51 protein-coding genes and 1 riboswitch (1 of these 52 only partly in view) are annotated in these 57,671 nt (G+C 53.0%); of the genes, 45 read left to right on the top strand and 6 right to left on the bottom strand.

Annotated features, from left to right (window positions below; genetic code table 11):
* The 3 genes in view from RIN67_RS07175 to RIN67_RS07165 are tightly spaced (at most 22 nt apart) and all read left to right on the top strand, a layout consistent with a single transcriptional unit that may run on beyond the window.
* Positions 1–65, top strand: partial view of an ABC transporter permease gene (locus RIN67_RS07175; protein WP_024746214.1) — the 3' portion only. 745 nt of this gene lie to the left of the window's left edge; only the last 65 of its 810 coding nucleotides appear in the window; the start codon falls outside the window, past its left edge; its stop codon occupies positions 63–65.
* 22 nt (positions 66–87) lie between these two features.
* Positions 88–1,320, top strand: a complete 1,233-nt coding sequence (locus tag RIN67_RS07170) for a CDP-glycerol glycerophosphotransferase family protein (RefSeq protein WP_264998890.1) — start codon at positions 88–90, stop codon at positions 1,318–1,320.
* On the top strand, positions 1,313–2,254 hold the full coding sequence (locus RIN67_RS07165; protein WP_264998931.1) for a deoxyribonuclease IV: 942 nt from the start codon (positions 1,313–1,315) through the stop codon (positions 2,252–2,254). Before RIN67_RS07170 ends, RIN67_RS07165 begins: the two co-directional genes overlap by 8 nt.
* Before the next feature lie 84 nt (positions 2,255–2,338).
* On the opposite strand, the gene RIN67_RS07160 is transcribed toward RIN67_RS07165, so the two are convergent.
* A complete protein-coding gene (locus tag RIN67_RS07160) occupies positions 2,339–3,166 on the bottom strand; it encodes a pyruvate, water dikinase regulatory protein (RefSeq protein WP_024746217.1) in 828 nt (275 codons plus the stop codon).
* 181 nt (positions 3,167–3,347) lie between these two features.
* Here RIN67_RS07160 and rpsU point away from each other — a divergent pair, with 181 nt between their 5' ends.
* A complete protein-coding gene (gene rpsU, locus RIN67_RS07155; protein WP_024746218.1) occupies positions 3,348–3,536 on the top strand; it encodes a 30S ribosomal protein S21 in 189 nt (62 codons plus the stop codon).
* A 119-nt stretch (positions 3,537–3,655) separates the two neighbouring features.
* Here the strand turns inward: rpsU and RIN67_RS07150 are convergent, their stop codons facing one another.
* Together RIN67_RS07150 and RIN67_RS07145 are read right to left on the bottom strand one after the other, a co-directional pair.
* A complete protein-coding gene (locus RIN67_RS07150) occupies positions 3,656–4,927 on the bottom strand; it encodes an ISL3 family transposase (RefSeq protein ID WP_035181568.1) in 1,272 nt (423 codons plus the stop codon).
* A gap of 192 nt (positions 4,928–5,119) precedes the next feature.
* Positions 5,120–6,130, bottom strand: a complete 1,011-nt coding sequence (locus tag RIN67_RS07145; RefSeq protein ID WP_264998889.1) for a zinc-binding alcohol dehydrogenase family protein — start codon at positions 6,128–6,130, stop codon at positions 5,120–5,122.
* Positions 6,131–6,276: 146 nt separating this feature from the next.
* Here RIN67_RS07145 and RIN67_RS07140 point away from each other — a divergent pair, with 146 nt between their 5' ends.
* The 12 genes from RIN67_RS07140 (at position 6,277) to RIN67_RS07085 (ending at position 17,407) form a co-directional block, all read left to right on the top strand.
* On the top strand, positions 6,277–6,723 hold the full coding sequence (locus tag RIN67_RS07140) for a GatB/YqeY domain-containing protein (protein ID WP_056943832.1): 447 nt from the start codon (positions 6,277–6,279) through the stop codon (positions 6,721–6,723).
* Between the two features lie 227 nt (positions 6,724–6,950).
* Complete coding sequence (locus RIN67_RS07135; protein WP_024746222.1) at positions 6,951–7,937, top strand: PhoH family protein; 987 nt, start codon at positions 6,951–6,953, stop codon at positions 7,935–7,937.
* A complete protein-coding gene (gene ybeY, locus RIN67_RS07130) occupies positions 7,937–8,425 on the top strand; it encodes an rRNA maturation RNase YbeY (RefSeq protein ID WP_024746223.1) in 489 nt (162 codons plus the stop codon). Before RIN67_RS07135 ends, ybeY begins: the two co-directional genes overlap by 1 nt.
* Positions 8,409–8,804 carry a diacylglycerol kinase family protein gene (locus RIN67_RS07125; protein WP_107740679.1) on the top strand — a complete coding sequence of 132 codons (396 nt, stop codon included), beginning with the start codon at positions 8,409–8,411 and terminating at the stop codon, positions 8,802–8,804. The genes ybeY and RIN67_RS07125 overlap by 17 nt, the downstream gene beginning before the upstream one ends.
* 9 nt (positions 8,805–8,813) lie before the next feature.
* Positions 8,814–9,719, top strand: a complete 906-nt coding sequence (gene era / locus RIN67_RS07120; RefSeq protein WP_024746225.1) for a GTPase Era — start codon at positions 8,814–8,816, stop codon at positions 9,717–9,719.
* A 68-nt stretch (positions 9,720–9,787) separates the two neighbouring features.
* Entirely contained in the window at positions 9,788–10,582 is a 795-nt protein-coding gene (recO, locus tag RIN67_RS07115) for a DNA repair protein RecO (RefSeq protein ID WP_264998888.1), read from the top strand.
* Between the two features lie 286 nt (positions 10,583–10,868).
* Complete coding sequence (glyQ, locus tag RIN67_RS07110) at positions 10,869–11,795, top strand: glycine--tRNA ligase subunit alpha (protein ID WP_024746227.1); 927 nt, start codon at positions 10,869–10,871, stop codon at positions 11,793–11,795.
* Positions 11,795–13,870 carry a glycine--tRNA ligase subunit beta gene (gene glyS / locus RIN67_RS07105; RefSeq protein ID WP_264998887.1) on the top strand — a complete coding sequence of 692 codons (2,076 nt, stop codon included), beginning with the start codon at positions 11,795–11,797 and terminating at the stop codon, positions 13,868–13,870. Before glyQ ends, glyS begins: the two co-directional genes overlap by 1 nt.
* Positions 13,871–13,950: 80 nt before the next feature.
* Positions 13,951–14,226 carry a hypothetical protein gene (locus RIN67_RS07100; protein WP_264998886.1) on the top strand — a complete coding sequence of 92 codons (276 nt, stop codon included), beginning with the start codon at positions 13,951–13,953 and terminating at the stop codon, positions 14,224–14,226.
* A 154-nt stretch (positions 14,227–14,380) separates the two neighbouring features.
* A complete protein-coding gene (locus RIN67_RS07095; protein ID WP_264998885.1) occupies positions 14,381–14,995 on the top strand; it encodes a DJ-1/PfpI family protein in 615 nt (204 codons plus the stop codon).
* 352 nt (positions 14,996–15,347) lie between these two features.
* Positions 15,348–16,838, top strand: coding sequence for a hypothetical protein (locus RIN67_RS07090; protein ID WP_264998884.1), 1,491 nt, complete (start codon positions 15,348–15,350; stop codon positions 16,836–16,838).
* Positions 16,775–17,407 (top strand): hypothetical protein, encoded by a 633-nt coding sequence (locus tag RIN67_RS07085; protein WP_264998883.1) that lies wholly within the window; start codon positions 16,775–16,777, stop codon positions 17,405–17,407. The genes RIN67_RS07090 and RIN67_RS07085 overlap by 64 nt, the downstream gene beginning before the upstream one ends.
* A gap of 439 nt (positions 17,408–17,846) precedes the next feature.
* On the opposite strand, the gene RIN67_RS07080 is transcribed toward RIN67_RS07085, so the two are convergent.
* Together RIN67_RS07080 and RIN67_RS07075 are read right to left on the bottom strand one after the other, a co-directional pair.
* Positions 17,847–18,809 (bottom strand): ATP-binding cassette domain-containing protein, encoded by a 963-nt coding sequence (locus RIN67_RS07080; protein ID WP_264998882.1) that lies wholly within the window; start codon positions 18,807–18,809, stop codon positions 17,847–17,849.
* Complete coding sequence (locus RIN67_RS07075; protein WP_264998881.1) at positions 18,755–19,459, bottom strand: ABC transporter transmembrane domain-containing protein; 705 nt, start codon at positions 19,457–19,459, stop codon at positions 18,755–18,757. Before RIN67_RS07075 ends, RIN67_RS07080 begins: the two co-directional genes overlap by 55 nt.
* Positions 19,460–19,900: 441 nt before the next feature.
* Here RIN67_RS07075 and RIN67_RS07070 point away from each other — a divergent pair, with 441 nt between their 5' ends.
* The 12 genes from RIN67_RS07070 to RIN67_RS07015 all read left to right on the top strand — a co-directional run bounded on the left by RIN67_RS07070 (position 19,901) and on the right by RIN67_RS07015 (position 36,686).
* Entirely contained in the window at positions 19,901–20,275 is a 375-nt protein-coding gene (locus RIN67_RS07070) for a hypothetical protein (RefSeq protein WP_107740672.1), read from the top strand.
* A 77-nt stretch (positions 20,276–20,352) separates the two neighbouring features.
* Positions 20,353–21,231: a proline iminopeptidase gene (gene pepI, locus RIN67_RS07065; protein ID WP_264998880.1), complete on the top strand. Its 879-nt coding sequence runs from the start codon at positions 20,353–20,355 to the stop codon at positions 21,229–21,231.
* A gap of 262 nt (positions 21,232–21,493) precedes the next feature.
* Complete coding sequence (gene dnaG, locus RIN67_RS07060) at positions 21,494–23,344, top strand: DNA primase (RefSeq protein WP_264998930.1); 1,851 nt, start codon at positions 21,494–21,496, stop codon at positions 23,342–23,344.
* Between the two features lie 16 nt (positions 23,345–23,360).
* Complete coding sequence (gene rpoD, locus RIN67_RS07055; RefSeq protein ID WP_024746236.1) at positions 23,361–24,485, top strand: RNA polymerase sigma factor RpoD; 1,125 nt, start codon at positions 23,361–23,363, stop codon at positions 24,483–24,485.
* A 206-nt stretch (positions 24,486–24,691) separates the two neighbouring features.
* A complete protein-coding gene (locus tag RIN67_RS07050; protein ID WP_264998879.1) occupies positions 24,692–25,096 on the top strand; it encodes a YxeA family protein in 405 nt (134 codons plus the stop codon).
* Positions 25,097–25,299: 203 nt separating this feature from the next.
* A complete protein-coding gene (locus RIN67_RS07045; protein ID WP_313825958.1) occupies positions 25,300–25,806 on the top strand; it encodes an RrF2 family transcriptional regulator in 507 nt (168 codons plus the stop codon).
* Between the two features lie 47 nt (positions 25,807–25,853).
* On the top strand, positions 25,854–29,372 hold the full coding sequence (locus RIN67_RS07040) for an MMPL family transporter (protein WP_264998878.1): 3,519 nt from the start codon (positions 25,854–25,856) through the stop codon (positions 29,370–29,372).
* 216 nt (positions 29,373–29,588) lie between these two features.
* Entirely contained in the window at positions 29,589–30,296 is a 708-nt protein-coding gene (locus tag RIN67_RS07035; protein ID WP_024746240.1) for a tRNA (adenine(22)-N(1))-methyltransferase, read from the top strand.
* Positions 30,283–31,089, top strand: coding sequence for a Nif3-like dinuclear metal center hexameric protein (locus RIN67_RS07030; RefSeq protein ID WP_264998877.1), 807 nt, complete (start codon positions 30,283–30,285; stop codon positions 31,087–31,089). The genes RIN67_RS07035 and RIN67_RS07030 overlap by 14 nt, the downstream gene beginning before the upstream one ends.
* A gap of 57 nt (positions 31,090–31,146) precedes the next feature.
* The gene (gene pepT, locus RIN67_RS07025; RefSeq protein ID WP_264998876.1) at positions 31,147–32,388 is read left to right on the top strand and encodes a peptidase T; all 1,242 of its coding nucleotides are present in this window, start codon (positions 31,147–31,149) and stop codon (positions 32,386–32,388) included.
* Positions 32,389–32,526: 138 nt separating this feature from the next.
* Positions 32,527–35,136, top strand: coding sequence for an ATP-dependent chaperone ClpB (gene clpB, locus RIN67_RS07020; RefSeq protein ID WP_313825959.1), 2,610 nt, complete (start codon positions 32,527–32,529; stop codon positions 35,134–35,136).
* 200 nt (positions 35,137–35,336) lie between these two features.
* On the top strand, positions 35,337–36,686 hold the full coding sequence (locus tag RIN67_RS07015) for an amino acid permease (protein WP_264998874.1): 1,350 nt from the start codon (positions 35,337–35,339) through the stop codon (positions 36,684–36,686).
* 30 nt (positions 36,687–36,716) lie between these two features.
* Here the strand turns inward: RIN67_RS07015 and RIN67_RS07010 are convergent, their stop codons facing one another.
* On the bottom strand, positions 36,717–37,667 hold the full coding sequence (locus tag RIN67_RS07010) for a helix-turn-helix transcriptional regulator (RefSeq protein WP_264998873.1): 951 nt from the start codon (positions 37,665–37,667) through the stop codon (positions 36,717–36,719).
* 99 nt (positions 37,668–37,766) lie between these two features.
* Between RIN67_RS07010 and RIN67_RS07005 the strand changes: the two genes are divergently transcribed.
* From RIN67_RS07005 to der, 17 genes are all read left to right on the top strand, one after another.
* Positions 37,767–38,411 (top strand): FMN-dependent NADH-azoreductase, encoded by a 645-nt coding sequence (locus RIN67_RS07005; protein ID WP_313825960.1) that lies wholly within the window; start codon positions 37,767–37,769, stop codon positions 38,409–38,411.
* Between the two features lie 470 nt (positions 38,412–38,881).
* Positions 38,882–42,253, top strand: a complete 3,372-nt coding sequence (gene dnaE / locus RIN67_RS07000) for a DNA polymerase III subunit alpha (protein WP_313825961.1) — start codon at positions 38,882–38,884, stop codon at positions 42,251–42,253.
* 93 nt (positions 42,254–42,346) lie between these two features.
* On the top strand, positions 42,347–43,081 hold the full coding sequence (locus RIN67_RS06995) for a transaldolase (protein WP_264998870.1): 735 nt from the start codon (positions 42,347–42,349) through the stop codon (positions 43,079–43,081).
* 242 nt (positions 43,082–43,323) lie between these two features.
* Entirely contained in the window at positions 43,324–45,081 is a 1,758-nt protein-coding gene (gene pyk, locus RIN67_RS06990) for a pyruvate kinase (RefSeq protein ID WP_056943400.1), read from the top strand.
* Between the two features lie 331 nt (positions 45,082–45,412).
* Complete coding sequence (locus RIN67_RS06985) at positions 45,413–46,315, top strand: CvfB family protein (protein ID WP_264998869.1); 903 nt, start codon at positions 45,413–45,415, stop codon at positions 46,313–46,315.
* 28 nt (positions 46,316–46,343) lie between these two features.
* The gene (xerD, locus tag RIN67_RS06980) at positions 46,344–47,240 is read left to right on the top strand and encodes a site-specific tyrosine recombinase XerD (protein ID WP_264998868.1); all 897 of its coding nucleotides are present in this window, start codon (positions 46,344–46,346) and stop codon (positions 47,238–47,240) included.
* Between the two features lie 63 nt (positions 47,241–47,303).
* Positions 47,304–47,699 (top strand): N-acetyltransferase, encoded by a 396-nt coding sequence (locus RIN67_RS06975; RefSeq protein ID WP_107739883.1) that lies wholly within the window; start codon positions 47,304–47,306, stop codon positions 47,697–47,699.
* On the top strand, positions 47,620–48,432 hold the full coding sequence (locus RIN67_RS06970; protein WP_264998867.1) for a segregation and condensation protein A: 813 nt from the start codon (positions 47,620–47,622) through the stop codon (positions 48,430–48,432). Before RIN67_RS06975 ends, RIN67_RS06970 begins: the two co-directional genes overlap by 80 nt.
* A complete protein-coding gene (gene scpB / locus RIN67_RS06965) occupies positions 48,410–49,009 on the top strand; it encodes an SMC-Scp complex subunit ScpB (RefSeq protein WP_056943404.1) in 600 nt (199 codons plus the stop codon). The genes RIN67_RS06970 and scpB overlap by 23 nt, the downstream gene beginning before the upstream one ends.
* Positions 49,009–49,734: a pseudouridine synthase gene (locus tag RIN67_RS06960; protein WP_056943405.1), complete on the top strand. Its 726-nt coding sequence runs from the start codon at positions 49,009–49,011 to the stop codon at positions 49,732–49,734. Before scpB ends, RIN67_RS06960 begins: the two co-directional genes overlap by 1 nt.
* 56 nt (positions 49,735–49,790) lie before the next feature.
* Positions 49,791–49,909: riboswitch (FMN riboswitch) on the top strand.
* 104 nt (positions 49,910–50,013) lie between these two features.
* A complete protein-coding gene (locus RIN67_RS06955) occupies positions 50,014–50,595 on the top strand; it encodes an ECF transporter S component (RefSeq protein ID WP_264998866.1) in 582 nt (193 codons plus the stop codon).
* Positions 50,596–50,692: 97 nt separating this feature from the next.
* The gene (locus RIN67_RS06950) at positions 50,693–51,751 is read left to right on the top strand and encodes a helix-turn-helix domain-containing protein (protein WP_264998865.1); all 1,059 of its coding nucleotides are present in this window, start codon (positions 50,693–50,695) and stop codon (positions 51,749–51,751) included.
* Positions 51,732–53,180 carry a RecQ family ATP-dependent DNA helicase gene (locus RIN67_RS06945; RefSeq protein WP_264998864.1) on the top strand — a complete coding sequence of 483 codons (1,449 nt, stop codon included), beginning with the start codon at positions 51,732–51,734 and terminating at the stop codon, positions 53,178–53,180. Before RIN67_RS06950 ends, RIN67_RS06945 begins: the two co-directional genes overlap by 20 nt.
* A gap of 219 nt (positions 53,181–53,399) precedes the next feature.
* Positions 53,400–54,038, top strand: coding sequence for a LysM peptidoglycan-binding domain-containing protein (locus RIN67_RS06940; protein ID WP_264998863.1), 639 nt, complete (start codon positions 53,400–53,402; stop codon positions 54,036–54,038).
* Between the two features lie 38 nt (positions 54,039–54,076).
* Complete coding sequence (cmk, locus tag RIN67_RS06935; protein WP_024746260.1) at positions 54,077–54,763, top strand: (d)CMP kinase; 687 nt, start codon at positions 54,077–54,079, stop codon at positions 54,761–54,763.
* A 73-nt stretch (positions 54,764–54,836) separates the two neighbouring features.
* On the top strand, positions 54,837–56,150 hold the full coding sequence (gene rpsA, locus RIN67_RS06930) for a 30S ribosomal protein S1 (RefSeq protein WP_264998862.1): 1,314 nt from the start codon (positions 54,837–54,839) through the stop codon (positions 56,148–56,150).
* Positions 56,151–56,264: 114 nt separating this feature from the next.
* Positions 56,265–57,572 (top strand): ribosome biogenesis GTPase Der, encoded by a 1,308-nt coding sequence (gene der / locus RIN67_RS06925; protein WP_024746262.1) that lies wholly within the window; start codon positions 56,265–56,267, stop codon positions 57,570–57,572.
* Positions 57,573–57,671: the final 99 nt, after the last annotated feature.

The following is a 57,671-nucleotide window of genomic DNA, read 5'->3' as shown; positions in this document are numbered from 1 at the left end:
TCGTGCTCTTGTTAGGGTCTCACTTACACTACAAGTTCCGGTCACGATTCGTCGATTTGATTTAAGTTAGAAAGGAGCAACCTAACCATGGCTAACGGGCGAAAGAGCGTTATCCAGATGGCAAAGCTAGTTGCTCGCTATGGGCTCATCGTATTGAACGATGGGCTTATTTGTTTACCCATTAAGCGACGACTCGTGCTGTTTGAGAGTTTTAACGGCAAGGATGTCAATGATAATCCAGCCGCGATTTACCGGGAATTAGTGGCAGAAGATCCCCGTTATCGGACCACGGCGTACTTTAGTGTGAAACCCCGGGAGTACGCGGCGTTGCACGCGAAGTACCCGGAGATTCAGTTAATCAAGCGCTTCACCCCCAAGTGGGTCTACTTGATGGCCCGCGCGGAATTCTGGGTCTTGAATTCCCGCTTACCGAATTGGTGGCACGCTAACCGACGGACCACCACGATTCAGACCTGGCACGGGACCCCCTTGAAGAAGTTAGGGACCGACATCGACCACGTGGCGATCCCGGGACAGACCACGGCGCGTTACCACGCGAACTTTGTGACGGCGGCCAATCGCTGGGATTACCTGATTGCGCCCAACCAGTATTCTCAAGAGATCTTTAAACGGGCGTTCGGCTATCGCGGACGGTTCTTGCCAATCGGGTATCCCCGTAACGATGTGCTGTACACGGCGGACACCCCCGACCAAGTGGCGGCGGTAAAGCAACGCCTGTTGCCGGGGGTGACGGGTCCCGTGGTCACCTATGCGCCGACTTGGCGGGATGACGATGCAATTCGGCCGGGGGTCTACCGTTTCGACCTACCTTTTAATCTGGGCGAATTCTTTCGGCACGTGTCGGCCAATACGCATTTGGTGATTCGCCCCCATTATTTGGTCAAAGACCAAGTGGACATTCGGGGGTATGAGGACCGGGTAACGGTGTTGGCGGAGACCGACATTGCCGAGTTATATTTGATTTCGAATCTGTTGATCACGGATTACTCGTCCGTGATGTTTGACTACGCAAACTTGAAGCGGCCCCAGTTGTTCTTTGCCTATGACTTGGCTCATTACCGCGACCAACTACGGGGGTTTTACTTCGACTATACGGCGCAGACCTTACCAGGACCGCTGGTCACCAAGGTGTCCAGCTTCTACCAGCAACTGGACGTCTGGCGGGATCACGGGCAATTCCCTGATCACGCGGCGGCCCAAGCGGCCTTTTATCACCGCTTCTGTGATTGGGAAGACGGGACGGCCAGTCGACGGGTGGCACGGTTAATTCGAACGAGAAAGGATGAGGATGATGAGTGAAGCACCGACATTGCTGATTGGCTCACACGTGAGTATGAAGGGAAAGCCCATGTTATTGGGGGCGGCCCAGGAGGCGGCGGCCGCTGACGAAAACGTCTTTATGGTTTATACGGGGGCGCCTCAGAACACACGCCGTAAGCCGATTGCCGAGTTGAACGCAGCGGCAGGACAAGCCTACATGGCAGCGCATGCGCAGCGGGCCGTGGTGGTTCATGCCCCTTACGTGGTCAACTTAGGGAACACCAAGAAGCCAGAAAACTTTGTGTTTGCGGTGGAATTCTTAACGGCGGAAATTCAACGGGCCGCGGCGATTGGGGCCCATCAGATTGTCCTACACCCGGGGGCCCACGTGGGAGCGGGGGCGCCGGCGGCGATTGCCCAGATTGCGCAGGGCCTTGACCAGATTCTGGCTGCGACGCCGGATATTCCCGTCCAGATTGCCTTAGAAACCATGGCGGGAAAGGGCACCGAGGTCGGGCGGACGTTTGAGGAACTGGCAGCCATCATCGATCAAGTCAGTGCTAACGACCGCCTGTCGGTGTGCTTTGACACGTGTCACACCAGTGACGCGGGCTACGCCATTGCGTCTGATTTTGACGGTGTTCTGAATACCTTCGACCACGTTATCGGGTTGGACCGCCTGAAGGTCGTGCACTTGAATGATTCGAAGAACCCCCAGGGCAGCCATAAAGACCGACACACGAACATTGGGTTCGGTACCCTGGGCTTTGACGTGTTAAACCAGATTGCGCACCACCCGCAGCTGACGGCCGTGCCTAAAATCATGGAGACCCCGCCGGTGGGACCCGACCGTAAGACGGGGGCCAATCCTCACGGGTATGAAGTGGCCATGTTGAAGCATCAACGCTTCAATCCGGACCTTGAGGCCGACGCGTTAGCGGGGAAGCCGTTCGAGGCCTACCTGACCCGTTAATAATCAATTTATGAAGACGACAAAAGCCGGAAGCACCCAATTAACGGGTCCTTCCGGCTTTTCATCATCAGCTGTCAGTTACGGCTAATCACTAAGTGAATGGGGAATGAGGTCGTAATCGACACTTTCCATAATCAACGTAGCGGTCTCTTCAATGGACTTGTTGGAAACGTCGATCACTAAACAACCAATTTTTTTGTAAATCTTTTCGGCGTAGGCGAGTTCTTCGCTGATTTTCTCGGTGTTGGAATAGGCGCTGTCCGCGGGAAGACCGTAGGAGATCATGCGCTCTTGACGAATCTTCCGCAGGATACCGGGCTTATTGGTCAGCCCGAAGATGCGCTTAGGGTCGACCTGCCAGAGCTCGTCGGGCAGCTGGGTCTGTGGCGACAGGGGGAGGTTCGCGACTCGCAGGTTACGGTTGGCTAAGAAGAGGGACAGCGGGGTCTTAGAGGTCCGTGAGACCCCTAGAATCACGATGTCTGCTTTGAGGAGGCCGGCCGGGTCCTTTCCGTCGTCGTAGGTCACGGCGAATTCCATGGCGGCGATTCGGTCGAAGTACGTATCGGTTAAGTTATGGACTAAGCCGGGAACGCCTTCGGGCTGGAGACCGGTCGCAGCCTGCATGACCTTCATGGCGGGTTGGATGCAGTCGAAGTGTTGCAGGCCGTGTTGCTCAGCAAAATCGCGCACGTGGTTGCTGAGTTCCTGGTTGACCAAGGTGTGGAACAGCATGGCGTGTTGTTTTTCGGCGAGGTTTAGGATACTATCCAGAATCGAGTGGGTCTGGATGAACGGGAACCGTTGATAGCTGACTTTAACGTCGGGAAATTGCGAGGTGGCCGTTTGAGCGACGGTCAGGGCGGTTTCCCCGGATGAATCGGAGATAACAAAGATTGTAATTTGCGGCATACGGGCTAGCTCCTCTAGTGTTTTCTTCTAGTTTACTCCGTGGGCTAAAACGGTTCAAATTTAATTGAAAACCATCATTGACGCATTTTGTGTGATTATGTATAATAGTTAAGAACCGTCACGCTGGTAAGGTAATTTTAACCAGCGTTATTACTTGTGCTCGGAGGGAGGGAATTTCAAAATGGCAAAGACAGTCGTTCGTAAAAACGAGTCTTTTGACGACGCTCTTCGGCGCTTCAAACGTACGGTTTCCCGTAGCGGTACTTTACAAGAATACCGTAAACGCGAATTTTACGAAAAACCAAGTGTGAAGAAAAAGCTTAAATCTGAAGCAGCGCGGAAGCGTAAAGCTAAGAAGCGTCGCTTTTAATTAAAAGTCCTTTTGACAGGTTGAATGATCTGTTGAAGGACTTTTTTTGTATCTGCTGATGCGCGACTAAAACGGTTCTTCGTCAACTGTTGTTGGTGAACAAAATATTGGAGTTCTAATCACTTGGTGATTAGAGCTCTTTTTGTATGAACTCGAAAAGCGAACAGCACTCTTAGCCGGAATCTGAAGAAGTTTCGGTAACCAAATCCAGTGCGTTTAATGACTTTAATCTTGTTGTTTGAACCTTCTAAGGGCCCGTTGGTGTAATGGTGAGTAAAGGTATTGCCAATTTCATCATGATGAGTCGCTAGGGTCTGGAGGGTTGCCAACATCTCTTCCGAGCAGCCCTCTAAGTGATGGAATACTTGATTATAGTTGGGCCAATCACGGTTTTTGATGGTTTCACGTAACCGATTCATCACGTTGTAAGTTTGCTTGAGCTCGGGATCAATGTCCAATAAAGCATCAACCACATCAGTGGCAGTCGCTGGATAAGGGAAGTTTGTCCACTTACGGAAAGCTTCGTAGTTGAGGTGATTTTCCGGCGTTAATAATAGTTTCCAATAGCGTTTTAGGGCGTGATACTCGCGTGAGGAAGTCGCCAGGGTTTTCATGAGGCGCACCCGCGTCTTATTAAAAGCTCGATTTAAAGCGTTAACCAAGTGGAACGGATCGATGACAACGATGGCGTTCGGAAAGATCTGCCCCACCAATTTGGGATAGGTATAGTTCATATCGGTGACGATAATTTTCACATTTTCTCGCGCAGCCTGGTCGTAATGCTGGAAATACTTTTGAAGCTGATAAATGGTCCTAAAGGGTAACAGGTCGATCAATTCGTGGGTTTCCGCATCCATAAATTCAAAGCTCATCGCGTCGGTGGCGCTCTTAGTGCTTTTAACTTCGTCCATGAGGAGAACTTTTGGTAAATAGTGCCAGTTGGTTTGAAAGTCCCGTTCAGCGCGCAAGAGCTGCCGACCAACGAATGAATCCGAAGTGGATAACTCATCGGCAATGTGTTTGAGCGAAACCGGTTCGGTCAGTTTTTCTAAGCATTGTTTGCGGGTCGTATTTGAAATCGTGCAGTGTTTCGGCACCGCATTCGTCTGCGCCAGGAAATTGGTATGACAAGCCTTACAGTGAAAGTTTCGCCGATTGAGACACAGGATAACGGTGCTGCCCAATGTTTTTGCGAATCTAATGGTGGTCTTCCGCCAACCATAGCCAATAATTTGGTGATCATTGATAATCCCACAATTGCGGCATGCCTTGGGGGTGTAGTTTAGGGACCCCACCAATCGAATCACTCCATCATCACCCACTTGTCCTTCCTCAATTATTAAGTGTTCATCATCTATTCCTAACAACATTTTCGTAGTATCATTTGACATAGGGCATTTCCTTTCTTGACTTAATTCTGTGGTGGGAGCAAGTTAACGGACGGGAGATGTCCGCTTTTTTATTCTAATGATAAACAAAAAATCTGTCATCAGTAATAGATAAAAATCTATTACCAACAACAGATATTGTAGAACCACTAAAACGCCGCACGACGGGTTTGGTCGTGCGGCGTCCGTTAAAGCTTATCTTTGAATAACAGCCTTGCCCATCATCTTGTGGGTCGCGACCAGTTGTAGGGCGGCGCGGACCTGTTCGGCGGTGAAGGGTTGGAAGGTCTTGGTTAGGGTAGACTGGAGGACGCCCTGGTCCAGCAAGTGGCTGATGGTGGTCAGTGTGGCGTGCTGGGTTTGTAAATCGTCCGTATGGAACCAGGCCTTGGTGAACATCCATTCCCAGGCGAAGGTGGCGCGCTTTTGTTTCAGGGCCTGTAAGTCTAGCGGGACCTCGCTCCCGGTGATGGAAACAATCTTGCCGCTAGGTTTGATCAGGTCGACGATTTCTGACCAGTGCTGGTTTAGGTTGCTCAGCTCTAAGATGTAGTCGACGTATTGGTGTCCGAGGGCGCGAACTTGGGGGACTAGGTCCTGACGGTGGTTCACGGTGGTATCGGCGCCGTGTGCCCGGGTCCAGGCGATGGTCTCAGGGCGTGAGGCGGTCGCAATCACGGTTAAGCCAGCCCAGTGGGCCAGCTGGGTCGCCACGGACCCAACGCCCCCCGCGCCGTTGATGACCAGCAACGTTTTGCCCTGGTTGTTGGCGTGCGGGTCAATCCCCAGTTGCTCGAAGAGGGCTTCCCAAGCGGTCAACGAAGTGAGCGGCATTGCGGCCGCTTGTGCGACGGACAGTTTCTGTGGTGCGGGCCCGACGATGCGTTCGTCAACCAGTTGATAGTCGGCGTCACTGCCGGAGCGGCTGAAGTCGCCCGCGTAGAAGACTGCGTCACCAGGGGCAAACAAGGTGACTGCGGGGCCAACCGCATCCACTACGCCGACAGCGTCCCATCCTAAAATGGCGGGTTGATCCGGCGCCGGGGCGTCACGCTGAAAGCCGACCAGATCAACGGGATTCACGGAAACGGCGTTCACCCGTACGCGTAAATCGTGGCCTGTGGGTTGGGGCTTCGGCAGGTCGAAGCCCTGGAGACTGTCCGGGTCATTCAGCGGACGGTGTTGCGTATAGCCAATAGCGTACATCCTAAAATCAATTCCTTTCTTTTTGTAAGTTCATCCTCAGCTTACCGATTCTAGGGTGAAACTGCAAGCCGGATGACTCTCGACCTGACGGGATTAAAAATTAGGAGTAGAATAAATTGGTAACCTAATTCTAGGAGGAAACCGACATGAGTTTAGAAACCCAATTAACGGAAGATTTAAAGACGGCCATGAAGGCCCATGACAAGCTGACCTTGAGCGTCGTTCGGATGATGAAGGCGGCCTTAATGAACGAAAAGGTCAAGCAGGGACACGAGTTAACGCCGGACGAAGAATTAACGGTGGTTTCCCGCGAACTGAAGCAACGGAAGGAATCCATGGCGGAGTTTGCGAAGGGCAACCGTGACGACTTGGTGGCGAACGTCAAGGCAGAAATCGCGGTGGTTGAAAAGTACGCCCCTAAGCAATTAAGTGAAGACGAAATCGCTAAGATCGTGGCGGACAGTATCGCGAAGGTCAACGCCAGTGGTATGGGCGACTTTGGTAAGGTCATGGGTGCTGTGATGCCGCAAGTTAAAGGAAAAGCGGACGGCGCCATTGTTAACAAGACCGTTAAGGCCCAATTAAGTAAGTAACGGATGGTATGGCCTTGCAATCCCGAAAACATGTTAGGGGTTGCGGGGCTTTTCTTGTGGCCGATTTTGACCGACTGATTCGGTAACGGCCGTGTTCAGTGACGGATTTTAGCCATCATTGGGACGGGAAGGCTGAATTTGGCCCAGAATGCTTTTACAATGCCCGGTGGTATGCTAAAATTCAGGTATGTAGACCACTATTTTGGAACATAAAGGAGCCACTGTTTTTGACTGAAAACGCGATGATTGAAAAAGAATATATCCTAGAAAATCCCAACGATGAGGCGGCTCTTCTGGGCGCACAGGATCAGTTTGTGACGTTACTCGAAGAGGGCTTATCGGTGACGATTCGGCCTTTCGGTAATTCAATCAAAGTTTCAGGGGATGCGACGGCGGTCGACCATACGCTGAATATTCTGCGGAATATGAGTGCGTTGTTGGCCAAGGGCGTTCACCTGAACAGTTCTGACGTGGTCAGTGCGATGAAGATGGCGGAAAAGGGAACCTTGACCTATTTCCAAGACCTTTATTCAGAGAAGCTGTTGAACGATGCCAAGGGGCGGCCGGTTCGGGTCAAGAACTTCGGCCAACGGCAGTATATCGATGCCATTAAGCACAACGATATTACGTTCGGCATTGGACCGGCCGGAACCGGGAAGACCTATTTGGCCGTTGTCATGGCGGTCGCGGCGTTGAAGCACGGGGATGTCGAGAAGATCATCTTGACCCGGCCAGCCGTGGAAGCCGGCGAAAGCCTAGGGTTCTTGCCCGGGGACTTAAAGGAAAAGGTTGACCCTTATTTACGGCCCATCTACGATGCGTTATACGCCATTCTAGGTGCGGAGCACACGACACGGTTAATGGATCGCGGCGTGATTGAAATTGCACCGTTGGCCTATATGCGGGGCCGGACGCTGGAATCGGCATTCGTGATCTTGGACGAAGCGCAGAACACCACCAACATGCAGATGAAGATGTTTTTGACGCGGTTGGGCTTCGGTTCGAAGATGATCGTCAACGGGGATATCTCCCAGATCGACTTGCCGAATAATGCCCGCTCTGGGTTGATCCAAGCGCAACATATCCTGCAGAACGTTGCCCATATCAGTTTCGTGACGTTCAGCGCGGACGATGTGGTTCGGCACCCCGTCGTTGCCCGGATCATTAACGCTTACGAGGCGAACGATACTAAACCAAATGGAGCTAAAAAATAATGGATTTAGAGATTTATGATAAGACTAAGACGGGCGTACCCGCCGAAAAAGTACAACTGATTCAAGATGTCTTGCAGTATGCCGGGGACTACTTAAAGCTGGCCGACAATACGGAGATGTCCGTGACCCTGATGAACAACGAAGATATTCACCGAATCAATAAGCAGTACCGGGGTGTCGACCGGGCGACCGATGTAATCAGCTTTGCGATTGAAGACGATGAGGCCGAAGACGCAGAGTTCCCGTTGGTCATGGACGATGAAATGGCTGCTGAGATTCCCGAAAACATCGGCGATATCTTTGTTTCCATGGATAAGGTCAGCGAACAGGCCGAATATTTGGGCCACTCGTACGACCGGGAACTAGGCTTCTTGGTGGTTCACGGGTTCCTACACCTCAACGGCTACGATCACATGGAGCCGGAAGACGAGAAGGTCATGTTTAAGCTGCAGGCCGATATTCTGGACGCCTATGGGCTTAAACGATAATTCCCAACAAACGGGGAAAAACCGCGCGTTTCGTCAGTCACTAAGGCATGCGTTAGACGGCTTGCAGGCGCTGGTGCGGACCGAGCGGAACTTTCGCAAGCACCTGGTCGTGGGGACCTTAGCCGTGTTGGCCGGGATCATCCTGCAGCTGACGGTCAACGAATGGCTCTGGTTAACGCTGGCGATTTTTTTGGTGTTGATTGCGGAGACCCTCAATACGATTGTGGAAGCGGTCGTTGATTTGATCGTAGGGCAGACCTATCATGAGTTAGCCAAGCGCGCCAAGGACGTTGCGGCTGGCGGGGTGTTACTCGCCGCTGCCTTTGCAGTGGTCGTGGGCTGCCTGGTGATGTTACCAGCGATTTTACGCTGGTTCTAGGAGGAAGTTATGGATAATCCAAATTACAAATCCGGTTTTGTGGCCATCGTGGGACGGCCCAATGTCGGGAAATCAACCTTTTTAAACCGGGTGATTGGGCAAAAAATCGCCATTATGTCGAATACGGCCCAAACGACACGGAATAAGATTCAAGGAATCTACACCACGGATGATGCACAAATCGTGTTCATCGATACGCCGGGGGTGCACAAGCCTAAGACCCAGTTGGGGGACTACATGGTGAAGTCCGCACTATCCGCGTTGAACGAAGTGGACGCCGTGTTGTTTATGATCAACGCGGCCGAAAAGCGGGGAGCCGGGGATAACTTTATTATTGACCGGCTTAAGGGAATCAAAGCCCCGGTCTACCTGGTGATCAACAAGATTGATCAGATTCAACCGGATGACCTGTTGACGGTCATGGACCAGTACAAGCAGGCCCTGCCGTGGAAGGCTGTTTACCCAATTTCGGCACTGGAAGGCAACAACGTCAACGAATTTCTGGGTGACCTGGTCGACCAGATGCCTAACGGGCCGCAATACTACCCCGCTGACCAATTGACGGACCATCCAGAACGGTTTGTGGTCAGCGAATTGATTCGTGAAAAGATCTTCATGTTGACCCGTGAAGAGGTGCCCCATTCTGTGGCGGTCGAAATCGAGAGTATGAAGACCCAGGACAACGGCCGGGTACACATTAACGCCACGATCATCGTGGAACGGCCAACACAAAAGGGCATTATGATCGGTAAGGGTGGCAGCATGTTGAAGAAGATTGGGACCATGGCCCGGCAGGATATTGAGTCGCTGTTGGGAAGTCCGGTCTTCTTGAAGCTGTTCGTGAAAGTTCAGCCGGGTTGGCGTGACAAGTCGAACCTGTTGAAGTCTTACGGTTACCGTAAGAGCGATATTTAAAGAATGTTTGCGGAATGGCGCTAGTGACTTAGCGTCATTTCGTGATTTAAGCTAAGTTGTGAGGGGGGATGGCCTTGGCACGTCACGTGACGGATTTTCATGGTATCTTGTTGTTTCGGCGCGACTACGCCGAACGGGATTATCTGGTCAAGTTCTTCACCCAGGAATTCGGCAAAAAGATGTTTTTGGTGCGGGGTGCTAAGAAAAAGGGGTTTAAGATGACGGCGGATATCCTGCCGTTCACCGTCGGCAGCTACGTCGGCGATATTGCTGACGACGGCTTATCCTATATTCGGACCGCCCGGGAGACCCGCCAGTTCCAGGCTATCGGCACGGACATCTTTAAGAACGCCTACGCCACCTACGTGATGAGCTTGGTGGACATCGCCTTTCCGGACAGTCAGCAACTGCCGGACTGGTACCATAAGGTCCACCGGGCACTGGAGTTGATCGATGAGGGGCTGAATCCGGCAATCGTGACCAACATCATTGAGATTCAGCTGATGCCAGCCTTTGGGGTGGCGCCTCAGTTGCAGGGCTGTGCGGTGTGTGGCCGCAACGACCTGCCGTTTGATTACTCGGAAAGTTACGGAGGACTGTTGTGCCAACAGCATTGGGCCCAAGATCCCCGGCGCCTCCACTTGAACCAGCGGACAATCTATTATTTGCGGCAGTTCTCGGTTTTGGACTTGGACCGGTTGCACACGATTAAGGTTAAGCCCGCTACGGAGGCCGCCTTGCGTCAGCTGATGGACGAGATCTACGCGAGCCAGATTGGGGTTCACCCCCGCAGCAAGCGCTTCTTGGACCAGATGCAGTCGTGGGCACCCCGGTTGACCCAGAATCCGACAACGGATAATTGACAAGTTCGCCGGAGACGCTTATCATTAATTTCAGTTAAATAAGTCGGCGTAGATGAATGAGAAGTGCGCGACGTGGGTCTTCAGCGAGTTCGGGTGAGTGGGAGCCGGACGGTCACGCGCGGACATTGGCACATTCGGAGTCGTTTCCAAGTAAGCTGCTAGTCGGATGGCTAGAAGTAGGGTGGAACCGCGAAATTAATTCGTCCCTACGTGAATCTCTTTAGTGTAGATTCGCGTAGGGACTTTTTTGTGTGCTTATTGAGACGAATAAGGAGGAACAGCATCCATGAACGAAAAACTGTCCATGCAAGCAATCATTTTAAAGTTACAACAGTATTGGTCTGCTCAGGGCTGCATGCTGATGCAAGCTTACGATACTGAAAAGGGTGCCGGGACCATGAGTCCCTACACGTTCTTACGGGCCATTGGACCAGAACCTTGGAACGCGGCATACGTAGAACCTTCCCGGCGGCCAGCTGATGGTCGTTATGGGGAGAACCCGAACCGGTTATACCAACATCACCAATTCCAAGTGGTCATGAAGCCATCGCCCGATAACATTCAGGACCTGTACCTGAACAGCTTGCGGGAACTGGGCATTGACCCGTTGGAACATGATATTCGGTTCGTTGAAGATAACTGGGAGAACCCGTCGATGGGTTGTGCCGGTGTTGGTTGGGAAATCTGGTTGGACGGGATGGAAGTTACCCAGTTCACCTATTTCCAAGTTGTGGGCGGTCAAACGGTGGATCCCGTAACGTCCGAAATCACCTACGGATTGGAACGGTTAGCCTCCTACGTTCAGGATGTTAATTCCGTGTTCGACCTGGAATGGGGCGACGGCGTTAAGTACGGGGACATCTTCAAGGAACCCGAATACGAGCACTCCAAGTACAGCTTTGAAGAAAGTGACCAGGACATGCTGTCCCGGCACTTTGACGAATACGAAGCCGAAGCGAAGAAGCAGATTGCTAACGGCTTGGTTCACCCGGCTTACGACTACGTGTTGAAGTGCAGCCACACCTTTAACCTGTTAGATGCCCGGGGCGCCGTTTCCGTGACGGAACGGGCCGGCTACCTCTCCCGGATTCGGAAGATGGCTCGTTCGATTGCGAAGGCCTTTGTGGCAGAACGGAAGAAGCGTGGTTTCCCGTTGATCAAAGACGAGAAGTTACGCGCAAAATTATTAGCGGATTCTGAGGAGGCAAAATAATGGCACACACATTTTTACTTGAAATTGGACTGGAAGAAATGCCAGCTCACGTGGTGACGCCTGCTATTCGACAACTTCAGAAGCGTGTCGCCGATTACTTGAAGGAACAACGCGTCAGTTATGACGCCATTCAGCCGTTCTCCACGCCTCGGCGGTTGGCCATTGAAATCACGGGCTTGGCCGATAAGCAAGCGGACATCAGTGAATCCGTCAAGGGGCCGGCTAAGAAGATTGCTCAAGACGCGGATGGCAACTGGACCAAGCCGGCAATCGGCTTTACGCGGGGCCAAGGCCTGACGCCAGATGACATCGTCTTTAAGGAATTCAAGGGCACGGAGTACGTCTACGTGGACAAGTTCATCGCGGGAGAACCTGTGGAAACGGTCTTAGCTGGTCTGAAAGACGTCATCACGGCCATGACCTTCCCAACGATGATGAAGTGGGGCGCTCACCACTTTGAATACATCCGGCCAATTCGTTGGTTGGTGGCCTTGCTGGATGACACGGTCATTCCGTTCAGCATCCTGAACGTGACGACGGATCGGGTGACCCGGGGACACCGGTTCTTGGGCAAGGAGATTCCGTTGAAGACCGCGGCCGATTACGAAGCAGCTCTGACCAGCGAATACGTCATCGCCGATGCGGATAAGCGTAAGGCGTTGATCAAGAAGCAGATTGAAAAGATTGCCAGTGACCATGACTGGGTCGTAGATATCGACGCCGGCTTGTTGGAAGAAGTTAACAACCTGGTGGAATGGCCAACGGCATTCGAAGGAAACTTCGATCAGAAGTACCTGACGATTCCAGACGAAGTCCTGATTACGTCCATGCGGGACCACCAACGGTTCTTCTACGCACGGAGCCAGAGTGGTCAGCTGTTGCCGAACTTCATTTCCGTACGGAACGGGACGGACCACGACTTGCAAAACGTGGTCGCTGGTAACGAAAAGGTCTTAACGGCCCGTTTGGAAGACGCGATGTTCTTCTACAAGGAAGACCAAAAGAAGAGTATTGCGGACTTCGTTGACCGACTCAAGAGCGTCAGCTTCCACGATAAGATCAGTACTATGGCCGAAAAGATGGCCCGGGTCGAAGCAATCGTGAAGGTCTTGGCTCACCGCTTAGCGCTGAGTGATGCGCAGACTCAGGCGGCCGTTCGGGCTAGTCAGATCTACAAGTTTGACTTAGTGACGGGAATGGTCGGCGAATTTGCAGAATTGCAAGGGGTCATGGGTGAGAAGTACGCCCTGTTACAGGGTGAAGATCCCGCCGTTGCCCAAGCCATTCGCGAACACTACGAACCAATCTCCGCGGACGGCGCCTTACCCGCTTCCGTTCCTGGTGCCGTTTTGGCCTTAGCGGATAAGTTCGACAGCATCTTGACGTTCTTCGCTGCTGGCATGATTCCAAGCGGTTCTAATGATCCGTACGCTTTGCGGCGACAGGCCACGGGGATTGTGCGGATCGCCACTGACCAGCAATGGGCGTTACCCGTAGCTGACCTGGCGAACGCCTTTATCGCGGCGGAACAGGCAGCTAACGTGGCGCCGGACTTAGACCAAGCTAGTCAGATCGACGCTATCGTGGACTTCATCAAGGAACGGGTCCGGAAGATCTTCAAGGGTGTCAAGATTCGTTACGACATCGTGGACGCCGTTTTGGGTGGCAGCAGTACCGACATTTCGCAGTTGTTCACGGCGGCGGACATCTTAACGGCCCACGCAGCGGACGACAACTTCAAGGACGTCATCGAGTCGTTGACGCGGGTCATTCGGTTGTCACAAAAGGCACCGAAGGATATTGCCAACGTGACGATTGACGCGGGCAAGTTCGAAAACGACAGTGAAGGTCAGCTGCATGCTGGAGTCGATGAAGTGGCCGCGGCAGCACCTAAGGGCTTAAAGGCCCTCTACGCCGCCTTAGCAGCGATTCAACCAGCGATTGCGGACTACTTCGAAGCCACGATGGTCATGGCCGATGATGACGCTGTCCGGAATAACCGGTTAGCGGAATTAACGCGCTTGGCAAACCTGGCCTTACAATTGGGAGACTTGGATCAACTGATTGTGAAGTAAACCATATCTTATTTTAAGGACTAAACGCCCATTACTCGTGTGAGTAACGGGCGTTTAGCGTACATACAAGGGGCGATTTTATGAAACGAACTTTACGGACCGCAGTGCGGCACGCCAACCAGTGGTTAGTCTTTGGGGTTGTCTTAGACGTCCTCATGACGCCGTTAGGGTGGTTGCGCCACCGGCCGGCATTTGGCGGCATCATCACCCTGTGGTGGCAGAGTCACCATAAGGCGGCGATGACCCTGGTCTTAGTCCTCACGTTGATGGGGTGTTGGCTGGTCTTGGTCCTGTTCTTCTGGGGAGTTGAGGGCCTGCGTTGGGCCATGGGACGCAATGATTGGGACCGCAAGTAGATTACCAGTGGCGTTGCCGGGAAGTCGTGGCAGTTAGGATTCAGCTTGTATGCTAGCTGCAAGTGGTGATGCGGTATTGACAATGAAGCTAGGTTAAGCGGACAATAAATGCGAGAAATAGTCTGAGCCTTGTTAAGTTAATTGGAGGCGTTAGATGATGAAACAAGCGTTAGTGATGGTGTACCCAGGATTTTGTAACTTTGAAATTGCGGCGCTGACGGAAGCTTTAACGTTTTATGACGATTGGACACTCACCACGGTGGGTGCGGATCGAACGGTTTACCTTAGTGAGGATCAGTTGCCGATGGTCGCGCAAAAAGATTTTTCACAGGTAAATCCTTTGGATGCTGATTTGTTGATTTTACCGGGAATTGATAATTATCATCTGCCACTAGCAGATGACCGCAACATTGCGTTTTTACAGCGGTTAAACGTCACGCCTGATCAGCGTCCGGTGATTGCGGGGATGTCCAGTTCCCCCGTCTTGCTGGCCAAAGCGGGATTGTTAGACCATACGAAGTTTACCGCGGGGATTTTTGAGGAGACGTATGCGCTGAATCCGTTTATTCCGAAGCAAAACCTGGTTCGCCAACCAGTGGTGACGGATTGCGGAATCGTCACGTCTAGCTTCCAATTTTTTCGGGAATTTGCCATTGCGGCGATTCGTGCATGTGGGCTGAAGATAGGTGATCAGGCGTATGCAGCTGCGCGAACGGACCGGCCCTACACGGCTGAGGAGTTGACGTATCATCTGCCGAAAGAGTCGTAGGTTCCCAATCGTACTTGCGATGAGTTGACGCACTGGGCGTTAGTTGGCTTGGTGCGGCCTTAACGAAATAGATTTGAAATTTAGGGAAGCCAATTTGCAGGTCAATTGGTTTCCCTTTTGTTGTGTCCATAGTGCGAAACGTAGTTGGGGGGCATGATGGTATCGGTAAACCACTGGACTGGTCATTAGGCAAGTATGGTCCCTAATTAGCGGGTGGTGCTTGTGCTTTAGCGGGGGTGCGTTGAAAATGGGACGTAGTTAGGCAATTGATTTGAGTCGCTGGTACTGATGATCATTGGGGGAACCAGCAATCAGTGGACTGGGCAATTAGGAGATAGGGATGTTAGGTGCTATGAGAAGACTAGTCGGAACGCTAAATTGGGTGGTTGCAGGCTTACTGGCTTGTGCGGCGGTGTTTGCCGTGACAGAACCCGTCACGACGTTGGGGGATGCCGATTGGGCGCAGCCATTGGTCATGGTGACGTTGCTAGGTGGCGTGCTGCTTATCTTGAACCGTTTTCGGGGACGAGTGGGGCAGTGGTCTTCGACCAAGTACCGCTTGATTTGGGCCGTCCTCCTGGTTTTGATCGTGGGCGCGCAGGCTTGGATGGCCATGAACTTTGTTGATGTCAGCCGGGCGGATGGTTACTTTGTCCGTAATCAGGCCATCGCCTTGGCCCAGGGACGGACCACTTGGAACCACTACTTTATGGTTTATCAGAATAACGTGAATTACACCCTGATCGATGCGTGGTGGCTGAAACTGTTATTGCCCATGACGAAGACACCCTGGGTGGCGATGAATTTCTTGCGGTATCTGTGGCTGGATACTGGGTTGGCTGCGGGACTGTATCTGTTACATCACTGGCGGTTATGGCAACCCGGCGCCTTTTGGTTCACGTTGCTGTGGCTCCTCAGTATCCCCGTGTATGCCCTGGGGCTTTTCGACTATACGGATCCGGTGGTGTTCCCGCTCTTCTTGGACAGCTTGGCGCTGGTCAGTTGGTCCGTGGCTAATCGGGGCTGGCGCCGTTGGCTGGGGGGCGGCTTAGCCCTCCTGCTGGTAAGTGCCGGGGTAGCCGTCAAGAGCAACCTCATCGTCTTGTGGCTGGCTTTGGGCCTCTTGATTCTCCTGTTATGGTGGCAACGCCGCTTGACCTGGCGCCAGGTGGTGGTTTGGATCGCCGGTGCGTGTCTGGTCTTAGGCGGCGTCTTTGCGGGGATGTCCGCGTGGAGTCGACAAGCGGGGTATCGCCCAGACCCCAATGCGCAGATGCCCGTGACGGCTTGGATTGCGATGAGCATGAATCCCCAAAATCCGGGGACGTATAGTCTGACGGATGCGATGGTGATCGACCACCAGCCCACGGCGCGAGCCAAACAGGCTACGGCGACTAAGCTTTTGAATCAGCGGCTAAACACCTTAGGCGTCAGTGGTGTGCTGGTTCAGTTGGCTCGGAAGTTTGAGATTTTTTGGTCAACGGGGGACATGGATAGTTTCAAATTAACCACGCAATGGCTCAAAGCGCCACGGTGGTATCTAATGAATCAACGGTCAATTCAGTTTTGGTTAGTTTTAGGGACCCAGATCCTTTATTTGACTTTGCTGTGTCAGAGTATCTGGTTTCTTTTGAAGGCACGCCCCAGCTTCGTTGCCGGTCACTTTCTAGCCATAGCGATGCTGGGCTTGATGATCTTTCATGTCTTCTTCTGGGAAGTTGAGCCCCGATACGCAGCGCCGGTGTTGCCGGCCTTGATGTTGCTGGGAACGTTGGGGTGGTGCGCTGGGAACGAACGCCGACCCAAGTGCGGTATGGTCGGTGGTTTGGGACGTTTGCCGTGATCATGTGTGCGCTCAGTCTGGGCCAGACCGATGAGACCACGTTGGTCCGAGAAGAGATGCCGGGGCGACAAGGGAACGGCGATTACTTTACCTTGCCCGTGGCTCGGGTAGCGCCTCAGCGGCAGTTGACATGGACTATGCCGGTCGTTGGGCCGTCTAATGCCTTGCAATTACAGATTCAACCGACGAATGAGGCGCGAGAACAGGTCAAGTCCAACGTACAACCCCAATATCCGAATGGTCGCCTGCGAGTTCAGGTCCACGCTAACGGTCGCTTACTCAAGACCTGGCACGCGACGCCGAACGCCGCGATGGCTAAGCCACTCCGGTATCCGCAGACCACGGCCCAGTCACTTACGATTACGTTACGGAATACGGGGAAGACGCCGTTCAAGTATGCCCAGGGCTTAGCCCGCTATGATCAACACACAGGGGAAGTTTTGCCTCGGGAACGGGCCTTTCCGCAAGCTTACCTGCTGAACCTACATGGTGCCCGAGCCCTGACCGCACAACCCATGATTTGGCTTAGTATGGGGCTCTTTTTAGGGTTGCTCCTATGGGCCCTTTAAAGTGGAACGGTTCGGAAAGTGAATAAAAATTCAAAAACCACTCGTCAAAAGGGGGAGGCTTAGTCCGCACTTGACGAGTGGTTTTGATGGTGCCAAAATGAAAAGGACAATTCTCAAGCAGCACCATCAGACCGACCAAAGTATGAGTGTGCGAGAACATGTCCTTAGAATTAGTGTATCGGAAATTGGGCGCCAGGGGAACGGTTAGCAACCATTTGTAATATTACATTTTCGTGGGGTCGCTAATTTTCGGTAGACGATCACCCTAAGCTTCCGGGATGGTCCCGACGAATTCGGTAGGGACGACGAATAATTATCCAAAGTGGGGCCTTAGAGATGATCGAAACACCCGTCGATGACAGCGATTAGTTGTCCGTCGATGGGTGTTTTTTGTAAAGACATTGTTAGGGTGGTGTTATTGACGCAGGCGATGAGCCGTTTATTGGGCGGGATTGCTGGTTCCCTGGTACTGGACTAAGTGACCGGCTTGCAAGTCGTAAATTGACGAGTACCACGGTAAGATTTCGGCGGGAATGTGGTGATCAACTTCGATGACGGTTAAGTGGGGATTCTTGAGGATCTGGCGGTGAATACTGAGGGCCGTGTCGGAATCGAGTGAGGCCGTTCCTTCGTCAATCAGTAACACACGCCGGTTGAAGAACAAAGCACGGGCAATTTCAAGTCGTTTGAGCTGACCGCCGGAAAAGTTGGCACCGTTTTCGCGAACGGGCGTGTTGAGGTGGGCGGCGAGTTCAGGTAATCCCGCCATGGTCAGAGCAGTGCTGATGCTGGTCGGTTTTGCGGATTGGCCTAGTGTCACGTTAGCTTGAACGGTATCTTGAAAGATAATGGGCGTTTGCCCGACCACCCCAAACCACTGGTAAGCATCGCTTGGCGTGTAGTCTCGTTGATTAACCAGTACTTGGCCGGAAATAGGGCGGACTTCTTTAAGCAGTAAGCGAATCAGAGTGGATTTACCGATGCCGGATTGTCCTCGGATCAAGACTTTGTCGCCAGCTTTCAAGTGGAGATTGAGCTGGTGAAAAATAGCGTGTGGGGCTTGAGGATAAGCGAACGTCACGTGGTTCAAGGCTAGGGTGGTTACAGTGGGGGCAGCACGGTCGGGCGCTTTAGCGGGGACGGCGACGTTGTTGAGAACGGTTTGCCGAATTTCTTGGGTGCTGTTCAGAGTGTTCCGGCCGCTAACAATCTGGTTAAACCCGTTGAGAATCCAGCTTGAGGAGAACTGAATGGCCACAAACTGGGAGAGGTGCAAGCGACCGGTAATGGTGAAATAGAGGCCGATGCCGATGGGAATGTCGGAGAAAAGCATAAATAAGAAATTAATCACGCTGTTTGAAAGGGCGATGCGATTCTTGAGATCGGCGTTAGCGTGTTCCATGGCGGATAACGACCGGTGTGTAAGCGACCATTGAATCCGGTGACGGCGCTGTAACGCTTAAGGAGACGGGCGCCGTGAAAGAGATCGTGAACCGTCCCGGATAAGGTCTGATTTTTCTGAGACCAAGCAGTGGTTTTGGCTTGGATGGTTTTGCTAAATAATTTTGGAGTTAGGGTTGGGATAATCATAAAGCCTAAAAAGATTAGGGTGACCAAGACGTTACTGTAAAGTGCGTAACTTAAAGTGCCCAACACCATCACGACTGATCCGATGAGGCTGAAGACCTGACGCCAATAATTATCTTCTAGGAGTTTTAGATCGTTCATAAAGAAGGAGACGTGGTCGGACTCGGTGGGCCCACTTAGCGTGGTTGCTGCGATGCTATGAAGAACGTAACGCGTTTTGAGTTGCGTATTAATGGCGTAGATGTCACGGTTGATGGTCCAATTCTTCCAGTAGTTAAGTAGGGCAAAGAGACCAAAGACTAGGATCATCCCGATAATGGTCGGGATGATCCAGGAAAGGTGTTTCTTTTCAATTAAGTAGAAGAAGAATGAGTAGCTAAATGTATTGAAGGGCGTTTCTAGACCGGCCAAAATGCTCGTGAAGATGGCAAGACTGAACAGTGGATAATTGATGAACTTTCTCAAGGCAATCACTTCCTAGGATTAGGGCTGTTTAATTTTTCTTTAATTTGTTTTTAATGCTACTACTAGACGAATCTCGTAGCAAGAGCTTACGCCCAGTCTAATTATTTAAATTAAATGCTTCTATTATGGTTTATGTATCATACAATAGTGTAGTAAGTACTATCAAACCACCTATTGACCAAAAATGGTTTCAGAAAATAAAATGCTTAAAAATATGGATATGTTGTTGATTTAAAAGTTATTGTAACGTACAAACAATATTTAGTCTGCGACACCCCTTGTCAGCCCGAAATAATGAGATTATTCTCATATTATACGGTTCGTTTCACAAATTTAATCAGAAAGGGTCCTGAGATTTGGTTGAAAATCAGACGGTGAATGACCGGATTTTAGCGTATACTTAGAAGCAATTAATCATGATCACAAAGGAGCCCTGATTGCATGAGTAAACACCATAATGATGATCCTAGTACCGTCTACACCACCCGAACCGAAGCCCAGAAGGTGACCGTTAGCTGTGACGGTGTTCCGTTTGAAGTCAGTAATGGCGGGAGCAATGGGTTGAACCTGATTACTCTGATGCGCTTAGACCAGCGCCCCCATTGCTCGGATGTCAATCTGGATGAAGAGGTCACATTTGAAGGAACGGAAATCTTCTTGACTAACGATGGGGGGTCAGTAGCTGCCCAACTACCAGCCGGACGGTATCTGATGAATCCTCGGCAGGTTCAACCACTAACAGATGCAGAACTAGATGCCTTGGATCTTGACCATTTACCCACGGCGACGTACGGGGCGTATATTTTTCAAGAATAAGTTAGGCCTTGTCGTTTGGAAACGAATCGGTGACGTATTAGCAAATAGCGAAACTGGCGCGGAAGAAGGAACATAATATGAAGATTACTGAAGGTTACATGCCGTTTCACGGCTATCAGACGTACTATCGCATCGTGGGAGAACCCAACCCAAACTTGGCCCCCTTATTATTGATTCACGGGGGCCCAGGGTCGTCGCATAATTATTTTGAGTTATTGGACGATTACGCGGCAACGGGGCGTCAGTTGATCATGTACGACCAAGTTGGCTGTGGGAAGTCGTCGTTGCCGGAAGATGAGGGCGTCTATGTCAAGGAGACCTGGGCGGAAGAGCTCGTGGCCTTGCGCCAGTACCTGCACTTGGATCAGGTCCATATGTTGGGCCAATCCTGGGGTGGGATGCTCGAGATGTTCTACTTGACGCAGTACAGCCAAGACGGCATTAAAAGTGTGATGATCGACGGGTCGCCAGCGTCTATTAAGTTGTGGACCCAAGAACAGCACCGGTTGATTTCCTATCTAAGTTACGAAGACCGCGCGGCTATCGCGGAGGCAGAACGGACGGGGAACTTCACGGGGCCGAAATACCTAGCCGCGAATGACCGGTACATGGAGCGCTATTGCTGGGATGATCCGGATGAGCATTCACCGGAGCCATTACGGCGCCCGACGAACGGAAAACGGGCGAGTCTGATTGCGGAAGGACCGAACGAGTTCACCGAGAATGGGACCATTAGTGACTTTGACGTGACTGACGACCTGCACAAGATTCAGGTCCCCGTTCTGGTTACCAATGGGACGGATGACCTGTGTACACCGCTGATTGCCAAATCCGTTTACGACCATATTCCGGGTGCCAAGTGGCATTTATTTGCCAACAGTCGCCACTTAGCCCTGCTAGATCAGCACGATGAGTTTATCGCCGTGTTGGATCATTGGCTGAAGGCTAACGACTAGGTTAATGAAAAAGTAGTTTAATTGGAGACAAGCACCCGACCAGTGCCCCTTGGGGGAACCAGTGGGGTGCTTGTTTTTGAACGGCGGTGCGGCTACTCGGAAAGTTAGGCCATTTTACTTGGTCAAAATAGCGCTTCGTGGTATTATATATTATGTATTTCTACGCACGAATTCCAGTCAACAAGTCGCACTTTTCGGGTTTCCGGGGTGCGGCTTTTCAAGGCTAGGACTGTGCGGGAACTGAATGGGAAGGGGGCTAATGATGGCGAAGATTCCTGAAGAAGTAATTGAAACGGTCCGGACGGCGACGAACATTGCGGATGTGGTCGGCCAGTACGTTCAATTAAAGAAATCTGGTAAGAACTTATTTGGCCTTTGTCCCTTCCATGAGGAACGGACCCCGTCATTTTCCGTTTCGGAAGATAAACAGATTTTTCACTGTTTTAGTTGTGGTCGGGGCGGCAACGTTTTTAAGTTCTTGATGGAACTGGAGCACGTTAGCTTTCCTGAAGCAGTGGTCAAGGTCGCTGACTTTAGTCACGTAGACCTAGACAGTGAGTATCGCCAAGACGCCAACGCGCCAGCTACGAATTCAAAGACGGGGCAATTGATCGCGTTGCATGAGCAAGCTGCTAAGTTGTATCACCATATCCTGGTGAACACGGAGATGGGCCAACCAGCGCTGGATTACCTGCATAACCGGGGATTAACGGATGCGACGATTGAGACCTATCAATTGGGGTTTGCGCCGAGTCAACGGTTATTGAAGCCGTTCTTTGATCAGCGGCAAGCCGACTATCAACTCTTACGGCAGAGTGGCCTCTTCATCGAAAACCAGCAGGGCGAACTCCGGGATCGCTTTACGGCGCGCGTCATGTTTCCGTTACGGAACGCGAGTGGGCACGTAGCGGCCTTTTCGGGGCGAGTGCTCCAAAAGCAAGAAGACCAACCGAAATACTTGAATAGTCCAGAAACGGCGCTCTTTACCAAGAGTCGGTTGCTCTTTAACTTCGACCTAGCGCGCCCGGCAATCCGGGAAGCAGGCGAAGTGACGTTGTTCGAAGGCTATATGGATGTGATTTCGGCCGCCCAAGCGGGGGTTTTAAACGGGATTGCGTCCATGGGGACCAGTCTGACCACGGAGCAGATTTACGCGATCGAGCGGACCACGGATCACCTGAATATTTGTTATGATGGTGATACGCCTGGTCAGCGCGCAACGCAACGGGCCATTGGTCTCTTGCGCGAGCATAGTCATCTGGCGTTAAGCGTGATTCAGCTACCGGAGGGGCAGGACCCCGATGAGTATCGGCGCGCACACGGGGACGAAGGTTTCCGGCAGGTGATGCAGAGCGCTAAAGAAACGCCGATTCGGTTTCAATTGCGGTATTTACGGCGGGACCGGGCGCTGGAGACGGATAGTGAGCGCTTGGCGTACCTGAACGACGCAATGCCGCTATTGGCACAGGTCAAGGAGCCCGTTGCGTTGGACCTGTACTTGAATCAGTTGGCGACCGAGTTTCACCTGGATAAGGAGGCCTTGGTGGCCCAACTCAAGCAAGTCCGGCAACAAACAGCGGCCCAAGTCGAACGGCACCGGTACCAGGAAACGGCGGCCTCGCGAACGCCGCCGACGGCTCCGACCGTCACGGTTCGCCAGCAACGCCGGCCGATGACCCGGTTAGAGCGGGCGGAACGTTACCTGCTTTATTGGTTATTGCACGACCGCAACGTGTGGGCGAAGGTGAGTTCGGTGCCCAACTTCTGTTTCGTGCATGACGATTATCAAGTGATTTATACCCTGGCCCAGGGTTATTTTCAAACGCATCAAGTTTACCAGAGCGCCCAGTTTACAGACTTTATCCAAGAGGAGCGGTTACAACAACTCGTGATCGAGTTGGAGACTACCATTTCCTTAGCGGCGGTCACCCCGCAGGAAATCGATGACTATCTAACGGTCATCATGGATGAAGCCCCGTTGGATGCCAAGCTACGTGATAAAAAGCGGGCTTTGAGCGAAGCCACACGACTGGGTGACGCGGACCAGCAACGGCAACTCGTGATTGAGATTGTGCAGCTGGAACAACAACGACAGGCGAACAAGCAAGTTTAGTCTAGGGGGTATTTGAATGGCAAAAAAGACCACGGATCAACCAATGTTTGACCAAAAAGCTTACAACAAGACGGTGCGAGCCCTAATCAAGGACAAGAAAAAGGCCGGCAACATCTCGTACGATGAATTAACGGATAAAGTTGCTTCCCCGTACTCGCTGGATGCGAAGCAGATGGATAAGTTGTTAGAGACGATCTCGGATGCCGGGATCAGCGTGGTCGATGCTAAGGGTGAACCAGACCCACGGGCCGTGAAAGCCCAAAAGGCGGTTTCGAAGAAAGAATTAAAGGAAGCTTCCACGACTACCGGGGTTAAGATCAACGACCCAGTCCGGATGTATCTGAAGGAAATCGGGCGGGTTAACCTGTTAACGGCGGACGAAGAAGTGGCCTTAGCCTTACGGATCGAAAAGGGCGACGAAGAAGCCAAGCAGGAATTGGCGGAAGCCAACTTACGGTTAGTGGTTTCCATCGCTAAGCGTTACGTCGGTCGGGGGATGCAATTCCTGGACCTGATTCAAGAAGGGAACATGGGCCTGATGAAGGCGGTCGAGAAATTCGATTACCGGAAAGGGTTCAAGTTCTCCACGTACGCCACTTGGTGGATTCGGCAAGCCATTACGCGGGCCATCGCGGACCAAGCCCGGACGATTCGGATCCCGGTCCACATGGTCGAAACCATTAACAAGTTGATTCGGATTCAACGGCAATTACTCCAAGACTTAGGGCGGGAACCAACGCCTGAAGAAATTGGGGCGGAAATGGATATGCCAACCGAAAAGGTTCGTGAGATCCTGAAGATTGCTCAAGAACCCGTTTCCTTGGAAACCCCAATTGGGGAAGAGGATGACTCACACCTGGGTGACTTCATTGAAGACCAGGATGCAACGAGTCCGGCTGACCATGCGGCTTATGAACTCTTAAAGGAACAGTTGGAAAGCGTGCTGGACACGTTGACTGACCGGGAAGAAAATGTTTTGCGGTTGCGGTTCGGCCTAGACGATGGTCGGACTCGGACGCTGGAAGAAGTCGGCAAGGTCTTCGGGGTTACCCGGGAACGGATTCGGCAAATCGAAGCCAAGGCCTTACGGAAGTTACGGCACCCTTCACGGAGCAAGCAACTGAAAGACTTCTTGGAATAGGATAAATAAACCCTGACACGCATTGGCTATGGCTGATGCGTGTTTTTTTGTCGTGACACTGATTAATCCGTAAAAAGCAGGCCATTTTTAGGAAGACGCGAAAAACGTCAAAATTCATTCTAGGGGTTGACCAAAGGGGTAAGCTTAGGTATACTTTTGTTACTCACTTAGTTAGTCGAGTAATTAACCGAACAGGGAGAGAAAACATGAAAATTTTGGGGAAGTTAATTTTAGGTATTGTGGTGTTGGGGAGCTTGATCGTAGGCGGGGCGGTAATCGTTCCTAGCCTGACTAAGAACCGCCATTCCGAACTGGCCATGGCCGTCGACAACGTCAATCCGTTGGTGAAGACCGAAACGGTCTATGCTTCAACCACGGCAAAACCAGTCTCTTCGTTTATTGGTGGGGCGGGTGAGAAGGAATACCGCTACCAGCTGGTGACGTATACGGCTAAGGGGGATGCGCGCACACTGGCGTTCGAGTCCCAGTGGCGCCTCAAACCACATTGCTACTTAGCGATTACCACGAAGGGACAGAACGTGGAATCGTGGGAACGTGTGGCGACACAAAAGGTCCCGGCCAGTGTCCGTGAGAATTTAGTGATGAGTTAGCCTGGTTTAACTAGAGAGGCCCCATTGGCAAACGATGCCGATGGGGCCTTTATTAATGGAGAATGGTTTGGTAGAAACCGTTTACATAAAAAATCAATCCGATTCGAGTTAGTTTATTAGGGGTAAAGTATTGAAAAATTCATTAAAGGGGATATAATGTATCTCGTTTAAGATTTTCATAACGGGAAAGGGGAAGGCAGATCGTGAAAGCGAAGCCCAGTTTAGAACAAGCGTTATGTATCGTGGCCTTACTTGGTATCCAGGACCGTAATCGCCCTTTGCAGAGTCGCTTGGTGGCAGAGCGGCTGGATATTTCGACCAGTTACTTGAAAAAAATCGTGCAGCATTTGGCCGTCGCCAAGATCGTCCGAACGGTTCCTGGCCGGGACGGGGGCATCGTCTTAACGCGTGATTCTCATGAGATTACTTTGTTAGACGTTTTTGACGCGATTGAGGGTCACCAACCCTTCGTCAAGAACACCGGATTAGTCAATAAGGTCTTTGGCTTAAAACGTAAGCAGGCGTTCGTAGCAACTTACGGATTGAAAGATTTCAAGGACCAGCAACCGGTGGCCAACGTCATGGCCGTCTTCCACCAGGCCGAGGCGCAGTACCGGCGGCAATTGGCGACATTGACGATTGGAGCGGTCTTACCGACGGATGGCACGCAAGCCTTGCAGTTAGACTGGACCAAGTGGCTGACCCGTTAGGTTCTTTAAGGAGAGAGAAGAGAATTTTAAGGAGGTAGTAAACAACCATGCGATGGATGAATAAGCATTACATCTGGAACGTGATCGGCTGGCTGGTGATTGTTATGCTAGCCGTGATCACGATTCCGAACATGAGTAAGTTGGTGGCAGATAAGGGCCAGATTACGGTTCCCAGCAATTATCAAAGTACCCGGGCCACCAACATGCAGAAACAATGGGGCCGTTCGCAGCGGGGCACCACGGCGGTGGTCGTGGTCTTCAACAACGGCGATTCGGCACTGACCCAGACGCAAAATGAGCACATCGACCAAACGGTCCAACGGATCAAGAACCACGCGGACCAGTACCAGATTCGGTCGATCACGGCAGCGAGCGATAGTTCGACCGCCGCTTCCCAGCTGATCTCAAAGGATAAGAGTACCCAGCTACTCCAGCTGAACGTTCATCAGACGTCGCGTCATTCGATTACGAAGATTCGTTCGCAGATCACCCAATTGGCTAAGACTTCTGGGGTAACGACCTACGTCACTGGGGCGGACGTCTTGAATCAAGACTTTTCCGATGCTACCCAGGCGGGGGTTCAAAAGACGGAGATCATTGCGGCCATCTTTATTTTCTTGGTCCTGTGGTTCGTCTTCCGGTCACCAGTTACACCGCTGTTCTCGCTTTTGACGGTGGCGGTATCGGTCATCACGTCCGTTTCGGTGGTCGCTAATCTAGTTGACCGCTTCAACTTCCCGTTCTCCAACTTCACCGAAGTGTTTATTGTGATTGTGTTGTTTGGGATTGGGACGGACTACAACATCCTCCTATATAACGAGTTTCGTGAGCGACTGGCGAACGGTAAGGACCGGTATACGGCCACCCGGGAAGCTATTCGCATCGGGGGTCGGACGGTTCTGTACTCCGGCTTATCCGTCTTAATTGGGATGAGTGTCTTAGGCTTTGCCAACTTCTCCCTGTACCGTTCGGCGGTAGGTATCGCCGTGGGGGTCGTGGTTCTGTTAGCCGTTCTATTAACCTTGAACCCCTTCTTTATGGCCATCTGCGGACCGCACATGTTCTGGCCAGTCAAGAAGTTCCAGGGTGAAGGCGACAGTCGTCTCTGGCACGGGATGGCCAAGCATGCGATGATTCGCCCCGTGATCACGTTGATTATCACGGGAATCATCTTCATTCCACTGGCCTTAACGTCGCACGGGACGTTGGATTACGATAACTTGGTTGAAATCGGGGATAACGTTCCCGCCAAGCAAGGGTTCAAGGTTGTTCAAAAGCACTTCTCCAAGGGGACGGCGGAACCAACGACCATTTACATTCAAAGCAATCATAAGTTAGACAATGAAAAATCCTTGATGCTGATTGACCGGTTGACGAAACAACTGCAGCAATCCGACGGGGTCAAAACGGTTGCTTCCGTAACCCAACCAGGCGGCAAGGCCATTAAGGCATTGTACGTACGTAACCAGATGAGTACGGTCACGGGTGGCCTGGTCAAGGCCCAGCAAGGGGTCAATAAGATCAATAAGGGTCTTAAGTCGGCCCATAGCCAATTAGCCAGTCAAAACGTTTCCGGCGCAGTTTCCGGCGCTAATAAATTGGCGAGTGGGGCTTCTCAAGTCAGTTCTGGGGCCAACAAACTGAATAATGGGACCCAAAAGGTAGCCAGTGGGGCCTCTCAAGTCAGCTCAGGGGCCGGCAAGCTGAATAGTGGTAGTCAATCCCTATCTAGTGGTGCTGAAAGCCTGAGTGACGGGACCCAGACCCTGCAAAGCGGGATCAGTCAGGTCACGGCCGGCTTGAACCAGTTGAACACCAAGGTGTCCTCGGCTTCGGGTGGCAAGCAAGCCGCTGAACTGGCGCAACTAGAAGCTGCCTTACCACAGTTAAACGCTGCTATCCAGCAGTTGAACACCCAGGTTGCCGGGAGCTCAACGGGTAGTACCAGTGGCGTCACGAGTTCACTGACCACCATTGGGAACCAGACCAAGGACATCGCAACACAACTGCAAAACATTAAAAACTCTGTAGGGACAGTCAACTCGGTTTCTATGTCCGAAGTTGAAGCAGCCTTCACCTCTGCGGGCGCACCGCTATCTGCGGCACAAAAGCAGGTCATGTCCGGTGTCTTGGCTAAGCAAACGGCGGCGCAAAAGCAATTGACGTCGACACTGAATAGCTCACTGGCCAAGATTGGTAGCGACGCTTCCGCCATCGGTAACGCCGATAAGACGGTCGCTAGCCAGCTGCAGAGTCTCCAAAGCTCGACCAGTACCTTACAAACGGCAGTGGCGACGCTGGCGCAAAAGGCCAACGTGGTCTTACCAGGGGCAGCGACCGCTTTGCAAGCGGCCAGCTCCCAATCCAGCCAGTTATCGAGTGCGACGGGACAATTATCGTCCGCGATGAACACGATCAATGGTCGGATTCCACAGCTGGTTACCGGCGCGAGCGTCTTGGCGGCTGGAACCAACAAGTTAGCATCTAGCACCGGGCAATTAGCTTCGGGGGCTAGTCAGGTGGCCAGCGGCTCAAACCAATTAGCCGCAAGTACCGGCCAACTGGCCTCAGGAGCGCGCCAAGTAGCCAGTGGTAACCAGACTATGGCGACCCAGCTTGCCGCTACTAGTAAACAATTGGCGGCCTTGAAGTCCGGCCTGGGAACGGCCACGAACGGTCTCTCCAGTGTTTCGACCGGAGTGGGGTCCGCCAACGGGTACCTCAAGGGCTTACAGAAGTCTGCGGCGGCCAAGACCTTCTACATCCCGTCTAAGCAGTTGCACAGTGCTAGTTTCGCACCAGCACTGAAGACTTATCTGTCGCCGAATAAGAAGCTGACCAAGTTAACGGTGGTCTTGGACGATGATTCAAGTTCCGCTGCGGCGATGGCTCGGTTACCGAAGCTTGAGAAGGTCGTTAGTGGCTCCCTTAAGGGGACTAGCTTGGGGAACGCCCAAGTTGCCTTTGGGGGTAACACGTCACAGACCAACGATATCAACGAGATGGCTTCCGGGGACTTCACCCGGACCGTGATCATCATGCTAGCCGGCATCTTTATTGCGCTGATGGTGGTCACCCGTTCGCTGGTTCAGCCAATCGTGATCGAGGGTATCCTAGTCGTAGCTTACTCTGGGGCCCTGACGTTGGTTCACTGGTTAGTGAAGCCCGTATTGGGAACCGATATGTTGACTTGGAACACGCCGTTCTTTACCTTCGTGATGTTGATCTCCTTAGGGGTCGATTACTCGATCTTCCTGATGCGGAAGTACCGGGAGTACCTCCACGAACCGGGAGCAACTAGCGACAAGATGTTACAGGCCGCTACGGTGATCGGAACGGTGGTCATCTCGGCTGGAATCATCTTAAGCGGGACGTTTGCGGCGTTGATGCCGTCGGGTGTCATGACGTTGATCCAGATTGCGTTAGCCGTCATCTTGGGGATTGTCTTATTGATCATCCTGTTACCAATCGTGATGCCGGCCGTGATGAAGATCACGTACCCGTACTCTGGGATTGCCCGGAACGCGGATGAACAACGAACACCTAAGCATTCTCGCGAAGAATAAGTTAGATATGCGGCATCGGTGATGAAAAATGGGGCGTCTAGGAAGCAATTTTCTAGGCGTCCCATTTTTGCTGTCCTAAGTGGTTAGTTGTGGTCCGGTGTTAGAGTTTTAGGGCTGCCAATAATCTGAGGATTGCTGACGGGTTGGCGCTATCTAAATCGCGACGACTAGCTTATACTAAGAGTAATCAGTTTTTACCAGAAAGGATGTTCAGACATGGACGCAGATCACTTATCACAACGGCTGGCTACGGTCGCCGACTATATTCCTCAAGGAAGCCGGTTGGCGGACATTGGCACGGATCACGCCTACCTGCCCGTCAACTTACTCAAACGCGGTATTATTACTGGTGGGGTAGCCGGCGAGGTCGTCCGGGGCCCCTTTGAAAATGCCCAACGCGAGATTGCCCGTGAAGGGTTTAGTGATCAACTGACGGCGCGGTTGGCCAACGGGTTACGGGCCATTGAACCGACCGATCAGATCGACACGGTTGCCATCGCTGGGATGGGCGGGGCACTGATTACCCAGATCTTAACGCAGGACTTTGACCGGTTGGCGGGTGTCCGGCGGTTGGTCCTTCAACCCAACGTGGGGGCGATGCAGGTCCGGCAGTTCCTAATGACCCACGGCTTCCAGTTGCAGGCCGAGCAGATTCTTAGCGAAGACGGCCACATCTACGAAGTCTTGGTCGCGGACCGGGCCGACCACCCGCAAACGTACACGGAAGAACAGTTGCGCTTCGGCCCTTACTTATTGGCGGCGCCGAACGCGGCTTTCGTGGCGAAATGGCGGCACGAAGCGCAACGGACCCGGGAGGTCTTACGTCAAGTCCAAGCGGCTAAGACGGTACCGACGGCGAAGGTTGCGGCGTTGCAGGCGGAATTGGCACAGATTGAGGAGGTCTTAGAACGTGTTAGCGCGTGAGTTTGTTGAACGATTCGAGCGGTTTGCCCCTAAGGGATGGGCCGAGCCCTGGGATGTCCCGGGCCTGCAGTTAGGCGATTTAGAAGCGCCGATCCACAAAATCTTGGTGGTTTTAGACGTTCGGCCGGAAACGGTCCAAGAGGCCATCGACGTGGGGGCCGACTTTATCTTCGCCCATCATCCGGCTATGTTCCATCCGGCCAAGACGCTGGATCTGAGTAACCCCCAAAACCGGATGTATGCGACCATCCTAGCCCACCACCTGACGGTTTATGCGGCCCACACGAATCTGGACAGTGCGCCAGGGGGGATGAACGATTGGCTGGCGACGGCCCTAGGTTTGCAAGATTGTCAGGGACTAGTGCCCAGCAACGGCCCAGCGGCGACTGCGGACGTGACCATGGGACGAATCGGCAACTTAGCAACACCCACGACGGTTCAGGCGTTCGCCCAGCACTGTAAGCAGGTCTTTCACGTGCGGGGACTGCGGCTGATCAGTCAGACGCCCCAGGCACCGGTCCAGCGCGTCGCCGTATTGGGCGGCAGTGGCAGCGAGTTTTACACCGCGGCCGTGTCGCAGGGGGCCGACGTCTACGTCACCGGGGATGTCTCCTACCATCCGGCCCAAGACATGTTAGCGGCGGGACTTAGCGTCGTGGATCCGGGACACCACATTGAAAGTATCTGTCAGGTTGAACTGACCCGCTTGTTTACCACGTGGGCGACCGAAAACGATTGGCCGGTGTCGGTTCAGGCATCAACGTTGAACACTGACCCGTTTACTTTTCTTTAGTTTGGAAAACGCGTAAACTAACTTTGGAACTTAAACTTAATTGAGGAGTGATTTGTTTTGGCAAAGTACGAAAACTTGATTCCCCGCTTTTTGAAATACGTGAAGATCAACACCCGTTCGGATCCTAGCTCGACCACGGTGCCGTCAACGCCCCGGTTGACAGAATTCGCTGAAGGCTTGGTCACGGACTTGACGGCCATTGGGCTGAAGAACGTGCACATCAATCAGCAGTCGGCTTACGTTTACGCTACCTTACCAGCTAACACGGATAAAGCCGTCAAGAAGATTGGCTACATCTCCCACTTCGATACGGCCGACTTCAACAGCGAAAACATTCAACCCCAGATCGTGGAAAACTATGATGGGCAGTCGGTCATCAAGTTGGATGCCGCTGGCAAGTACACCTTGGACCCAGCCGTCTTCCCGAACCTGAAGAACTACGCGGGCCAGACGTTGATCACCACTAATGGTCAGACGCTGTTAGGCGCTGACGACAAGTCCGGGGTCGCCGAGATCATGGCGGCCATGGAATACTTGATTGCCCATCCTGAAATCAAGCACGGTGAAATTGAAATCGGCTTGGGTCCGGATGAAGAAATCGGGACGGGGGCGGACCACTTTGACGTCGCCGACTTCGGGGCCGATATCGCCTACACGGTCGACGGGGGTCCCCTGGGGCAACTGGAGTACGAAACGTTCAACGCTGCAGATGCGCAGGTCACCGTTACCGGGACCAACGTGCACCCCGCTGAAGCCAAGGGTGTGATGGTCAACGCGTCACAGGTCGCCATGGACTTCCACGCGGCTTTGCCGGAACATGACCGTCCGGAAAAGACGGAAGGCCGGGAAGGTTTCTTCCACTTATACAAGATGACGGGCGACGTTGATACGGCCCACCTGAGTTACATTATTCGGGACCACGACCATGACGTCTTCGAAGACCGCAAGAAGCTCTTCCAAGGTGTGGCCGACCAGATGAACCAAGCGTTTGGGTCGGACCGAGTTCAGGTCACGATTAAGGACCAGTACTACAACATGCGGGAAGTAATCGAAAAGGACATGACGGTGGTGAACCTGGCCAAGGAAGCTTACGAAGACTTGAACATCAAGCCGCTGATCTTCCCGGTTCGCGGCGGTACTGACGGGTCGAAGATCTCGTTCATGGGGTTACCGACGCCGAACTTATTTGCCGGGGGCGAAAACATGCACGGTCGGTTCGAATACGTGTCCGAACAAACCATGGAACGGGCGACGGACGTCCTGATTAAGATTGCGGAACTGGCGGAACAACAGGCTTAATTTAATTAGTCAAAATTGGTCAAATTATTTTGAATTTGGCTTAGAATCGGTTAGAATATGAGTGAAAGTTGAGGTAAACCTTGGTTTGCCTCTTTTTTAACCATAAAAATAACAGTCATTTGAATGGGGGACGACGGTTTGAATCCAGAAAAGTTTACACAGGCCTTAAGCGATGCACTGGCGGAGGCCCAGCAGATTGCGATGACGCGTAAGCACCAAGCGGTCACGGTAGCGCACCTTTTTAAATTCTTAGTGCAACCTGGAGAGTTGGCCCGCCAACTCTTTACAGATGCGGGGGCGGATGCGGCTCAGCTCGATGCCGAACTGGATCGTGAGTTGGACGGTATCAGCACCGTCACGGGCAGTGGCGTTCAATATGGTCAAGAGTTTTCGCGGAACCTCACGGAGCTGTTACAAAAGGCCGATACGATTCGGGCCAGCTATCGCGATGAGTATCTGGCGATTGATACGGTCGTAATCGCGGTGATGCAACTGACCGGGGAGACGTTCACCGATTATCTGAAGCAACAGGGCGTCACGGAACAGCGGCTCCGCCAAGCCGTGGAGAAGTTGCGTGGCGGTGAGCGGGTGACCTCGAAGAACCAAGAAGACCAATATAAGGCCTTAGAGAAGTACGGGACAGACCTGGTCAAGGCCATGCGCAGTGGCAAGATCGACCCAATCATCGGGCGGGATGATGAAATTTTGTCGGTGATTCGGATTCTATCCCGCAAGACCAAGAATAATCCGGTCTTGATTGGGGAACCAGGGGTCGGTAAAACGGCGATCGTTGAGGGACTCGCACAACGAATCGTCCGGGGAGATGTCCCGGACAATTTAAAGGATAAGACGATTTTCTCACTCGATATAGGTTCCCTGATTGCGGGGGCCAAGTACCGGGGAGAATTCGAAGAACGATTGAAAGCCGTTTTAAAGGAAGTCACCAAGAGTAACGGCCAGATCATCATGTTCATTGATGAAATCCACAATATTGTGGGGGCCGGCAAGTCCGAAGGCAGTATGGACGCCGGTAACCTCTTAAAGCCAATGCTGGCCCGAGGAGAGCTTCACTTGATTGGGGCCACGACGCTCGATGAATACCGGCAGTATCTGGAGCAGGATAAGGCCCTGGCACGTCGGTTCCAACGGGTCTTAGTGGGAGAACCCAGCATCGAAGACACGGTGACGATTCTGCGTGGATTGCGCGAACGTTTCGAGATTCATCACGGCGTTCGGATCCACGATAACGCTTTGGTGGCGGCGGCTAAGCTGTCGGACCGTTATCTGACCGACCGGTTCTTGCCGGATAAGGCGATTGATTTGGTCGATGAGGCCTCCGCTTCGATTCGGGTGGAAATGAACTCAGCCCCTACGGCCTTGGACCAATCCCGGCGGCAACTAATGCGGATGCAGGTCGAACAGACGGCGCTGAAGCAGGAGACCGATGCGGCGTCGCAGAAACGCCTGAAGACGCTCCAGAAGGAATTGGCTGATACCAAGGAAAAGGTCGACCAGTTGAGCGCACGCTGGAACGACGAAAAGGCCGCCATCAAGCGACTGGGCGACAAGAAGACGGCCATTGATCAGGCGAAGCGCGAACTAGCCAATGCCGAAAGCCAATACGATCTGAACAAGGCCGCCGAATTGCAACACGGGACGATTCCACAGTTGCAAAAGGAGTTGGCGGCCTTAGAACAGCAGGATCAGCAGCAACACTGGCTGGTCTCTGAATCCGTTACGGAAAATGAAATCGCGGCGGTCGTCAGTCGAATGACGGGGATTCCGGTGACCAAGCTGGTTCAGGGCGAACGGGAGAAATTGTTGAAGCTAGGCGACCGGTTGCATGACCGGGTCGTGGGTCAAGACCAGGCCGTGAACGCGGTCGCCGACGCCGTCTTGCGTTCCCGGGCGGGGTTACAAGACCCGACCAAGCCACTGGGATCGTTCCTATTCTTGGGGCCGACCGGTGTCGGGAAGACCGAATTAGCCAAGGCTCTGGCCGAAAACTTGTTTGACAGTGAAGACCACATGGTTCGGATCGACATGAGTGAATACATGGAGAAGGAGTCCGTTTCGCGATTAGTGGGCGCAGCACCAGGCTATGTGGGGTACGAAGAAGGGGGCCAACTGACGGAGGCCGTTCGGCGGAACCCGTACACCATCGTACTCTTTGACGAAGTCGAGAAGGCCCACCCGGATGTCTTCAACCTCCTCTTACAGGTCCTAGACGACGGTCGGCTGACGGACAGCCAAGGGCGGACGGTCGACTTCAAGAACACGATTTTGATCATGACCTCTAACCTGGGATCGGACATCCTGTTGCAGGGGACCAATGACCAGGGACAAATTACCCCGACGGCCCAGCAACAGGTGGCCCAGCTCCTGCAAAGTCATTTCCGGCCAGAATTCTTGAACCGAATTGACGAGACCATTATGTTTACGCCGCTGAGCTTAGCGGATGTTCAACAGATCGTGGTCAAGTTAGTCGGTCACCTGGCAACCCGACTGCATGAGCAGCAGTTGGACTTGACCATTACGCCGGCGGCTCAAGCCTGGATTGCGAAGGCGGGGTACCTCCCTGCCTATGGGGCGCGGCCGTTGCAACGGTTTATCACGACTCACGTGGAGACGCCGTTAGCTAAACAACTGATTGCGGGGCAGATTCCGGTCCACAGTCTGATCACGATTGACGTGGCGGACGATCACTTGACCTTCACCCACGCCTTACAAGCGGCGGCCCAGTCGTAAACTCAGGCGATTCTGCTTACGAATAGTGCTTTAAAAATGCCTGCCTTCTAACGGTTTTTCAGTTGAAGGGAGGCATTTTTGGTGGCGCATCGGGGGCAATGCGGTTCACCCCGCGGACGGTTTAGAGAGACTATCGTTGCTCTTAGGCTGATTTTAAGCTACACTGTTTTGATAATTGAAAATAGGAAAGTTGAGGCTATATGGAAAATCAGCAATTGGCAAGAAAGTTAAAGCGGCGGCACGTTCAGATGATTGCGCTGGGAGGCGCCATCGGGACCGGACTCTTCTTAGGTTCCGGGACGGCCATTCAAAAGGCGGGTCCTTCGATCCTGCTAGCCTACGCCATTGGGGGCTTCTTCTGTTACCTGATGATGCGCGCGTTGGGGGAACTGTTACTCTCGGATACGCGGAAACACTCTTTTTTGGAATTTGTGAATCAATATTTAGGCAAGAAGTATGAATTTGCGATTGGCTGGACTTACTGGCTATGTTGGGTCAGCCTTGCGATGGCCGATCTGACGGCCAGTGGGATCTATATTCGCTATTGGTTCCCGGGAATCCCGCAGTGGCTGACGCCGTTGATCATCATCGCGATCCTGTTGGCGTTCAACCTGCTCTCCGTGAGTGCCTTCGGGGAACTAGAGTACTGGTTCTCGATGATCAAGGTCGTGGCAATCGTGGCCTTGATTGTCACCGGGGTGGCCTTGATTGGGTCGAGCGCTACGGTGGGCGGCCATACCGTCACCATGGCGAACCTGGTTAGTCACGGGGGCTTCTTCCCTAAGGGGCTGAGTGGCTTTGTGATGTCGTTTTCACTCGTGATTTTTGCCTTCACGGGGATTGAAATGGTGGGAATCACGGCCGGGGAAGCTGAGAATCCCGAAAAGGAACTGCCCCGAGCCATCAACAGTTTGCCCCTGCGAATCTCGTTCTTCTACGTTGGGGCGTTGTTGGTGATCATGAGCATCTACCCTTGGACGGCGATTACGCCAGCTCAATCACCGTTCGTGCAAGTCTTTAGTGACGTGGGCATCAAAGCCGCGGCCAGCATCATCAACTTCGTGGTCTTGACCGCTGCGCTGTCGGCCTGCAACAGTGCCATCTTTAGTACCAGTCGGACCCTGTTCACGTTGTCCCATGGCGATAATGCGCCTAAGTGGATGGGCAAGGTCAACCGGTATAACGTGCCGGCACGGTCGTTAGCCTTTTCATCCGGGATTCTGTTGGTGATCGTGGTCTTGAACTACGTGATGCCTAGCACGGTCTTTACGTTGATCTCGAACGTGGCGACGACTAACTTTATCATCGTGTGGTGTTCGTTGTTGGCCTGCCATTTGGTGTACAAACGGACCATGGATTCCAGCCACAACCCCTTCAAGTTGCCGCTGTTTCCTTGGACCAACTGGGCGACCATGGCCTTCTTTATTGCAGTGACCGTGGTGCTATGCTTCGATCCCGTCAACCGCTGGGCGGTCATCGGGTCGGTGGTTTGGTTTGCGGCGTTATTAGGGAGCGAAACACTTCTGCGACGGCGCCAAGCTCAATCGTAACTTGCTGAAATTGGGTCGTGAAGGCCGTCTTTAGGGACGGTCGACACGGCCCGTTTTGTATTGGTCTAGTATTTGGTGTAGGGCGGTGAGGTAGGCTTGGCGTAAGCTGGCGGGGGCGATGACTTTGACCTGGGCACCCAGACCCAAGAGGTATTGGACCATGTAGGCCTGTTCGCTGGGCGCGTACTTGCCCGTTAGCCAATCTTGGTCGGCGTGGTGGTCAAGGTGCATATTGGGGTAGCGGTTCTTTTGTACTTCTTCTCGGCCGAGAGGGGTCAGCTGACAGCGGAAGGGAATCGTGTAATGGGCGTCTTGGTACCGCTGAAAGGCCTGGGGTAAGTCGCTGCTGGTAAATGGGGCGACACGGTCCGTGGGAGTCAGGGCTTGGATGGCATCGCAGCGGTAGATTCCCCAGGACTGTTCAGCCAAGTGGTAGCCGCTAAAGAACCAGATGCCGTGGCGAAAGAGGAGGTCGTAGAGTTGAAAGTCGCCGGTGTAGGGGGCAATGTTCAAGGTCAGATGGACCACTTGCGGCTTTAAGATGGCAGGGAGTAAGTCCGGGAGAAAGTTGGGGCGGTCCAGGTTGGTGACGGTGTAGTAGTGGACCACTTGCTGGAGGCGGTCGACGGTCTGTTGTTCCTGGTGGGGCAACGTTGCCATGAGCTTGTCGTAGATGGTCCGGTAAGACTGGTCAAAGGGGGTCACGGCGAGGAGCCGGAGCGCTTTGATGGCGAAAAACAAGGCGTTGACCTCTTGGAGGTTAAAGGTCACGGGAATCCAGAGTCGCCGGTGGATCAGTTGGTAACCGCCGTAGCGACCGGGATCGACGTAAAAGGCCAGTCCGAGTTGTTCTAGGGCGGCAATGTCCCGTAAGGCGGTGCGTTTTGAAATCTGAAACTTCGTCATGAGGTCGGCCAGATGAAACTGGGTTTGGTTACTGAGAAAGATTAGCTCTTGGTTGAGCCGTTCAGAACGGGTCATGGGAACCACTCCTTAAAAAGATTTTCAATGGTGTCATTGATTGTCACCATTCAACGCTATGCTTAGTATATCAAATCAAGACCACTAAGGAGTTTTTAGATGACCACACTTTTGATTAACGCCCATCCAGATTTTCAAAATGATCAACACTATTCGGCCAAGTTAGCCCAGCGCTTCCTAGAACACTATCAGACGGCCTTCCCGGAACAGACCGTCGATGTTTTGAATCTATACGGGACCGAGATTCCGCAACTGACCACGACAGCACTCTTGGGTGTCTGGCGCAAGCAGGCCCAACACGTGACGTTGACGCCGGACGAGCAGCACACGGCCGCCGTGAATCGCCAGCTATTAGCACAATTCAAGGCCCACCACCGAATCGTCATCGTGTCGCCGTTGCACAACTTTAACGTCACGGCGCGGTTAAAGGACTACCTGGACAATATCCTGGTTGCTCGAGAGACGTTCCGGTACACGGAAGCGGGGTCGGTGGGGTTGATGACCGACGATTACCGGGTGCTCTTATTACAGGCCAGTGGGAGTGTCTATACCCGCCAAGACCGCTACACCCCCATGGAATTCTCCCGACTCTATTTGGATAAGATGTTTACGGAGATCATGGGCTTTGACACCTTTGACATTGTCCGGATTCAGGGCACCCAGACCCACGGCGTCCGGATCGACGATGCCGTTCAGGCGGGCTATCGCGACTTGGATGCGGCGTTTACTCGGTTTTACCGGTAGGCAGTCAACCCTGGTCTAGTCACGGGGCAGGCGGTGATAATCACCTGTCTTACCAGTTGGTCCTGACGAGGCTGGAAATTGAGCGTCCCAAAACAATGGTTTTTAACGTTTGAAATTGGAAGGATCAACGTGGGGGATGTTAAAGCCAAACGATAAGGCGTAACCCTTATTAGACCTCGAGCCCGTGGTATGCCTCATCATACATTTGATGGGTTGACACCATGGCTACAAACAACTAACGCTCGTCGTTACGCAAGTAATCACTGTGACCTTATCCTGCTGGGGATGAGGTCTTTTTTAAGTGATAAGAGTCATCAATAATAGAATTAGGTGCTGCGGCCTGATAGCACATTAGGTTCCGGTAAGGCGGATGACGATCACCACGGTTTTATTTTAAGGCCGGCTACACCGGTGGGGGGATGCTGGAACGTCCGTTCGTTTCTCCGGATTTTCTAGGGGTTTCTGGTATAATGGACAGGATAAGAAAGGGGAGAAGCGGTGTGTTCGTACCACTACAAGTTCTGAGTACCTACAGCTTATTACAGAGTCCTAACCGCATTGAGGCTTTGGTGCAGACGGCCAAGCAACGGGGGTATACCGCTCTGGCCCTGACGGATAAAAATGTCATGTACGGCGCGGTTGCCTTCTACAACGCTTGCCAGCAGTCCGGGATTAAACCGTTGCTGGGATTGACGCTGACGGCGCAAGGAATCGTGGCGCAACAGGCGACCAATCTTGACTGGCTGGTCATTGCCCGCGACTTTACGGGGTATCAACAGTTGATGCAACTCTCGACGGCCGCCCAGGTGGGGCAAGGCCCCGTGGATCTAGGACAGCAGGCTGCTAAGTTGACGCACGTGATGGTGGTCGCGCCGCTGAATAGCGAGGTGCATCAGTTATTGGCAACCGGTGATACGACCGGGGCCGCCCAGGTTCTACAACGACTGCAGCAACTGGTGGGGACGGATCAAGTCTGGCTGGGAATTTCGCCGACGTTATCCCCCGAGCGCCAAGACCAGTTGGCCCAACTTAGTCGGCAGGCCCAGGTTGCATTGGTGGCCGTGGAGCCCGTGGCATACCTGAACCGGGAAGACCACTTTGCAACGGCCGTGTTGCGGGCCATTGCGGCGGGAACCACCATTGATGATCCGGCAACGGCCAAGCAGCAAGCGGGTCAGCATTGGCTACGTCCGGCCGCGGATCAAGAGCAGCGGTTTGCGAGCCCGTTGCTGCAACAAGCCGCCGCTAATACGGGCCGGTTAGCTGATGCAACTCAGGTCACGCTGAAGTTTCAGCAGCCGCAGCTTCCCCACTACCCGACACCAGCTGGTCAGACCTCACAGTCGTATTTGCAACAGCTCTGTGCCCAAGGATTGGCGCGCCGGTTACGTGAGTTGCCAGATGCGCCGACGCAAGACTATCAACAGCGGTTAGACCGGGAGCTGGGGGTCATTCACCGGATGGGGTTCGATGATTACTTTTTGATTGTCTGGGACGTGATGAATTACGCGCACCGGGCCCATATTCAGACGGGGCCGGGCCGGGGGTCGGCGGCTGGTTCCCTGGTGGCCTATGTTTTGGCCATCACGGAGGTCGACCCTTTGCGCTACCACCTCTTATTTGAACGGTTCTTGAACGAGGAGCGGGCGCAGATGCCCGACATCGACTTGGATATCCCGGATGATCGGCGCGGGGATGTGCTCAACTACGTGCATGATAAGTACGGGCATACCCGGGTCGCTCAGATCATTACGTTTGGAACGCTGGCTGCTAAGGCCGCTCTACGGGATGTGGGGCGGGTCTTAGGCGTCAGCCCGTATGAGATGAGTGACTGGAGCGCAGCGATTCCCAACCAATTACACGTGACCTTGGCGGAAGCCTATCGACAGTCCCAACGCTTACGGAACCTGGTGGCGGATAGTGAACGTAACCGGTTGCTCTTCACCACCGCCCAAGAATTAGAGGGGCTTCCCCGTAATTACTCGACCCATGCGGCCGGCATCGTCTTAAGTCAGGGGGACCTGACGCAGTTGGTACCCCTACAACCGGGAAGCGATGAGCTGCTGATGACGCAGTACCCCAAGAACACCGTTGAAGCGGTCGGCCTCTTGAAGATGGACTTCTTGGGGCTGCGGAATCTGAGTATCCTAGCGAACGCGTTGCGGCTGGTTAAGCGGCAGACGGGCCATTCCCTGGACGTGAACGCTATCGACTTAAATGACCCGGCGACCCTGAAGCTTTTTGCCCAAGGGGAAACTAACGGGGTCTTCCAGTTTGAATCAGCCGGCATCAAGCGAGTCTTGCGGCAACTGCAACCCGATAGCTTTGAATTGGTCGCGGCCGTCAACGCGTTGTACCGGCCCGGCCCAATGGAAAACATTGACACGTTTGTGAAGCGCAAGCGGGGGCAAGAACCGATAACCTATCCAGCTGCGGCGCTGAAGCCCATTTTGGGGCCTACGTACGGCATCCTGGTCTATCAAGAGCAGGTCATGCAGGTGGCCTCCGTCATGGGGGGCTTTACGCTGGGCCAAGCCGATTTGTTGCGGCGGGCAATGAGTAAGAAGAAAAAGGCCACGATGGACGCCATGCAACGGCAATTTGTGAGTGGCGCGCAACGGCTGGGCTATCCCCGCGACGTGGCCGAGCAGGTCTTTGCGTACATGGACCGGTTTGCCAATTACGGGTTCAACCGGTCACACGCGGTCGCGTATAGCAAGCTGGCCTTTCAACTGGCCTATTTAAAAGCCCATTATCCGGGGCCGTTTTACGCGGCGTTGCTGAATTCGGTGATCAACGTGCCCACCAAGACCAAGTTGTACCTCACCGAGGCCAAGCGCCACGGCGTGACCATTTTGCCACCAGATATCAACCAGTCGACGGCCTACTTCAACCTGACGCAGCACCACGCCATCATCTTTGGCCTGAGCGCCATCAAGGGCGTTCGACGCGACTTCTTGCGGGACGTCTTGGCGGACCGGCATGCTCAGGGACCGTACCATGACCTACACCAGTTTTTGGAACGGATTGAGCCGAAATACCGAAAGGAAGACTTGCTGGATGCTTTGGTCTACGCGGGGGCCTTTGACCACTTCGGGTATAACCGGGCGGAGCTGATTGCGGCGATTCCGGAGTTCTTGAGCAGTGTTGAGCTGTCCGGAGATAACGTGGAATTGTTCGCGGCGCTAGCCCCTAAAGTGAAGGCGCGACCAGACCTGGACTTGATGACTAAGCTGACTAAAGAAGAGGCCGTCTTGGGCGCCTACTTATCGGGTCATCCGGTAGAACAGTACCGTGAGTTGGCGACCAAGCGTCACGCCCAACCCATCAGTGAATTGGCTACGGTCAACCGGGTAACGCTGGTCGCCTACATCACGGCGATTCGGACAATTCGGACCAAGCGGGGCGAGCCTATGGCCTTCTTGACGGTCAGTGATGAGTCGGGAGAAGTCCGGGTCACGGTCTTTCCGAACACCTATCGGCGGGCGGCCGAGTGGTTAGCGACGGATCAAGTGGTCGTCATTCGCGGTAAGGTCGAGCGCGAGCGGGGGCTTCAGGTCGTGGCGGATCAGGTGGAGATGGCGCCTGCGCCCACGCAATTGCCGGCCGGAGCGCGATGGTTCATTCGCGTCGATGCCCAGCACGATGACCGCCAGACGGCGCAAGCCCTGGCGACCTTCTTGACCCACCATACGGGAGCCGTACCGGTCATCGTTTACCAACCCCAGACCGACCAGAAGCGGGTGCTGCCGCAACGGCAGTGGTTGGCGGACGATTCATCGTTGCAGGCTTTGTTGGAACAGCTTATGGGCCGGGGCAACGTTGTTTTACAAAATGGATAGACCAATTTAATTAAAAAAACCTCTAGACTTATAATACCGGCTTTAGTATGATATATACCAATGACACGATATTGAACTTTGGAGGTTTTTTTAATGCAGTTGAACGTTAAAGTTTATTCAGATGGCGCAGAACTTACAGCGATGAAGCAGGTTGCGGCTCAAGGGATCGTCCAGGGCTTTACCACGAATCCCAGCTTAATGAAGGCCGCGGGGATTACTGATTATCTAGCCTTTGCCCGTGAGGCCGTGGCGGCCTTTCCGGACCAATCCATTAGTTTTGAAGTGTTTGCGAACCAACCGGACCAGATGTTAAAGGAAGCCTTGGTCTTGGCGAACCTGGGGTCGCACGTGGCGGTCAAGGTCCCCATCATTCGGGCAACGGGGGCCGATAATACGGCGGTGATTTCTCAACTCTCCCAAGCGGGGGTTCAGGTCAACGTGACGGCCATTACCACCTTGGAACAGGTTCAATTGGCAGTGGACGCCTTGAATCCCGCAGTCGGGGGCATTGTTTCCGTCTTTGCTGGCCGTATCGCGGATACGGGTGTCGATCCGTTGCCGCTGATGCGGCAAGCAGCCACGCTATGCCACGCCAAGGCGGGGGTGGAACTCCTCTGGGCTAGCACTCGTGAAGTCTTTAACATCGTTCAGGCTGATCGAATGGGCTGTGACATTATTACGGTGCCACCCAAGATTCTGGCCAAGATGACCAAGTTTGGTAAAGATGCGCTACAGGTTTCGGTGGACACGGTCAAGACGTTCGATGCGGATATCGCTGAACTCGGTTTCACGATTCCCACGGCGGATCAAGTGGCCCCGAAAATTTAAAAAAACGACGCTTAATTATAAGTAAATGATTAAAAAAGGAACCCGGAAAAGACGGAAACGTCGCCGGAAAACGCTTACTTTGAGAATTTAGAAACAAACTCAGTGAAATTCGACGAACATAGCAGACATAAATTTTTAAAAGTGCTAAAATACTTTTGGAATCAAATTTGTGCCGAAACTTTGGTTTGCCGAATTTTTTGGTAAGCTGTGTTCGTGCCAATTCTAAAGGAGAGATTTTTCTAATGAAGAAAACCAAGATCGTAAGTACCCTTGGTCCTGCAAGTACTGACGTCGATACGATTGTTAAGTTGATTGAAGCCGGCGCTAACATTTTCCGGTTTAACTTCTCACATGGTGATCACGAAGAACACCTTGGCCGTTTGGAAAACGTCCACAAGGCGGAAAAGATTACTGGTAAGACGGTTGGTATCATGTTGGATACGAAGGGTGCCGAAATCCGGACGACCGTTCAACAAGGTGGTAAGTTGAATTTCACGACCGGTGATCAATTCCGGATCTCCATGGATGCTTCCATCGAAGGAACCAAGGAAAAAATCGCGGTTACTTACCCTGGCCTGTACGATGATGTTCACGAAGGCGGCCACGTCTTATTCGATGATGGTCTGCTGGACACGGTCGTTGACAAGAAGGATGACGCAACTAAGGAATTAGTTGTGACTGCCCAAAACGATGGTGTTTTAGGTTCCCGTAAGGGTGTTAACGCTCCTGGCGTTTCCATCAACTTACCTGGGATCACTGAAAAGGACTCCGATGACATTCGCTTCGGTCTGGACCACGAAATCAACTTCATCGCCGCTTCCTTCGTTCGGAAGCCACAAGATGTTTTGGATATTCGTGAACTCCTCGAAGAAAAGCACATGGAACACGTGCAAATCTTCCCTAAGATCGAATCCCAAGAAGGTATCGACAACTTTGATGACATCATCAAGGTTTCCGATGGTCTGATGGTTGCTCGTGGTGACATGGGTGTCGAAATTCCAACGGAAAACGTGCCTTTGGTTCAAAAGGCTTTGATCAAGAAGTGCAACGCCTTAGGTAAGCCAGTGATCACGGCGACCCAAATGTTGGACTCCATGCAAGAAAACCCACGTCCTACGCGTGCCGAAGCTTCTGACGTTGCCAACGCCGTCTTTGATGGTACGGACGCAACCATGCTTTCTGGTGAAAGTGCTAACGGTGAATACCCTGTTGAAGCCGTTACGACGATGAACCGGATCGACATCAAGGCTGAAAATGCTTTGAAGGACTTTGGTCGGGACAACTTAGACTTCGATAACGGTGACGTTACGGAATCTATCGGTGCTTCCGTTGCCCGGGTCGCTAACCAATTAGGGGTTAAGACCATCGTGGCTGCTACGGAATCCGGCTACACGGCGCGGATGATCTCCAAGTACCGTCCAAATGCCAACATCTTAGCCGTTACGTTTGATGACCGGACCCGTCGTGGGTTGATGGTCAACTGGGGTGTTTACCCAATCGTTACGGAAAAGCCTTCTAACACTGATGCAATGTTCGATTTAGCAGCTGCTAAGGCTGTTGAAACCGGCTTGGCTAAGGAAGGCGACTTAATCCTGATCACTGCCGGTGTTCCTGTCGGCGAACGTGGGACTACGAACTTGATGAAGATCCAATTAATTGGTTCTAAGTTAGTTCAAGGTCAAGGTGTCGGTGATGACACGGTTATCGGTAAAGCCGTTATCGCGAACACCGCTGCTGATGCCAACGCTAAGGTGACTGAAGGTAGTATCCTGATTGCCAAGAACACTGACAAGGACTACTTGCCAGCCATTGAAAAGTCCAGTGCCGTTATCGTTGAAAACGGTGGGTTGACTTCTCATGCCGCTGTTGTCGGTATCTCCATGGGGATTCCTGTCATCGTTGGTGCCGCTGGTGCCAGTGACAAGATCTCTGATGGTGAATTGATCACCGTTGACTCTCGTCGTGGGATCGTTTACCACGGTGCTTCTAACGCACTTTAAGCTTAACTGAAATCTAATGGAAGGGTTCGAGACGTCTGTCTCGAACCCTTTTTGCTTTTCGGAGACGACATGCTCAGACTCTACTTTTGACAATTTGGCACTGAAACGTGGGCTCTCAAGTAATCAGCCAGCATGAACCACCTTGGGGCCCACGTTCTTTAACGGGTCAAATCATGAAGCGGTGGGGCAGCCGGCGATTGGTGGCGGTTACGCGAATGATTCGTCGGGATTTTATCGGGGAATCTCTCGCTAGTTCTGCCATTTCCGTGTAAAATACAAGGTAAGGCTTTTGAACGGATCACCGAGAACGCTCGGTAGAAACGAGGAAATTATGGAAAATTTATTAGGACGAATCGTTGCGGGTAACGTGACGGACCAGAACGAAACGGATTACTTTGTGCAGGTTGCGGGGACCACTTTTCGGTTAGCGAAGAGTGAAATCAAGAAACCCTTGCGTGCTGGCGCCACTTTTCGCGGCTTTGCTTACGAGAATGAAGATCACCAGATGGCGATGACCCGGAACGCGCCGGATGCCCAGGTTGACCACTACGGTTGGGGGACGGTCGTCCGGACCCAGCGGCAGTTAGGGGTCTTCGTGAACATCGGCTTACCCGATAAGGACATCGTGGTCTCATTAGACGACTTGCCAGACATGATGGAACTGTGGCCGCAACAGGGGGACCGGCTCTTGATCGCCTTGCGAGAAGACGCTAAGCACCGGTTATGGGGTGTCTTAGCGGATACGGACATTTACCAAGCGATTGCCCAGCCGGCTAAGGCAAGCATGCAAAACGCTAACGTGACGGCGACCGCTTACCAGTTGAAGTTAGTCGGTACTCGGGTCATGACGGATCACTTTGAATTGGGGTTCATTCACCCTAGCGAACGCGAACGTGAACCGCGTTTAGGGGAAGAACTGCACGCTCGGGTCATCGGGGTACATGACGACGGGACCCTTAATTTATCACTGAAACCACGGGCTTACGAAGCCATCGATGATGATTCAGCGATGCTATTAGCGGCGCTCGAGCACTCCCAAGCGGGGCATCTCGAGTTTAGTGATAAGAGTTCACCAGCAGCCATTAAAGCGTACTTTGGAATCAGCAAGGGACAATTTAAGCGCGCGGTGGGCCACCTGTTAAAGGCACGGTGGATTAGCCAACACGATGGGGAACTCTGGCTGGTTCAACCCGAAGAATCAACGACCGATACCACGCCGGATACGACCGACTAAGGGTTAGAACTGCTGAGGAGGGACGTTGATGACCACGTTAGCGATGATGACGGCCGATTTTGGCCACTATTTGACCGTTGAACAGGGGCTGGCCGCCAATTCTGTCAGCAGCTACACCCAGGAAGTCCGGGAGTTCGGTGACTACCTGCAGACGCAGGGAGTGGGCGACTTCTTACAGGTCGACCGGGTCACCGTGATGAATTATTTGGCGGCGTTGACCAGTCAAGGCAAGGCGCGTAATTCGGTGATTCATGCGGTCTCCGCGCTCCGTAAGTTTTACCGGTATCTGGTGCAGACCCACCAAACGACCACTAATCCCATGGCGAACGTGGCGGCGCCCAAGCACGCCGAACATTTACCAGCCGTATTGACGGTCGCGGAAGTCGATCGCCTGTTAGCGGCGCCCGACACGACCGATAAATACGGTATCCGGGACCGGGCCATGTTGGAGGTCTTGTATGCGACAGGCTTACGGGTCAGTGAGCTGGTCCACTTGAAGCTGGTCGACTTGCACCTGGAGATGGGATTGATTCAGACCCTGGGTAAGGGCGACAAGGAGCGCATCGTGCCGATTGGTGATGTGGCGAGCGATTGGATTCAGCAGTACTTGCAGCATAGTCGGCCCGTCCTATTGAAGCAGCGGACCAGTCCCTACTTATTCTTGAACGCCCATGGTGGCGGCTTGACCCGCCAGGCCATTTGGCAAAAGATCAAGCGCTACGTGGCCTTGGCGGACATCCAAAAAGACGTGACTCCCCATACATTGCGCCACTCCTTTGCGACGCATATCTTGGAGAATGGGGCGGATCTGCGGGTGGTCCAGGAGCTACTGGGACACGCGGATATTACCACGACCCAGATCTACACCCACATCTCTAAGAAACGCTTGACGGCGGTGTATGACCGGTATCACCCCCGGGCCTGATCGCCAGTTGTTTCGGATTTTAAAGTGTGGTAAAGTGAGTGGACGTTTAGACGGAGGACAAGTATGTTATTGAAGTATCGTAGCGATTATCAAAAAATTGCAATGGGGATCTTAAGCCTCGATCCCGTCTTTAAGGATTGGGACCGACTCCAGCATGCGCTGACCTGGTACCAGACCAGCGACGATCGGACCCTTTACTTGTGGAAGGATCGCCGCGATGATTTTGCCGGCATCTTAGGCACCGAGCAACAGGGCCGCTACGTGGTGGTGCGTTTACTGACGTTGATGCCGGATAAGCAGACCACCCGTAATGCCCAGAACATGCTGGATGACTTGGCCGCGACGGTTCCCCAACAACGGGTGATGGGGACGTTGGCGAATGCCAAGATTATTGCAGAGTGGGAGTATCAACATGGACAAGACCACGATGGACGGTCAACCGCTGATTCAAGTCAGTGATTTTGAGGGACCGCTCGATCTATTGCTTCACTTGATTAAAACCAATGAAATGGATATTTATGATATTCGCATTGCCACCATTACCACGCAGTATCTGGATTATTTGCATCAGATGCAGACGTTACGGTTAGACGTGGCAGGCGAATATTTTGTGATGGCTGCTAATCTGATGGCTATCAAAGCTAAACTATTATTGCCGAAACCACAGACGGTGGTCCCGGCGGCGGACGAAGAAGCGTATAGCGACCCCCGAGAAGAGCTGGTCAACCAGTTACTAGAGTATCAGCGGTACCAGCAAGCGGCCCAGGATCTGAAACGCCGGGCCCAAGAACGGCAGCAGCACTTTACCCGCTCCGCGATGGCGGTGCCCAGTGATACGCCGTTGACCGTGGCCCCGGGAACGACCGTCGCAGACTTGCAGTCGGCGTTGCTTAAGTTGGTCCACCGGGTATCGGTGGCGCGTCCCGTGACCCAGCGGGTGGCCTCGGAGCGCTTTACCGTGAAAGATCAGATGCGTACGGTCTTACACCGTTTGAATCGGCACCCTGTGACCTTTGATCACTTGTTCGGGCCGACGCCGGTCTTAGAGGAAGTGGTCACGACTTTTTTGGCCGTTTTAGAATTAGCCAAGCGACATCAAATCGCGTTACACCAAGCGAGTCGGTTAGTCCCCTTGCAGTTGAACGCAGTTGTTAAAGGAGACGATGATCATGACACCACTCGCACAGATTGAGGGGCTACTATTCGTTAGTGGCGATGAAGGAATGACCGTGGCGGACCTAGCGACGGTCACGGGCTTATTGAAGCCGGCAGTCTTAGCCACCTTAGAACGGTTGGCCCAAAAGTATGCCGCGGATACAGATTCCGCGCTGGAGTTGATGGTCAATGAGACCACTTATCGGCTCGTGACCAAGGAAGCCGCCAGTGACCTGATCAAGCGTTACTTTGAAAGTCCGTTAAGTACTACCTTGTCTCAGGCGTCCTTAGAGGTTTTGGCCATTATTGCTTACCGGCAGCCGATCACGCGAATCGAAATCGATGAGATTCGGGGCGTCCAGAGTGCCTCGACCGTGCAGAAATTAGTTCTGCGGCGTCTGATTGAAGACGCCGGTCGCCTGGATGAGCCGGGGCGGCCGAAGCTTTACCGCACCAGTGCCTATTTCTTAGACTACTTTGGGCTGCAACAGCTGACGGACTTACCACCGTTACCCGCTGCCGCGACCCCCGATCCGGATGGGGACCATCCTGACGGTGACTTATTCTTACAAGCTTTTAACCAGAGCCTTAACCAATCAGGAGATGAAAATTAATGGAACGATTGCAAAAAGTTTTAGCCCATGCCGGGGTCGCGTCACGGCGTCAGTCCGAAAAGTTGATTACTAGCGGTCACGTGCGGGTCAACGGAACGGTGGTCACGGAACTAGGAACCAAGGTCGGCGTGCACGACCAGGTCTCCGTGGATAATGTGCCCATTACCCATGAAGATCCCGTTTACGTGATGCTGTATAAGCCGCGGGGCGTCGTCTCAACGGCCAATGATGAAAAGGGACGGCAAACGGTCGTGGACCTGATCGAAAATGTCTCACAACGGATTTACCCCGTGGGTCGGTTGGACTATGATACCTCCGGGTTATTATTGTTGACCAATGACGGGGAGCTGGCTAATCGGTTGACCCATCCTAAGTACGAGGTCGAAAAGACTTACGTGGCCAAAGTCACGGGGATTCCGAGTAACGATGCCATGCGGCAGATTCGTCAGGGGATGACCATCGACGGTGAGGCGTACGCCCCAGCGAAGTTGAAGCTGTTGAGTAGCGACCAGAAGAAACATACGGCCATTGTGCAGTTAGTTTTACATGAGGGGAAGAACCATGAGGTCAAGAAACTGTTGGCAGCCGTGGGTTGTCCCGTGGAGAAGCTAAAGCGAGAAGAGTATGGATTCTTGACTCTCAAGGGCTTACAGGCGGGCGATTCACGTTACCTGAAGCCAAGCGAATTGGCCGAGTTGAAGCGTTTGACGGGCATGGTTCAATAGTTTTAGTTGACAATCTTACAAAAAGTTAGTATATTATAAGCGTAATTAAATCTATGGTTCATCTTCAGGGCAGGGTGCAATTCCCGACCGGCGGTAATAGTCCGCGACCCGCGTGAGCGGTTGACCCGGTGTAAATCCGGGACCGACAGTATAGTCTGGTATGCAGGAGATGGGACGTTGTTTTTACGTATAATCACGTGAATTTCAAGGTCTTGCCCTTCTGCGGCGAGACCTTTTTTTGGTTGCGTCGCTAAGATGGCCGCAAGGAGGAAACAGCTGATGGAGAGTCAACAACAGGGATTGGGCGTACGGGCAATGGTGGAGATGGCGCTGTTTGCGGGCGTCGCGTACGTGTTGATGTTTATTTCATTACCAATTATTCCCATTGTGCCCTATATGAAGTTGGATTTAAGTGATTTGGTGGTCCTATTAGGGATGAGCGTGTTTGGTCCCGGAGGCGCCATCCTGATTGCCGCAGTTAAAGAGCTCCTGTACTTCGTATCGACCGGGATGGACATCGTGAATCTGATTGGGGTTTTAACCGCGTTCATCGCGGACTTGGCCTACATGTTGCCCATTAGTGCGGTCTTACGCGCCCACCCGAACCAATTACGGCGGCAAGTGTGGGCGGTGCTGGCCGGGACTTTAAGCCTCACGGCGGTCTTGTCACTGGCCAATTGGGGTGTGATTACGCCCCTGTACCTGAAGGTCTGGGGGATGTCATTGGGCTTACCCGTGAACCAGTTGATTCTGTTAGGGGTCATTCCGTTTAACTTGATCAAGGGTATCGTCTTAGGCATCCTATTTATTCTACTCCACCGGCGGATGCAGCCTTGGTTGGCTAAGCACGCGCAACATTAAAGATTCAATTTTAAATTTGTTTGTTCGGGGTCGACGGTCGCGTCGGCCCTTTTTGAGTATGGTAAACTGGTTTCATGGATAAAAGGAGGTGGACGCGTTGGAGGCGGATGATTTGTTACAGCTACTTAGTTCCCAGCAGGCTCGGCGTCTACGCGTCATTGAGAATCTTCTGCGGGGACGGCGGACTGTGTCGACGCTTTTTTGGGGGCAGCGCTACCGGCTACTGTACCTCTTGGACCTTGGCAAAGCCTTGACGCGGGGCGGTTTAGATGGCCCGGCCCAAACATTGGTGGATCGCCAATTAGCCACTTGGGAGGCAGAAGAACAACCGCAGTTGCGATTGACTCCAGCGGGCGTTGCGGCGCAGCACGCGGCCCAACCGTTCGTCCCGCAGACCGCCGTACTCTGGCCCCAACTAGACATTAATGCCGCCCGAAAGCGCCTGTTACTAGGTGTTCAGGTCGTCTCGGAGTATCAGCACCGGACCAAGCGGTATTATCCCTTAGCCACGGACCTCGCGACCCGGCAGTTGGTTCGGCGGTGGTTCTACCAAAGTGACCGTCGGCAGTTGGGGACGGCGTTACAGACGACTTTGACCCGGAGTTTGGCGCGATTGCCGGAGCGGGTCGCAACGGTGACGGTGGCGGGGTTCACCGGCTATCAGCAGCCAGGGTTGACCAACCAGCAGTTGGCCGTGCGGTGGCAGACGACGGCTTGGCAGGTCTATTTAATGCATATCGAAGCGGTCGTGACGATCGCCCAAGCGGCCCAGGTCGCTACTGATCCTCTGGCGGGATTGCTGGGACCGCTGTGGACGGTTCCCGTGACGAAAAGCGCTCAGGCGACTTTGGCTGCCGTTCAGGCAGGGGGGACGTTGGACCAGATTGCCCGGCAACGGCGGATCAAGCCCAGTACGGTCAGAGAACACCTCTTAGAGGCAGCGATTATGTTGCCCGAGACGGCCTTTCCGTACGAACGGTTGTTACCGGCGACCACGCAACGGACCCTATTGGCGGCGTTGCCGGCGGCCATCGACGAGTGGACGTATACGGACTTGGCGCCGGCGGTACAAGCCAAAATTGACTTTTTTACGTTTCGACTGTTGGCAATTTGGCAAGATAAACGGGGGGATTCTCATGGAAAGTCTAACGGCTAGTCTAGAACGCGTCTTTGGTTATACGACCTTTCGTGCGGGCCAGCAAGCGGCGCTCACGGCACTAGAAGACCAAAAAGATACGCTAGCCGTCCTGCCGACGGGCGCGGGCAAGACCTTGATTTACCAATTATACGGGTACCGTCACCCGGGTTGCGTCCTGGTGGTTTCCCCCTTATTGGCCTTGATGAACGACCAGGTGGACCGGATGCGCGTCGCGGGGTTTCGTCAGGTAGCGGCCGTGACGTCGTTGACCAGTTTTACGGAACGCCAGGAGATTTTAGCCCAGCTTGACCAGTACCGCTTCCTCTTTCTCTCACCAGAAATGTTGGCGCAACCGGCCGTGTTGAGCCGGATTCAGCAGATTTCCTTAAGCCTCTTAGTGGTCGATGAGGCGCACTGTATCGTGCAGTGGGGGCCGGACTTTCGGCCGGAATACCTCTTGTTGGGCGCAATTCGTGAACGATTGGGGCGGCCCCTGACGCTTCTTTTGACGGCAACGGCTGACCACACCACGCGCATCGAAATTGCGAAGCAAATGCGAGTGACGCCCACGGTGGTCGCGGAACCCATCGACCGGCCCAACGTTTTTTTGGACGTGGAGACCGTGGCTAATGAGACGGAGAAGCGTGAGCGGCTCTTGGGGCTGGTCAGCCAGCTTCAGACGCCCGGTGTGGTTTATTTTTCCAGTAAACAGCAGGCGACGGATACGGCTAGCTGGTTACAAGAGCAGACGGGCTTAGCGGTCGCAGCCTATCATGCGGGATTGTCCAGTGAAGACCGGTTCAAGATTCAACAGCAGTTTATGCAGGATGATTTGGCGGTAATCTGTGCGACCAGTGCCTTTGGCATGGGCATCGACAAGAACGATATCCGCTTTGTGATTCACTACCACCTGCCGGCCGACCTGGGGAGCTACGTTCAGGAGATGGGCCGTGCGGGGCGAGATGGTCAGACCAGTGTGGCGATTCTGCTCTATGCGCCGGGGGATGAGCGGTTGCCCCAGGCGTTGAACGAGACTAACCGACCGGATGATGTGACGATTCGGCGCTTTTATGCGACCCCCCAGCACTTTAGCCTAGAAGAACCGGGGATTCGGCTGTTGACCTTTTACCGCGACCACGGGATCTCCGAACCGGCCGTTCACGCCTTATTTGAGCGACGTGAACGTGAGCGGCGGGCGGCTCTAGACCGGATGGTGGCTTATGTGCGTGAGCCAACGTGTCTACGACAAAACTGGCTGACGGCGTTCGACCAGACCGCTCCGGACCACCAGGCCAAGACGTGTTGTGCGCCAGGAAGCCAAGACTTGGATATCACGGCACTAGGCTTACGGCGGACACCGGCCGAAGCAGTGGCGGCCCCCAACAGTGATTGGCGGGCTCAGCTAGCAGGGTTGTTGACGGCGGCCCCAGCGATACCGGAGGGGTGAAGCAAGGCGCCGGACCGGTTAGATTGAACCCATTGTCTGGATTTAATGCAATTAGCAGCTGATAGGCTCTAGCCATCTCGGGGGATGGTCGTGTGTCGGCCAGAGGTAAAGACTTTTTGAAGAATGCCGTCATACCGGCATTTTAAACAATTATTGCTATGCTATCAGGATTGGTTGTGCTACAATTACCGTTGAAAGTTTTTCAGGGAGGTTAGGATGATGAGTCAGAAGCGTGACGAGCATACAAAGGAAGAAACGTCGCGACCATGGGAGCAATCATTTGCCGATGATCGTGACGATCAAGGGAACTTGTCCCGAACCAAAATGCGGCGTCAGAATCATAGTAATACAATGATTACGATCATTTTAGTCGCCATCATTGTGGTGATTGCAGCCGCCTCGCTGGTCTATGGCTTAGCTCGGCAGAGTTCGGTCAACCGGCCACAGAATACGGAGAAGGTCGCTGCCAGCTCCTCGAATTCCTCGAAGGCGAAGCCTAAATCTAAGGCGAGTTCGAAGCAGTCGTCGAAGACGACTAAGCAAGCCCAAACGACGTCTAAGAAAAAGCGTCAGTCGTCTACGGCGGCAACCACGGCCAGTTCAACTGAAGCGGCCGCTAGCAGTTCTACCGCGACGAGCACTTCGAGCACCACTAGCCAATCGAGTCACCAAGCATCCTCATCAAGTACCAGTAGTAGCACGAGTGCCAGCGGTTCTAAGTACGCCACGGTTGAATCCGGACAAGGGATTTATCGGGTGGCGACGAACGCTGGTATTTCTGTGCAGAAGTTAGAAGAGCTGAATGGCCTGTCTTCCGGGGCAACCGTTCACCCCGGCCAGCGTCTGCGGGTACGGTAAAGTTTTTAGATAAATCGAAATAAGGAGTTTGATATAAGATGGATAAGCCAGGATTACAGGTCGCCATTGACGGCCCCGCTTCAGCTGGGAAAAGTACGGTCGCTAAGATTGTTGCGCAACGCTTCAACTACATTTATTGCGACACCGGGGCAATGTACCGGGCAATTACTTGGAAGGCGTTGCAAGCGGGCGCAGATTTAGGTGACGAAGCAACGGTCAAGGACCTACTGGATCACATGACGATTCGGTTTGAGCCGGGGACTCCCGTTCAAAAGGTGTTTGTGGATGACACTGAGGTCACGTTAGCGATTCGGCAACCCGATGTGACCAACTCGGTCTCCCAGGTTTCTGCGTTACCGGCTATCCGGCAAGAATTAACGGCGCGTCAGCGACAAATTGCTGATGCGGGTGGGATTGTGATGGATGGCCGCGATATTGGCTCCACGGTGCTTCCCCAAGCGGAAGTGAAAATCTTCTTGGTCGCCAGTGTGGATGAACGGGCCCAACGGCGGTTGAAGGATAATGCGGCAAAGGGCATCACAACGCCGTTAGCAACGTTAAAGCATGAGATTGAAGAGCGGGATCGGAAGGATTCCACCCGGAAAGTGTCACCATTGACCCAAGCGGCCGATGCAATCCGCTTAGATACCACTTCGTTATCGATTGAGCAAGTGGCTGATCGGATTGCTGAAATCATTCATGAAAAAGAATTGCAACAGAAATAGGCATTTTACTAGCTTTTATCGCTATAATCAGATAAAATGGTGTTTAGAGTTGTCGCAAGGAGGAAATATTCGCATGAGTGAAAATGGCACGAGTCAAAACAATGATAACAACGATTTGCTGAACGCGTTGAACAACGTGGACAACGTTAAGGTCGGCGATGTCGTTAAGGGTGAAATCTTAGCCATCGATGACGATCAACAAGCAATTGTTGGTATCGGTGAAATTGGTATTGAAGGGGTTGTTCCCAAGAAGGAACTTTCCACGAAGCCAGTCGATGATATTAAATCAGTAATTAAAGTCGGGGACGTCTTGGACCTCGTCGTAATCTCACGTATCGGTAACGATAAAGAAGGTGGGAGTTACTTGCTCTCACAACGTCGTTTGGAAGCCCGTAAGGTTTGGGACGACATTCAAAAAGAATTCGAAGCTGGTCACACGTTAACGGCCCCTGTTACCCAAGTGGTTAAGGGTGGTTTAGTGGTTGATGCTGGTGTCCGGGGCTTTGTTCCGGCATCTATGGTTTCAGACCACTTCGTTGAAGACCTTTCGCAATTCAAGGGTCAAACCTTGGAATTCAAGATCGTTGAAATTGAACCAAGCGAAAACCGTTTGATCTTATCTCACCGGGCAATCGTTGAAAAAGAACGCGCTGCTCAACGTGAAGAAATCATGTCCAAGCTGCAAGCCGGTGACACGGTTGAAGGTAAGGTTGCACGTTTGACGAACTTCGGTGCCTTCGTTGATCTTGGTGGCGTGGATGGTTTAGTTCACGTTTCTGAAATTGCTTACGAACGGGTTGAAAAGCCTAGTGACGTACTGAAGGTGGGCCAAGACGTTAAGGTTAAGGTCTTATCCGTTGATCCAGAACGTAACCGGATTTCCCTGTCCATCAAGCAAACTTTGCCTGAACCATGGGATGGTATCGAAGAAAAGGCACCACAAGGTAGCGTCTTAGATGGGACCGTTAAGCGGTTGACCAGCTTTGGGGCTTTCGTGGAAGTCTTCCCTGGTGTTGAAGGCTTAGTTCACATTTCCCAAATTTCTCACCAACACATCGCGACGCCAGCTGACGTCTTGAAGGTTGGTCAAGAAATCAAGGTTAAGGTCTTAGATGTTCGTCCAGACGATCACCGTTTGGCATTGTCCATCAAGGCTCTGGAAGAAAAGCCACAATCCTCTGACGAAGAAAATGGTAACAGCAACCGTGCTGAAAGCCGTCCTCGTCGGAACAATGGTGGTGCCAACCGTTCTCGGCGGAACAGCCGGAACGCTGCTGAAACTTCTACGGCTAACGCCCCAGAAGAAAGCACCGGCTTCTCTTTAGGTGACCTGATTGGGGACAGCCTGAAGAAGGATATCGAAAACCAGGAAAACAACAACGACTAATTAAGTCGGATTAAAGGGGTCTAGAGCGGAACTTTGTTGGGTTGCGTTCTAGACCTCTTTTTCTTATCATTTTAATCGATCGAATAAATGTCACAACTAAAGGAGGAATTTGTGATGGCATATCCTGTAGTCGCCATTGTTGGGCGTCCCAACGTCGGAAAATCGACCTTGTTCAACCGCATTGCCGGTGAACGCATTTCCATCGTTGAAGACACACCGGGGGTTACGCGTGATCGGATTTACGCGCCCGCGGAGTGGTTGGGGACGGAATTCCGAATGATTGATACTGGGGGAATCGATATGGGGGACGAACCGTTCCTCAGTCAGATTACCCAACAAGCGGAGATCGCCATTGATGAAGCCGACGTGATCGTCTTTATCGTGAGCGCGCCTGAAGGCATCACGGACGCGGACGAAAAGGTCGCTAAGATCTTGTACCGTTCTAAGAAGCCGGTCGTGTTAGCCGTAAACAAAGCGGATAATCCTGAGGTGCGGGAAACGGTCTACGATTTCTACGCCTTAGGCTTCGGTGATCCGTATCCCGTTTCCGGGGTCCATGGATTGGGCCTAGGGGACTTATTAGACGCCGTCATTAAGGAATTTCCGGATGAAGCGGGAACGCCTCAGGATGATTCGATTCGCTTCAGCCTGATTGGGCGTCCCAACGTTGGGAAGTCCTCATTGGTCAATGCCATGTTGGGGGAAGACCGGGTCATCGTCTCCAATATTGCGGGGACGACCCGAGATGCTGTGGATACCAAGTTTACGGCGGACGGGACCCACTTCACTATGGTCGACACGGCGGGGATTCGGAAGCGTGGCAAGGTCTACGAAAACACGGAACGTTATAGTGTGATGCGGGCCATGCGGGCTATCGATGACTCTGACGTGGTCTTGATGGTCATGAACGCTGAAGAGGGCATCCGGGAACAAGATAAGCGGGTCGCTGGTTATGCGCATGAAGCTGGGCGGGGCGTCATTATTTTGGTCAACAAGTGGGATACCCTGAAGAAGGATAACCATACGCTGACCGACTTCCAGAACCTGATTCGGGCGGAGTTCCAGTATCTGAGTTACGCGCCGATCCTGTTCGTTTCGGCCAAGACGGGTCAACGACTGGACCAATTACCGGCTTTGATCAAGCGCGTATCGAAGAACCACAACCAACGGGTCCAATCTGCAACGTTGAACGACGTGATCATGGACGCGATTGCGCTGAATCCGACGCCTTCCGATAACGGGAAGCGGCTGCGGGTCTACTACGCGACGCAAGTGGCTGTGGCGCCGCCAACTTTCGTGGTCTTTGTGAATGATCCGAAGATGATGCACTTCTCGTATGAGCGTTTCTTGGAGAATCAGATTCGCGAACACTTCGATTTTGAGGGGACGCCCCTGCATCTGATCGAACGCGCGCGGAAGTAGTTCCTAAGCCCGTGAAATCAGTGTTTTTCCCGATTCTGGGAGAATCTTAAGGAAATCCCAAGATATTCACCGAAAATCACTAAAAAATCGCGTTATCCC

Origin of the sequence: Levilactobacillus namurensis, from assembly GCF_032197885.1 — a bacterium.
In the GTDB taxonomy this organism is placed as follows: domain Bacteria; phylum Bacillota; class Bacilli; order Lactobacillales; family Lactobacillaceae; genus Levilactobacillus; species Levilactobacillus namurensis_A.
This window is presented reverse-complemented; position numbering and strand designations above follow the sequence as displayed.

Coding starts and splice junctions, on each gene's coding strand:
- RIN67_RS07170 (WP_264998890.1), top strand. CDS start 88: ATGGCTAACGGGCGAAAGAGCGTTATCCAGATGGCAAAGCTAGTTGCT.
- RIN67_RS07165 (WP_264998931.1), top strand. CDS start 1,313: ATGAGTGAAGCACCGACATTGCTGATTGGCTCACACGTGAGTATGAAG.
- RIN67_RS07160 (WP_024746217.1), bottom strand. CDS start 3,166: ATGCCGCAAATTACAATCTTTGTTATCTCCGATTCATCCGGGGAAACC.
- rpsU (WP_024746218.1), top strand. CDS start 3,348: ATGGCAAAGACAGTCGTTCGTAAAAACGAGTCTTTTGACGACGCTCTT.
- RIN67_RS07150 (WP_035181568.1), bottom strand. CDS start 4,927: ATGTCAAATGATACTACGAAAATGTTGTTAGGAATAGATGATGAACAC.
- RIN67_RS07145 (WP_264998889.1), bottom strand. CDS start 6,130: ATGTACGCTATTGGCTATACGCAACACCGTCCGCTGAATGACCCGGAC.
- RIN67_RS07140 (WP_056943832.1), top strand. CDS start 6,277: ATGAGTTTAGAAACCCAATTAACGGAAGATTTAAAGACGGCCATGAAG.
- ybeY (WP_024746223.1), top strand. CDS start 7,937: ATGGATTTAGAGATTTATGATAAGACTAAGACGGGCGTACCCGCCGAA.
- RIN67_RS07125 (WP_107740679.1), top strand. CDS start 8,409: ATGGGCTTAAACGATAATTCCCAACAAACGGGGAAAAACCGCGCGTTT.
- era (WP_024746225.1), top strand. CDS start 8,814: ATGGATAATCCAAATTACAAATCCGGTTTTGTGGCCATCGTGGGACGG.
- recO (WP_264998888.1), top strand. CDS start 9,788: ATGGCCTTGGCACGTCACGTGACGGATTTTCATGGTATCTTGTTGTTT.
- glyQ (WP_024746227.1), top strand. CDS start 10,869: ATGAACGAAAAACTGTCCATGCAAGCAATCATTTTAAAGTTACAACAG.
- glyS (WP_264998887.1), top strand. CDS start 11,795: ATGGCACACACATTTTTACTTGAAATTGGACTGGAAGAAATGCCAGCT.
- RIN67_RS07100 (WP_264998886.1), top strand. CDS start 13,951: ATGAAACGAACTTTACGGACCGCAGTGCGGCACGCCAACCAGTGGTTA.
- RIN67_RS07095 (WP_264998885.1), top strand. CDS start 14,381: ATGATGAAACAAGCGTTAGTGATGGTGTACCCAGGATTTTGTAACTTT.
- RIN67_RS07090 (WP_264998884.1), top strand. CDS start 15,348: ATGAGAAGACTAGTCGGAACGCTAAATTGGGTGGTTGCAGGCTTACTG.
- RIN67_RS07080 (WP_264998882.1), bottom strand. CDS start 18,809: ATGGAACACGCTAACGCCGATCTCAAGAATCGCATCGCCCTTTCAAAC.
- RIN67_RS07070 (WP_107740672.1), top strand. CDS start 19,901: ATGAGTAAACACCATAATGATGATCCTAGTACCGTCTACACCACCCGA.
- pepI (WP_264998880.1), top strand. CDS start 20,353: ATGAAGATTACTGAAGGTTACATGCCGTTTCACGGCTATCAGACGTAC.
- dnaG (WP_264998930.1), top strand. CDS start 21,494: ATGGCGAAGATTCCTGAAGAAGTAATTGAAACGGTCCGGACGGCGACG.
- rpoD (WP_024746236.1), top strand. CDS start 23,361: ATGGCAAAAAAGACCACGGATCAACCAATGTTTGACCAAAAAGCTTAC.
- RIN67_RS07050 (WP_264998879.1), top strand. CDS start 24,692: ATGAAAATTTTGGGGAAGTTAATTTTAGGTATTGTGGTGTTGGGGAGC.
- RIN67_RS07040 (WP_264998878.1), top strand. CDS start 25,854: ATGCGATGGATGAATAAGCATTACATCTGGAACGTGATCGGCTGGCTG.
- RIN67_RS07035 (WP_024746240.1), top strand. CDS start 29,589: ATGGACGCAGATCACTTATCACAACGGCTGGCTACGGTCGCCGACTAT.
- RIN67_RS07015 (WP_264998874.1), top strand. CDS start 35,337: ATGGAAAATCAGCAATTGGCAAGAAAGTTAAAGCGGCGGCACGTTCAG.
- RIN67_RS07010 (WP_264998873.1), bottom strand. CDS start 37,667: ATGACCCGTTCTGAACGGCTCAACCAAGAGCTAATCTTTCTCAGTAAC.
- RIN67_RS07005 (WP_313825960.1), top strand. CDS start 37,767: ATGACCACACTTTTGATTAACGCCCATCCAGATTTTCAAAATGATCAA.
- dnaE (WP_313825961.1), top strand. CDS start 38,882: ATGGACAGGATAAGAAAGGGGAGAAGCGGTGTGTTCGTACCACTACAA.
- RIN67_RS06995 (WP_264998870.1), top strand. CDS start 42,347: ATGCAGTTGAACGTTAAAGTTTATTCAGATGGCGCAGAACTTACAGCG.
- pyk (WP_056943400.1), top strand. CDS start 43,324: ATGAAGAAAACCAAGATCGTAAGTACCCTTGGTCCTGCAAGTACTGAC.
- RIN67_RS06985 (WP_264998869.1), top strand. CDS start 45,413: ATGGAAAATTTATTAGGACGAATCGTTGCGGGTAACGTGACGGACCAG.
- xerD (WP_264998868.1), top strand. CDS start 46,344: ATGACCACGTTAGCGATGATGACGGCCGATTTTGGCCACTATTTGACC.
- RIN67_RS06975 (WP_107739883.1), top strand. CDS start 47,304: ATGTTATTGAAGTATCGTAGCGATTATCAAAAAATTGCAATGGGGATC.
- RIN67_RS06970 (WP_264998867.1), top strand. CDS start 47,620: ATGCCAAGATTATTGCAGAGTGGGAGTATCAACATGGACAAGACCACG.
- scpB (WP_056943404.1), top strand. CDS start 48,410: ATGACACCACTCGCACAGATTGAGGGGCTACTATTCGTTAGTGGCGAT.
- RIN67_RS06960 (WP_056943405.1), top strand. CDS start 49,009: ATGGAACGATTGCAAAAAGTTTTAGCCCATGCCGGGGTCGCGTCACGG.
- RIN67_RS06955 (WP_264998866.1), top strand. CDS start 50,014: ATGGAGAGTCAACAACAGGGATTGGGCGTACGGGCAATGGTGGAGATG.
- RIN67_RS06945 (WP_264998864.1), top strand. CDS start 51,732: ATGGAAAGTCTAACGGCTAGTCTAGAACGCGTCTTTGGTTATACGACC.
- RIN67_RS06940 (WP_264998863.1), top strand. CDS start 53,400: ATGAGTCAGAAGCGTGACGAGCATACAAAGGAAGAAACGTCGCGACCA.
- cmk (WP_024746260.1), top strand. CDS start 54,077: ATGGATAAGCCAGGATTACAGGTCGCCATTGACGGCCCCGCTTCAGCT.
- rpsA (WP_264998862.1), top strand. CDS start 54,837: ATGAGTGAAAATGGCACGAGTCAAAACAATGATAACAACGATTTGCTG.
- der (WP_024746262.1), top strand. CDS start 56,265: ATGGCATATCCTGTAGTCGCCATTGTTGGGCGTCCCAACGTCGGAAAA.